At 67.4% G+C, this 57,464-nt stretch carries 50 protein-coding genes (2 of these 50 cut by a window edge); 23 read left to right on the forward strand and 27 right to left on the reverse strand.

What is annotated here, in order from left to right; translation table 11 throughout:
- From ACFTS5_RS18140 to ACFTS5_RS18160, 5 genes are all read right to left on the reverse strand, one after another.
- Positions 1–8, reverse strand: the 5' portion of a protein-coding gene (locus tag ACFTS5_RS18140; protein ID WP_378632170.1) for a hypothetical protein. 2,032 nt of this gene lie to the left of the window's left edge; the window shows 8 of its 2,040 coding nt (coding positions 1–8); its start codon is at positions 6–8; the stop codon falls past the left edge of the window.
- Positions 9–143: 135 nt separating this feature from the next.
- The gene (locus ACFTS5_RS18145) at positions 144–980 is read right to left on the reverse strand and encodes an SDR family oxidoreductase (RefSeq protein ID WP_378632172.1); all 837 of its coding nucleotides are present in this window, start codon (positions 978–980) and stop codon (positions 144–146) included.
- A gap of 192 nt (positions 981–1,172) precedes the next feature.
- Entirely contained in the window at positions 1,173–1,907 is a 735-nt protein-coding gene (locus ACFTS5_RS18150) for a CPBP family intramembrane glutamic endopeptidase (RefSeq protein ID WP_378632174.1), read from the reverse strand.
- 126 nt (positions 1,908–2,033) lie between these two features.
- Positions 2,034–2,975 carry an RluA family pseudouridine synthase gene (locus ACFTS5_RS18155; RefSeq protein ID WP_378632177.1) on the reverse strand — a complete coding sequence of 314 codons (942 nt, stop codon included), beginning with the start codon at positions 2,973–2,975 and terminating at the stop codon, positions 2,034–2,036.
- 70 nt (positions 2,976–3,045) lie between these two features.
- A complete protein-coding gene (locus ACFTS5_RS18160; RefSeq protein WP_378632179.1) occupies positions 3,046–3,621 on the reverse strand; it encodes a putative glycolipid-binding domain-containing protein in 576 nt (191 codons plus the stop codon).
- A gap of 407 nt (positions 3,622–4,028) precedes the next feature.
- Between ACFTS5_RS18160 and ACFTS5_RS18165 the strand changes: the two genes are divergently transcribed.
- Positions 4,029–5,861: an ABC transporter ATP-binding protein gene (locus tag ACFTS5_RS18165; RefSeq protein WP_378632182.1), complete on the forward strand. Its 1,833-nt coding sequence runs from the start codon at positions 4,029–4,031 to the stop codon at positions 5,859–5,861.
- Positions 5,858–7,594 (forward strand): ABC transporter ATP-binding protein, encoded by a 1,737-nt coding sequence (locus ACFTS5_RS18170; RefSeq protein WP_378632185.1) that lies wholly within the window; start codon positions 5,858–5,860, stop codon positions 7,592–7,594. The genes ACFTS5_RS18165 and ACFTS5_RS18170 overlap by 4 nt, the downstream gene beginning before the upstream one ends.
- A 43-nt stretch (positions 7,595–7,637) precedes the next feature.
- Here the strand turns inward: ACFTS5_RS18170 and ACFTS5_RS18175 are convergent, their stop codons facing one another.
- The 3 genes from ACFTS5_RS18175 to ACFTS5_RS18185 form a co-directional block, all read right to left on the reverse strand.
- Positions 7,638–8,849, reverse strand: coding sequence for a pyridoxal phosphate-dependent aminotransferase (locus ACFTS5_RS18175; RefSeq protein WP_378632188.1), 1,212 nt, complete (start codon positions 8,847–8,849; stop codon positions 7,638–7,640).
- A gap of 74 nt (positions 8,850–8,923) precedes the next feature.
- Complete coding sequence (locus ACFTS5_RS18180) at positions 8,924–9,343, reverse strand: TIGR03667 family PPOX class F420-dependent oxidoreductase (protein ID WP_378632190.1); 420 nt, start codon at positions 9,341–9,343, stop codon at positions 8,924–8,926.
- Positions 9,344–9,434: 91 nt separating this feature from the next.
- The gene (locus ACFTS5_RS18185) at positions 9,435–10,142 is read right to left on the reverse strand and encodes a siderophore-interacting protein (RefSeq protein ID WP_378632193.1); all 708 of its coding nucleotides are present in this window, start codon (positions 10,140–10,142) and stop codon (positions 9,435–9,437) included.
- Positions 10,143–10,247: 105 nt separating this feature from the next.
- Here ACFTS5_RS18185 and ACFTS5_RS18190 point away from each other — a divergent pair, with 105 nt between their 5' ends.
- Positions 10,248–11,519 (forward strand): SidA/IucD/PvdA family monooxygenase, encoded by a 1,272-nt coding sequence (locus tag ACFTS5_RS18190; RefSeq protein WP_378632462.1) that lies wholly within the window; start codon positions 10,248–10,250, stop codon positions 11,517–11,519.
- Positions 11,520–11,591: 72 nt separating this feature from the next.
- Here the strand turns inward: ACFTS5_RS18190 and ACFTS5_RS18195 are convergent, their stop codons facing one another.
- Positions 11,592–12,254 carry a GNAT family N-acetyltransferase gene (locus ACFTS5_RS18195; protein WP_378632196.1) on the reverse strand — a complete coding sequence of 221 codons (663 nt, stop codon included), beginning with the start codon at positions 12,252–12,254 and terminating at the stop codon, positions 11,592–11,594.
- A 256-nt stretch (positions 12,255–12,510) separates the two neighbouring features.
- Here ACFTS5_RS18195 and ACFTS5_RS18200 point away from each other — a divergent pair, with 256 nt between their 5' ends.
- Genes ACFTS5_RS18200 through ACFTS5_RS18220 form a run of 5 tightly spaced genes read left to right on the forward strand, consistent with a single transcriptional unit; the run spans position 12,511 to position 27,518 of the window.
- On the forward strand, positions 12,511–13,263 hold the full coding sequence (locus tag ACFTS5_RS18200) for a thioesterase II family protein (protein ID WP_378632199.1): 753 nt from the start codon (positions 12,511–12,513) through the stop codon (positions 13,261–13,263).
- Positions 13,260–14,573 (forward strand): polyketide synthase, encoded by a 1,314-nt coding sequence (locus tag ACFTS5_RS18205; RefSeq protein WP_378632201.1) that lies wholly within the window; start codon positions 13,260–13,262, stop codon positions 14,571–14,573. Before ACFTS5_RS18200 ends, ACFTS5_RS18205 begins: the two co-directional genes overlap by 4 nt.
- Complete coding sequence (gene nbtC, locus ACFTS5_RS18210) at positions 14,566–17,700, forward strand: nocobactin polyketide synthase NbtC (protein ID WP_378632204.1); 3,135 nt, start codon at positions 14,566–14,568, stop codon at positions 17,698–17,700. Before ACFTS5_RS18205 ends, nbtC begins: the two co-directional genes overlap by 8 nt.
- A 13-nt stretch (positions 17,701–17,713) precedes the next feature.
- Positions 17,714–22,858, forward strand: coding sequence for an amino acid adenylation domain-containing protein (locus ACFTS5_RS18215; protein ID WP_378632206.1), 5,145 nt, complete (start codon positions 17,714–17,716; stop codon positions 22,856–22,858).
- A gap of 43 nt (positions 22,859–22,901) precedes the next feature.
- Positions 22,902–27,518, forward strand: a complete 4,617-nt coding sequence (locus tag ACFTS5_RS18220) for an amino acid adenylation domain-containing protein (protein WP_378632209.1) — start codon at positions 22,902–22,904, stop codon at positions 27,516–27,518.
- A 94-nt stretch (positions 27,519–27,612) separates the two neighbouring features.
- On the opposite strand, the gene ACFTS5_RS18225 is transcribed toward ACFTS5_RS18220, so the two are convergent.
- Positions 27,613–28,491: an NAD(P)-dependent oxidoreductase gene (locus tag ACFTS5_RS18225; RefSeq protein ID WP_378632211.1), complete on the reverse strand. Its 879-nt coding sequence runs from the start codon at positions 28,489–28,491 to the stop codon at positions 27,613–27,615.
- Positions 28,492–28,540: 49 nt separating this feature from the next.
- Between ACFTS5_RS18225 and ACFTS5_RS18230 the strand changes: the two genes are divergently transcribed.
- Positions 28,541–28,942: a MerR family transcriptional regulator gene (locus tag ACFTS5_RS18230; RefSeq protein ID WP_378632214.1), complete on the forward strand. Its 402-nt coding sequence runs from the start codon at positions 28,541–28,543 to the stop codon at positions 28,940–28,942.
- A gap of 49 nt (positions 28,943–28,991) precedes the next feature.
- Here ACFTS5_RS18230 and ACFTS5_RS18235 read toward each other — a convergent pair whose 3' ends face one another.
- From ACFTS5_RS18235 to ACFTS5_RS18290, 12 genes are all read right to left on the reverse strand, one after another.
- Positions 28,992–29,372, reverse strand: a complete 381-nt coding sequence (locus tag ACFTS5_RS18235; protein WP_378632215.1) for a VOC family protein — start codon at positions 29,370–29,372, stop codon at positions 28,992–28,994.
- A 30-nt stretch (positions 29,373–29,402) separates the two neighbouring features.
- Positions 29,403–29,636, reverse strand: a complete 234-nt coding sequence (locus ACFTS5_RS18240; RefSeq protein ID WP_378632218.1) for a hypothetical protein — start codon at positions 29,634–29,636, stop codon at positions 29,403–29,405.
- Positions 29,637–29,704: 68 nt separating this feature from the next.
- Positions 29,705–29,980 carry a hypothetical protein gene (locus ACFTS5_RS18245; protein WP_378632220.1) on the reverse strand — a complete coding sequence of 92 codons (276 nt, stop codon included), beginning with the start codon at positions 29,978–29,980 and terminating at the stop codon, positions 29,705–29,707.
- On the reverse strand, positions 29,977–30,720 hold the full coding sequence (locus ACFTS5_RS18250; protein ID WP_378632222.1) for a TNT domain-containing protein: 744 nt from the start codon (positions 30,718–30,720) through the stop codon (positions 29,977–29,979). Before ACFTS5_RS18250 ends, ACFTS5_RS18245 begins: the two co-directional genes overlap by 4 nt.
- Before the next feature lie 18 nt (positions 30,721–30,738).
- Positions 30,739–31,062: a hypothetical protein gene (locus ACFTS5_RS18255; RefSeq protein ID WP_378632225.1), complete on the reverse strand. Its 324-nt coding sequence runs from the start codon at positions 31,060–31,062 to the stop codon at positions 30,739–30,741.
- A 69-nt stretch (positions 31,063–31,131) separates the two neighbouring features.
- Positions 31,132–37,017 carry a glycohydrolase toxin TNT-related protein gene (locus ACFTS5_RS18260; protein ID WP_378632227.1) on the reverse strand — a complete coding sequence of 1,962 codons (5,886 nt, stop codon included), beginning with the start codon at positions 37,015–37,017 and terminating at the stop codon, positions 31,132–31,134.
- Positions 37,017–37,337 carry a hypothetical protein gene (locus ACFTS5_RS18265; RefSeq protein WP_378632230.1) on the reverse strand — a complete coding sequence of 107 codons (321 nt, stop codon included), beginning with the start codon at positions 37,335–37,337 and terminating at the stop codon, positions 37,017–37,019. Before ACFTS5_RS18265 ends, ACFTS5_RS18260 begins: the two co-directional genes overlap by 1 nt.
- Positions 37,334–37,849, reverse strand: coding sequence for a YbaB/EbfC family DNA-binding protein (locus ACFTS5_RS18270; protein ID WP_378632231.1), 516 nt, complete (start codon positions 37,847–37,849; stop codon positions 37,334–37,336). The genes ACFTS5_RS18265 and ACFTS5_RS18270 overlap by 4 nt, the downstream gene beginning before the upstream one ends.
- An 88-nt stretch (positions 37,850–37,937) precedes the next feature.
- Positions 37,938–39,287 carry a SagB family peptide dehydrogenase gene (locus tag ACFTS5_RS18275; RefSeq protein WP_378632234.1) on the reverse strand — a complete coding sequence of 450 codons (1,350 nt, stop codon included), beginning with the start codon at positions 39,285–39,287 and terminating at the stop codon, positions 37,938–37,940.
- Between the two features lie 39 nt (positions 39,288–39,326).
- Positions 39,327–40,304, reverse strand: coding sequence for an ABC transporter substrate-binding protein (locus ACFTS5_RS18280; RefSeq protein ID WP_378632236.1), 978 nt, complete (start codon positions 40,302–40,304; stop codon positions 39,327–39,329).
- An 81-nt stretch (positions 40,305–40,385) separates the two neighbouring features.
- The gene (locus ACFTS5_RS18285) at positions 40,386–42,422 is read right to left on the reverse strand and encodes a M13 family metallopeptidase (protein ID WP_378632239.1); all 2,037 of its coding nucleotides are present in this window, start codon (positions 42,420–42,422) and stop codon (positions 40,386–40,388) included.
- Between the two features lie 98 nt (positions 42,423–42,520).
- Positions 42,521–42,964: a hypothetical protein gene (locus ACFTS5_RS18290; RefSeq protein WP_378632241.1), complete on the reverse strand. Its 444-nt coding sequence runs from the start codon at positions 42,962–42,964 to the stop codon at positions 42,521–42,523.
- Between the two features lie 267 nt (positions 42,965–43,231).
- Between ACFTS5_RS18290 and rplN the strand changes: the two genes are divergently transcribed.
- The 4 genes from rplN to ACFTS5_RS18310 are packed head-to-tail and all read left to right on the forward strand — an operon-like array spanning position 43,232 to position 44,675.
- Positions 43,232–43,600, forward strand: a complete 369-nt coding sequence (gene rplN, locus ACFTS5_RS18295) for a 50S ribosomal protein L14 (protein WP_056818394.1) — start codon at positions 43,232–43,234, stop codon at positions 43,598–43,600.
- A gap of 2 nt (positions 43,601–43,602) precedes the next feature.
- Positions 43,603–43,920: a 50S ribosomal protein L24 gene (rplX, locus tag ACFTS5_RS18300; RefSeq protein WP_056818391.1), complete on the forward strand. Its 318-nt coding sequence runs from the start codon at positions 43,603–43,605 to the stop codon at positions 43,918–43,920.
- Between the two features lies 1 nt (position 43,921).
- Positions 43,922–44,485: a 50S ribosomal protein L5 gene (gene rplE / locus ACFTS5_RS18305; protein WP_056818389.1), complete on the forward strand. Its 564-nt coding sequence runs from the start codon at positions 43,922–43,924 to the stop codon at positions 44,483–44,485.
- A 4-nt stretch (positions 44,486–44,489) separates the two neighbouring features.
- Entirely contained in the window at positions 44,490–44,675 is a 186-nt protein-coding gene (locus tag ACFTS5_RS18310; RefSeq protein ID WP_056818387.1) for a type Z 30S ribosomal protein S14, read from the forward strand.
- Between the two features lie 30 nt (positions 44,676–44,705).
- Here the strand turns inward: ACFTS5_RS18310 and ACFTS5_RS18315 are convergent, their stop codons facing one another.
- The 4 genes from ACFTS5_RS18315 to ACFTS5_RS18330 form a co-directional block, all read right to left on the reverse strand.
- On the reverse strand, positions 44,706–44,921 hold the full coding sequence (locus tag ACFTS5_RS18315) for a hypothetical protein (protein ID WP_378632244.1): 216 nt from the start codon (positions 44,919–44,921) through the stop codon (positions 44,706–44,708).
- A 13-nt stretch (positions 44,922–44,934) separates the two neighbouring features.
- Positions 44,935–45,594: a Uma2 family endonuclease gene (locus ACFTS5_RS18320; RefSeq protein WP_378632246.1), complete on the reverse strand. Its 660-nt coding sequence runs from the start codon at positions 45,592–45,594 to the stop codon at positions 44,935–44,937.
- A 79-nt stretch (positions 45,595–45,673) separates the two neighbouring features.
- Positions 45,674–47,239 (reverse strand): protein kinase, encoded by a 1,566-nt coding sequence (locus ACFTS5_RS18325; protein WP_378632249.1) that lies wholly within the window; start codon positions 47,237–47,239, stop codon positions 45,674–45,676.
- Positions 47,236–49,065: a sensor histidine kinase gene (locus ACFTS5_RS18330; RefSeq protein WP_378632251.1), complete on the reverse strand. Its 1,830-nt coding sequence runs from the start codon at positions 49,063–49,065 to the stop codon at positions 47,236–47,238. Before ACFTS5_RS18330 ends, ACFTS5_RS18325 begins: the two co-directional genes overlap by 4 nt.
- Positions 49,066–49,328: 263 nt before the next feature.
- Between ACFTS5_RS18330 and ACFTS5_RS18335 the strand changes: the two genes are divergently transcribed.
- Together ACFTS5_RS18335 and ACFTS5_RS18340 are read left to right on the forward strand one after the other, a co-directional pair.
- Entirely contained in the window at positions 49,329–50,057 is a 729-nt protein-coding gene (locus tag ACFTS5_RS18335) for a pentapeptide repeat-containing protein (RefSeq protein WP_378632254.1), read from the forward strand.
- Between the two features lie 179 nt (positions 50,058–50,236).
- Entirely contained in the window at positions 50,237–50,449 is a 213-nt protein-coding gene (locus ACFTS5_RS18340; protein ID WP_378632256.1) for a hypothetical protein, read from the forward strand.
- Here ACFTS5_RS18340 and ACFTS5_RS18345 read toward each other — a convergent pair.
- Positions 50,442–52,001, reverse strand: a complete 1,560-nt coding sequence (locus ACFTS5_RS18345) for an alpha/beta hydrolase (protein WP_378632258.1) — start codon at positions 51,999–52,001, stop codon at positions 50,442–50,444. The genes ACFTS5_RS18340 and ACFTS5_RS18345 overlap by 8 nt on opposite strands.
- Positions 52,002–52,465: 464 nt before the next feature.
- Between ACFTS5_RS18345 and ACFTS5_RS18350 the strand changes: the two genes are divergently transcribed.
- From ACFTS5_RS18350 to secY, 8 genes are all read left to right on the forward strand, one after another.
- A complete protein-coding gene (locus tag ACFTS5_RS18350) occupies positions 52,466–53,116 on the forward strand; it encodes a YoaK family protein (RefSeq protein ID WP_378632465.1) in 651 nt (216 codons plus the stop codon).
- A gap of 267 nt (positions 53,117–53,383) precedes the next feature.
- Entirely contained in the window at positions 53,384–53,782 is a 399-nt protein-coding gene (gene rpsH, locus ACFTS5_RS18355; protein WP_056818383.1) for a 30S ribosomal protein S8, read from the forward strand.
- Between the two features lie 15 nt (positions 53,783–53,797).
- A complete protein-coding gene (rplF, locus tag ACFTS5_RS18360; protein ID WP_378632260.1) occupies positions 53,798–54,337 on the forward strand; it encodes a 50S ribosomal protein L6 in 540 nt (179 codons plus the stop codon).
- Positions 54,338–54,339: 2 nt separating this feature from the next.
- On the forward strand, positions 54,340–54,747 hold the full coding sequence (gene rplR, locus ACFTS5_RS18365) for a 50S ribosomal protein L18 (protein ID WP_266296784.1): 408 nt from the start codon (positions 54,340–54,342) through the stop codon (positions 54,745–54,747).
- Between the two features lie 31 nt (positions 54,748–54,778).
- Positions 54,779–55,438, forward strand: a complete 660-nt coding sequence (gene rpsE, locus ACFTS5_RS18370; RefSeq protein ID WP_378632262.1) for a 30S ribosomal protein S5 — start codon at positions 54,779–54,781, stop codon at positions 55,436–55,438.
- A 1-nt stretch (position 55,439) separates the two neighbouring features.
- Positions 55,440–55,619 (forward strand): 50S ribosomal protein L30, encoded by a 180-nt coding sequence (rpmD, locus tag ACFTS5_RS18375; RefSeq protein WP_056819257.1) that lies wholly within the window; start codon positions 55,440–55,442, stop codon positions 55,617–55,619.
- A 2-nt stretch (positions 55,620–55,621) separates the two neighbouring features.
- The gene (rplO, locus tag ACFTS5_RS18380; RefSeq protein ID WP_101464424.1) at positions 55,622–56,065 is read left to right on the forward strand and encodes a 50S ribosomal protein L15; all 444 of its coding nucleotides are present in this window, start codon (positions 55,622–55,624) and stop codon (positions 56,063–56,065) included.
- Positions 56,066–56,229: 164 nt separating this feature from the next.
- A protein-coding gene (secY, locus tag ACFTS5_RS18385; RefSeq protein WP_378632265.1) for a preprotein translocase subunit SecY crosses the window boundary here: on the forward strand, positions 56,230–57,464 show its 5' portion. It continues 88 nt past the right edge of the window; 1,235 of the gene's 1,323 nt are visible here — the first part of the coding sequence; the start codon lies at positions 56,230–56,232; its stop codon lies off the right edge, out of view.

The following is a 57,464-nucleotide window of genomic DNA, read 5'->3' on the forward strand; positions in this document are numbered from 1 at the left end:
TCGGACATGTCGCGCCTTCCGCCACTCGAACATATGGACTATCGAACATATGTGTGATTGCCAGAGAGCGTAAACGCCGACCGTGCCCCGGTCAACGACAACGAGTCGATTCCGCCGAATCCCCGGCGGCGACACGCCGCATTTCAGGAATCGGATTTGCCGTGGAGCAGCCGTTTCTCATACGACGCGCGGCGCGACGATCCGGCCACCGCCGCAACCTGATTCGGTACCGTTCGCCGCAAGACGAAGTCGCGCAACCACTGTGGCAGCGCACCGGACAGACCGAGTAGCGGCCCGAGATGCGCGGGCAATGTCACCTCGAATCGCGGCCGTGCGACAACGTCGAGCACTGCCGTGGCGACATCGCTGGGCTGGAGCAATTGTGCCGCGCCCGTATCGGTTCCGGCCGCCAATTCCGTATCGACCACCCCGGGCATGACCGCGGTCAACCGCACGCCGGTCCCGCGCAATTCCTCCCGAACCGCGCTGAGATAGCCGAGCACTCCGTGTTTGGTCGCGGCATATGTCGCTTCACCGGCGGGGGAGACCTTGGACGCGATCGACGCGATGGTGACGATATGCCCGCGCCCGCGTGTCCGCATCGCCGGCGCCGCCAGCCGCACCCCACGGATCACTCCGTGCAGATTCACCGCGAGCATGCGCGCGGTCGCGCTGTCGGGCTCGGCGTCGAACGACCCGACCCACATCACCCCGGCATTGTTGACGAGCACGTCGACCGGGCCGAGGATCGCCTCGGTGACGGCGAGGAAGTCATGAAACGACCGCTCATCGGTCACATCGAGTTCGCACCCGTGCACGGTTCCCGGTAGCCCGGCCGCGGCTTCGCGCGCCGCGCTGCCCGACAGATCACCGAGACACACCCGAGCCCCCGCGACCGCGAACTGCCGCGCGATCTCCAGCCCGATCCCAGCGGCACCGCCGGTCACCGCGACGACCCTGCCGGTGTGCGTACGTTTCATGGCGGACATGCCCTCTCGGTGGATACCGCTACATCTGGCATGTCCTCATGCCAGAAATTGTCGCCAGTATTCCACGCCATCACAACGCGGCGATAGCCTCGGCGGCGACTTCTGGACACTCGATCATCAGGCGCCGGCGGCGTTCGACTTGTGCACAACCCCCGGAGTTCGACCGCCCGGCTCGGGTCGGCTTCAGCGCAGGGCGGTGTGCCAGACGACGGCGGCGGCGAGTGCGCCCGCGCCGTTGAGCGACCAGTGCAGGGCGATGGGTGCGAGGAGGCTACCGCTGCGGCGACGCAGCCAGGTGAACACCACGCCCGCGGCGGCGGTGGCCGCGACGGCGAGTGCTATCCCGGCCATTTGGCCGAGCACGCCGCCGCCGACGATGCTGGACAGTCCCTTGTTGCCCGAGGTGAGGCCGAACGAGGACGCGATGTGCCAGAGGCCGAACATCAGCGATCCGGCGGCGAAGAGCCCGCGGACACCGAGGACCCGGTCGAGGGTGCCGTGCAGTACCCCGCGGAAGGCGAGTTCTTCGGGGATCACAGTCTGCAACGGGATCACGATCATCGACGCGATCAGTGCGCCGGAGATCGTGGCATAGCGATCGGCGAGGAAGAACGGCCTGGTGAGCGGCAAGAGAGCACCGATCGCGACCGCGGTGAGCACGATCCCGACGGCACCGAGCGCGTACACCGTCCCGCGCTTCCAGTGCCTGGGTGACAGCCCGAGTTCCGCCCAGCCCAGCCCCCGCTTGCGCATCAGCGCCAAGAGCGCGAACGCCGCGACGGGAACGGTGACGATATTGGCCCACGCGGTCGTGAAGTGAGCGATCAGATTGGTGCCCGCCAGCACGACGACGACCACCGCGATATCGATGTAGGCATGGAGCTTCGGCCGGGAATCGGCGACGGCGGGTACGGGCACCCGACCGAGTGTACGGAAATATCACGAAACGAAAACGGTCCGGTGAATGCGCGAAAACCCGCTCCCCCCGCGTTGAGCGGCCCGGAACGAGCCCACCAAGATCGACAGCGGGCGCGGTGCTGTGAGCTACTCGACAGCTGACCCGGACCATCCGGCCAAATCGGCCCAGGCCTGCAACTCGCGCCGCGTCTCGAACCGTCGCGGGACCCCGCTGATCGGATCCGTGAATTCGAGCGAGGCCGCCAGCAATTGCAACGGCCGCGTGTAATCGTCGACCGATTTATCGGTGATCACGGGGTAGAAATCGTCGCCGAGAATCGGCACGCCGAGCCCGTTCATATGCAGGCGCAGCTGATGGGTTCGCCCGGTGTGCGGGCGAAGGCGGTAGCGCCCGAGCCCGTCGCGATGTTCGACCAGTTCGACCTCGGTCTCGGCGTTGGGCTCGCCGTCCACCTCGAAAGCGGCGAGCACCTGCTTCTCCTTGATGATCCGGCTGCGCACGGTCCGCGGCAGCTCGAGCGCGGGATCGTAGGGCGCGATGGCCTCGTATTCCTTGCGCACGGTCTTGCGGTGGAACATCGTCTGATAGGCGCCGCGCCGGGCCGGATTCACCACGAACAGCAGCAGGCCGGCGGTGACCCGGTCCAGTCGGTGCGCCGGGATCAGGTCGGGCAGTTCGAGCTCGTTGCGCAACCGCACCAGCGCCGTTTGGAGAATGTGCTGACCGCGCGGGATCGTCGCCAGGAAGTGTGGCTTGTCGATCACGAGGATGTCGTCGTCGCGATGCACGATCCCGATCTCGAACGGCACCTCGGTCTCGACGGGCAGATCGCGGTGGAACCACACGGCGCCGCCCGGCACGAACGGCGCGTCCGGTGTCAGCGGACCTTCCAGATCCACGATCTCGCCCGCCACCAGCATCGCGTCGATCCTGGCCGGATCCACCCGCGGCAACCGCTCGACGAGGTGATCGCGCACGGTCGTCCACTGCCCGTCCTCCGGGAGCCGGAGTCGGGCGGGATCGAGGCCGTGCCGTTTCGGCAGCGGCGGCTGCTGCCTACGTCGCATAGGAAGAAGTGTTGTCGAGCCGGTGGCGCCGGGTGCTGTCGGCCCCTCGGAACCTGCTCGACGTCGTGGATCACGCGGTGCGTGTGGCCAGCCCTGGGTAGTCGATGATCAGACCCGACTCGTCGTAATCCAGGGTGGCGTGGAAGTCGAATTCGGGCGCGCGGTAGTCGTAGCGCTGACCTACCCCGTCGGCGATCCGGCGATAGTGCTGCGGTAATCGGGCCGCGGTGAGGTCGGCGGCGCGCACATAGGCGGCGGGCGCGTCGGCACTGTCGCCGACCGCGAGCCCGAGGCGATGCACCGGCAAGGCGTTGGTGAACGCCGACGCCTCGAGATCGATATCGAGACACCCGTCGAGCTCGGGCGCGACCGTGCCGTCGACCTGCCAGCGCCCCAGCCCATCGGACTGCACGGTCACCGACCGCCTGCCCTCGGGATATCGCCCGACGATCTGCGCCGACCGGGTGTGCCAGCTCCCGTCGAGCCGCAGCCGATAGTCGATCACCCAGGTGATCCCGTCCTCGACCGCCGTCGCGCACCCTTCGACGAGAACTCCGCGCGCATCATCACGGAAATACGTGACCTCGAATCCGGTACGCGCCTCCCGGTGTAACCAGGCGGCAGAGGAGGGCAGCGGAGTGAACATGGGAAACGCATTCCCGCAATTCCGTCGCTCAATCGCTAACCCGCCCGCTGATCGAGCACCATCAGTTTCGCTTCGACAAGGACTTGACGCGCGCGCCGTCGCACCCGGCACAGGTCGACGCTGCATTCGAGATGTATCTGCATCGCCCGATGCGCCTGTTCGGGCGACAGCTTTCCGGGGTCGGAATGGCAATCGGCGATTGCTGAAATGATTGACGTGACAAACATTTTCGTTCTCCCACCGCTACACGAGATCAAGAGGTAGAGAGGAAATTACGCCCGAAAGAGTGAATTGCCGACGGGTTGACGGGCAGTTCACACAACCTTCCCCGATCGTCCACAAGCACTCAACTTAGGCTAACCTACCTTGGCGGAGTTGCCGCGGACAGGTCGAGAGGCGAGAACGATATGACGGTGCAGGTAGCGCCGCCGCCGGGGGCGGAGTCGGGGAACCGGCTGCCCAAGGCGGCAGCGAAAGCGCAGAAGCAGCGGGAAGCGCTGGCGCGCAAGGAGATTCTGGCACCGGTATCGGGGATGCTCACGGTGGCGAGCCTGATCGTCGCGCTCGCCTCGGTGTGCTCGGTGGTCCCGTTCCTGCTGATCGTGGCGGCCTGCCGCGAACTGCTGAACTCCCCGGTCGACACCGACCGGGTGTGGTGGCTGTTCGGCGCGGCCGTGATAGTGCTCGTCGTACGGGCGTTGCTCCAGGTCGTGGCGCTCAGCTGGTCGCACGCGGTCGACGCCGGCTACCAGCTCACGCTGCGCAGGCTGCTCGCGGCCAAACTCACCCGGGTGCCGCTGGGCTGGTTCGGCGAGCGCAGCTCCGGTGAGGTCAAAGGCTATCTGCGCGACGATGTCGACGCCCTGCACTTCCTGGTCGCGCACGCCCGCCTCGATTTCATCGGCGCGCTGGTGGTCCCGCTGGTCACCCTCGGCTACCTGTTCACCGTCGACTGGCGACTCACGCTGGTACTGATGATTCCACTGATCGCCTACATGATCCTGTTCAGCAAGATCATGGACCGCGACGGCCGCGATCGCCTCGCGGTGTACACCCGGTGGGAGCGTCGTCTGTCCGCCGCCACGGTCGAGTTCGTCGACGGTATCCAGGTGGTGCGGGCATTCGGTCAGGCGGGCAAGGCGCACAGGGAGTTCCAGGACGCCGTCGAAGGTCAGGTCCAGGCGGCGCATCGGATGAAGACGCCGATCATTCGCGTGCAGGCGGCCTCCGACATCGTGGTGATGCCCGTGTTCGTCATGCTCGTCGTGGTCCTCGGTGGCCTCGCCGGCGTGGGCCTCGGCTGGGTGGACCCGCTCGATCTGCTGCCGTTCCTGCTGGTCGGGCTGGGTATCGGCAGTTCGCTGCTCGGCCTCGGCTACGGTTCGCAGGCCCTGCGCGCCGGTGGCGCCGCGGCCCTGCGACTGCACGAACTCCTGCAGACCCCGGAACTGGAGATCGCCGAAACGCCCGCGGGCGCGCAGACCGGCATCGTGCGTTTCGACGGTGTCGAGTTCGCCTACCGCACCGGCCATGACGTGCTGCGCGGCATCGACCTCGAACTGACCCCCGGCACCATCACCGCCCTGGTCGGTCCGAGCGGTTCCGGCAAGTCGACCCTGGCGAAGCTGCTGCCGCGTTTCTACGACGTGGGTGCGGGGCGAATCACCATCGACGGCCGCGACATTCGCGAATTCACCAGCGAAGAGCTCTATCGCACGGTCGGATTCGTGTTCCAGGACGTGCGCCTGATCCGCGGCACGATTCGCGAGAACCTCCTGCTGGCCCGCCCCGACGCGGACACCGAGGCCATCGAACGCGCCACCAGGGCCGCTCAGATCCACGACCGGATCCTGGCGCTGCCCCGTGGCTACGACTCCGAGATCGGCGTCGACGCCACGCTGTCGGGCGGCGAGGCGCAGCGGCTGTCGATCGCGCGCGCACTGCTGGCCGACACCCCGGTCCTCGTCCTCGACGAGGCGACCGCCTTCGCCGATCCCGAATCCGAGGCCGCCGTCCAGGACGCACTGGCGGCCCTGGTCGCCGGGCGCACGGTGCTGGTCATCGCGCACCGCCTGCACACCATCACCGGAGTCGATCGAATCCTGGTGCTGGACAACGGAACTCTGGTCGAACAGGGCACGCATGCCGAACTGCGAGCTGCCGGTGGCCTGTACCAGCGGCTGTGGGAGATCAACGAAGCTGCCCTCGGCGCGCTCGCCCTGGTGGAGGAAACACGATGATTCGCAAGGTTTTCCGGCTCGTCCCCGACGAGTTCGCCCCCCTGATCTCGCGGCTGCTCGGCGTGATCGTGGTGCAGGCGCTGTGCCAGGCCATCGCGTATCTGCTGCTGGTTCCCGTGCTGGAAGCGCTGTTCGGTGACGATCTGAACGGTGCGTGGCTGTGGGCGCTCGGCATGGCCGTCGCCGTGGCCGGTGTGGTCGTCTTCGGTTACCTGCAGGCCGTGATCGGTCTGCGGATCGGTCTGGGCATGCAGCGCGGTCTGCAGACCCGGCTCGGCGATCAGCTCAACGCGTTGCCGCTGGGCTGGTTCGAAGATCGGGACGCGGGCCCGCTCTCGCGGGTGATGGTCGAGCAGGTGCGCGAGATGCAGGGCCTGATCGCCTATCTGCTCGCCAAGGTGCTCACCGGCATCATCGTGCCGCTGGTCGTCGCGATCGGGATGCTGTTCATCGACTGGCGCGTCGGCGTGGCGATGTTGCTCGCCGCACCGGTGCTCTACCTGGTGAACAATCTCGCCAATCGCGCCTACACCGGCGCCGACGCCCGGCTGCACGCCGCCGCGGCCGAGGCCGATTCGCGGGTGGTGGAGTTCGCGCAGGCCCAGCCGGTGCTACGTGCGTTCGGTGCGGTCGGCGCGGGGAACAAGAAGCTGGATTCGGCGCTGGTGCGGCAACGTTCGGCCGTGCTGAAGATGATGGTCGCGACCGTGCCGGGGCTGACCGTGTTCGCGCTGTTCGTGCAGGCGGTGTTCCTGGTGCTCGCGTACATCGCGGTCGTCCAGGTGACCGATGGCGCGATCTCGGCCGCCGCGGCGATCGCGCTGATCGCGGTGAGCGCGCGTTTCATCGAACCGGTGAACCAGGCCGCCCAGCTGGGTACGGCCCTGCGCTCGGCCGCCGCGGCCGCCGACCGCATCACCGACCTGCTCGCCGAATCGCCCCTGCCCGCCGCGACCGAACCGGTCACCCCCGGTGCGCCCGCAGTGGTCTTCGACGAGGTGAGCTTCGGCTACCGCCCCGGTGAACCGGTCCTGTCGGACCTGACCTTCACCGTCCCCGCGGGCACCACCACCGCCATCGTCGGACCCAGTGGTTCGGGCAAGACCACGCTGCTGCGCTTGGCCGCCCGCTTTTACGATGCCGACTCCGGCGTGGTCTCGGTGGGCGAACACGATGTGCGCAGGCAGCCCTCGGACACCCTGCTCGACCAGCTCTCGCTGGTCTTCCAGAACGTCTACCTGTTCAACCGCTCGGTCGCCGACAACATCCGCATCGGCAAGCCCGACGCCACCGACGACGAGCTGCACCGCGCGGCGGTGGCGGCCAGGGTCGACGAGATCATCGATCGCCTCCCGGACGGATTCGACACCACCGTCGGCGAAGGCGGCACCTCGCTGTCGGGCGGTGAGCGTCAACGCGTTTCGATCGCTCGGGCCCTGCTCAAGGACGCCCCGATCGTCCTGCTCGACGAGGCGACGAGTGCGCTGGACCCGCACAGCGAGGCCGTGGTGGTCCGTGGCATCCACGAACTCACCAGGGACAAAACGGTTCTCGTCGTGGCGCACCGTCTCTCGACGATCGCCCATGCCGACCAGATCCTCTTCCTGGACAAGGGCCGGATCGCCGAACGCGGTACGCACGCGGAACTGCTCGCGCTGAACGGTCGCTACGCCGCGTTCTGGAACGAGCGCGAGCGGGCAACTGGCTGGCGCCTGGAGCCGGTCTCCGCGTAGACGCCAGGGCCTCGGCGGTGTCGCGACACCGCCGAGGTCGAGTTCACTGGTGGTAGGTGGAGAGGAATTCGCCGATCCGGCCGATGATCTGGTCGAGCTCATCGGCCTGCGGCAGGGTGACGATGCGGAAATGGTCGGGGGAGGGCCAGTTGAAGCCGGTGCCCTGCACGACGTGAATCTTGGTGGCCAGCAACAGGTCGAGCACGAACTTCTCGTCGTTGTCGATCCGGTAGGTCGCGCGGTCGAGCTTGGGAAAGGCGTACAGCGCGCCCTTCGGCTTCACACAGGACACGCCCGGAATCGCGTTGAGGGCGGTCCACGCGCGATCACGCTGTTCGAGTAGTCGACCACCGGGCAGAGTGAGTTCGTGGATGCTCTGGTGCCCGCCCAGCGCCGCCTGCACAGCCTGCTGCGCGGGAACATTCGCGCACAGGCGCAATCCCGACAGCATCGTCAGGCCCTCGAGGTAGCTCTCGGCATGGCGGGTCGGTCCGGAGACGGTGAGCCAGCCGGAGCGGAAACCGGCGAGCCGGTAGGCCTTGGACAAGCCGTTGAACGTCAGGCACAGCAGGTCGGGTGCGAGCGAGGCGGTGACGGTGTGGGCGACGTCGTCGTAGAGGATCTTGTCGTAGATCTCGTCGGAGCAGACGATCAGATTGTGCTGGCGGGCGAGTTCGAGCATCTGCTCGAGCACCTCGGTCGGATACACCGCGCCCGTCGGATTGTTCGGGTTGATGATCACGATGGCACGCGTGCGGTCGGTGATCTTGGCGGCGATGTCGGCGATGTCGGGATACCAGTCGGCGCTCTCGTCGCACAGGTAGTGCACCGCCTTGCCGCCGTTGAGGTGCACGGCGGCGGTCCACAGCGGGAAATCCGGTGCGGGGACGAGGACTTCGTCGCCGTTCTCGATGAGCGCGGTCATCGCCATCATGATGAGCTCGGACGCGCCGTTGCCGAGGAAGACGTTCTCGATATCGAGGTCGTCGACGCCGCGGCCCTCGTAGTACTGCACCACCGCGCGCCGGGCGGGCAGCAACCCCTTGGAGGTCGCGTAGCCCGCCGACGACGGCAGGTTGGCGATGATGTCGCGCAGCAGCTCCGATGGTGCGTCGAAGCCGAACTGCATCGGGTTACCGGTATTGAGCTTGATCACCCGGTGTCCCTCGACCTCGAGCCGAGCGGCGTGCTCGGCTATCGGGCCGCGGATCTCATAGGAAACATTCGCGAGCTTGCTCGACTGTTTGAACTGCATGTCGGCTCCCCACCGTGATACGGACGGAGCTCGCCACAGTACTCGCCGGGTTCACGCGCACGCACCGCGGCAGTTCAGAAGCCGCGCAGGCGGTCCGGGGCGACGCGGATCGGCACCGAGTAGGCCGCGAAGAATTCCGATTCGGTCATCTTGATGTCGACGAAGCCCCTGGTGTATTTCCTTGCGTAGTGGGCGATCTCGTCCTCGGTGGGCGCCTCGTTCACGCGTGCCGTGCCGGTGAAGACGGCGACCTCGCCACCGTTGTCGGTGGCGTTGAAGTTGAGCGCGACCCGCGGATTGCGCGCGAGGTGCCGCAGCTTCTTGGCCTCGGGCATGGTGAAGATGAGGAACTCGTCGTTCTCCCAGTGGAACCACACCGGGTTCGGCTGCGGGGTGGTGTCCGCGCCGATGGTGGTCAACCAGATCACGTGTTCCTTGGCCAGCCGCTTGCCGACCTCTTCGCCGAAGGGGGTAGCGGCATCGAGAATGGACACGGTGCTCTCCTCGCAGGCAGGGGACAACTTCCATCCCTTACCCTCGCGGAAATCCGGTCGGCCCGCCACCCGCCTCGCGGAACCGGTCCGACTACTTCCAGTAGGCCTGCGACTTGATCGAGGTCTTGGGCAGGGAGTGCTGGGTCTTGAGGGTCTTCACGATCGAGCGGGTGGTGTGACCGTCGCAGGTGACCCAGCCGTAAGTGCCGGGGACGCAGGTGATTTCCTGGGCGGCCTCGCGCAGCAGGCGGCCGTCGTCGACGCGCTGGAGCCAGGTGAGGGTGTGGTGGGGCTTGTTGTTCACCGGGATGGTCTTGTCGGATTCGTACTGCCATTCCAGCCAGACTCGCGCGGGGGTGTCGCCGATGGCGTCGAGCAGCGAGTTGATGGCGGGCAGGGAGGCGGTGTCGCCGAAGATGACGTACTCGCTCGGGGTCTGCTCCGGGAGCTGGAAGTCCGAGCCGAGCACGGTGGCGTCGAGCAGGTCGCCCGGCTTCGCGCGGCGGGCCCAGTCGGCCGCCGGACCGTTGTGCAGAGCGAAGTCGATGCTCATGGTGTCTTCGTCGGGGTTCTGGTCGACCAGGGTGTAGCCGCGGTGGTGCAGCTTGTCGCTGGTCGCGTCGGGGATCCACAGGCGGATCCACTGGGTGGGGTGCACCGGGTGGTCGGCGAGCAGGCCGCCGGCGGTGAAGCCGATGCGGATGAACTTGTCGGTGATCTCCTCGTTGGAGGTCACTGTCAGCCGGTAGTCGGCGCCGCCCCAGGCCTTGGTTATCAGACCGTTCAATCCCTTACCCATGGTCGTTAGGTTAGCCTAACGACACTTGTTTGTCTGCTTCGGTGGTTAAATAAGGTAAGCCTATGCAAATATGGGCTGGTGCGTGAGAGAGTGGAGAACGAACCGGTGGAAACCCTCCTGGTAGTCGGCGCTGGGCCGAAAGCCCTTGCGGTGGCGACTAAATCGCACGTTCTGCGCTCGCTCGGAATGCCCGCTCCGCGCGTGGTCGTGGTCGAGGCGCATGCCGTCGGCGGCAACTGGCTGCCCACCGGCGGCTGGACCGACGGACAGCACCGCCTGGGCACCAGCCCCGAGAAGGACATCGGCTTCCCGTACCACTCCACGTGGGCGCGCGGGCGCAACCGCGATATCGATCACGCGATGGCCGCCTTCAGCTGGACCACATTCCTGATCGAACACGGCACCTACGCCGAGTGGATCGACCGCGGCAGGCCGAGTCCGCAACACCACGTGTGGGCCAAGTACCTGCAGTGGGTCGCGAAGTCCATCGACCTCGAGCTGGTGCTCGGTCGTGTGGAGAGGATCGGTCACGGCGATGGTGAGCAGTGGCAGGTCGACGTGGTCGATGCCGACGGCGCGCAGAGCCGCCTCACCGCCGACGGCCTGATGATCACCGGCCCCGGCCGCAGCAGCCGCGCCCTCCTCGACCATCCCCGTGTGCTCAGCATCGCCGAATTCTGGGACCGGGCAGGCAAACGCACGCTGCCCGCCGCCTCGCGCGCCGCGGTGATCGGTGGCGGCGAGACCGGCGGCTCGGCGCTGGACGAGCTGGTGCGGCACGAGATGCTCACCATCTCGGTGATCTCCCCGCTGGCCACCCTCTACACCCGTGGCGAGAGCTTCTTCGAGAACTCGCTGTTCAGCGATCCCGTGAAGTGGGCGGCGCTGAGCATCCAGGAACGTCGCGACGTGATCCGGCGCACCGACCGCGGGGTGTTCTCGGTGCGTGTGCAGGAAAGCCTGTTGGGCGACAACCGCGTTCATCACCTGCAGGGGCGGGTCACCAAGATCGCGCCGCAGGGCGAATCGCTGGCCTTGACGCTGAGCAACGAGTTGCGCGCCGACCAGGTCCACAACTTCGACCTGGTGGTGGACGCCACCGGTGGTCAGCCGCTGTGGTTCCTCGAGATGTTCGATCAGCGGACCGCGGATCTGCTCGAGCTCGCCGTCGGCGGTGCCTTGACGCAGTCGCGGATCGAGTCGTCGATCGGCTACGACCTGGCGGTCACCGGGCTCGGCGGCAAGCTCTACCTCCCCAATATGGCCGCGATGGCGCAGGGGCCGGGGTTCCCGAACCTCAGTTGCCTCGGCGAACTTTCGGACCGGGTGCTGCAAACGGTGCCTGCTCGGGCGCGCGCCACCGCTGGCGCTCGCTGAGTGCGCACGAAAGAGCCCCTCCCCGAGAACTCGACGAGAGGGGCTCTTTCTTTGTGCTCAGCGTTCTTGCGCTCAGCGTGGTGCGACTACGTCTTCCGGCGTGCGCGGCACGTACTGCAACGCGATCCGCCGGTCGGGTCGGACGTCGATCTCGCCGATCGACTGGAACCCGGCCTTGGCCAGGCTGCGAGCGATCGCCACGTTGCGGTGGTCGGGATCGCCCAGGACGCGGCGGCACGCGGGATCGGCCGCGAAAACGGCGGTGGTCATGGTGGAGATCCAGGCCGACATGATGCCCTTGCCGATCACCGCGGTGTCGGCGGTGGCGATGTGGAAGCCGACGTCATGGGGATCGCTGTCGTAGAAGCGGCCGATCTCGTCCTTGGCGGCGCGGTAGAACTCCAGGTAGGCGATATCGCGCACCCCGAGTTCGGGCTCACCCAGGACGGCGAAGTCCAGGCTGAGAATGCACGGGCGGGAATAGGTTCCGGCCAGCTGGGCGCGGAAGTTCTCGCGGCGGCGATCGGCGTCCCAGTCCTGTTCCCACGATTCGAGCAGGTGCGGGCGGGCCATCCATTCGGCCAGCAGCTCGGGGTCGGTGCCGTCGGGATCGGCCAGGCGCAGGCTGAACGGCGCCGCGAAGACGGGCAGCACCGGCGCGGGCGCGGCGGCCACCTCGGCGGGCAGATCGGTCTGCTCGCGGGGCAGCGGGGTGGGGGTCCCGACGGGGTTCATCTACTCGGTGCTCCGTTCAATCGTAACCTTGGTCACCTCGATTGGTAAGGCTAGCCTATACTAATGGCTGGGTGTTACTGTTGCCCGACCGATCGCCCGGTGATAGCCGGGCCGTTCCCGATTCGGGTCGGATTCGGATGCAACAGGATTCGCCCCGATCCCGGACGACAGCGCCGGGCGGGCCCGTGCGTGAGCGCGGCGTTTGGATAGTGCGAAACGGCCGCGCGGCTTTGCGCGGCCGGTGAGGGAGAGCGACATGGCAAGAGAACTCGGCTGGATCAGGCAATTTCAGGCCCCCAGGACCGATTCCCTACCGCCGCTGATCGTCTTCCCGCACGCGGGCGCGGGCGCCTCGGCTTATCGGGTGTTCGCCAAGCGTATGGCCGCCGACTTCGACACCGCGATCGTCCAGTACCCCGGCCGTCAGGACCGCGCGCGGGAAGCCGCCGCGCAGACCCTGCCCGAGCTGGCCGCCGGCGCCTTCGAGGCGTTCCGCGACTCCGCCCACAACACCGGCGCACCGCTCACCGTCTTCGGCCACAGCATGGGCTCCATCGTCGCGTTCGAATTCGTCCGGCTGGCCGAGTCCGCGGGGTTGTCCGTGCGTTTGCTGGTGGTCTCCGCGGCCGCCGCACCGCACCGAATCGCCGAGCTCCCCGCGCATCCCACCGAGGACGACGAATTGCTCGACCACATGGCCACGCTCAACGGCACCGGCGCCGACGTGATGGCCAGCCGTGAGGTGATGCGGATGGCGCTGCCGGTCCTGAAGGCCGATTATCGCGCCTTCGACGCCTACTCCTGTGGTCCCGACGTGGCTGTCGCGACGCCCGTGCTGGTGCTCGGTGGCGATGACGATCCGTTCGTCGGGCCGCGCGACCTCTACGGCTGGGACCAGAGCACCACCGCCGAGATCGAGGTCAACCTGTTCGAGGGCGGCCACTTCTACCTCGACGAGAACATCGACGGCATCGCCGAGGCGCTCGTCGGCAAGGCGCTCGCGCGATGAACTCCGATCCCATCGTGATCGTCGGGATGGGTGTCGAGGCCCCCGGCGGCGTCGAGACCCTGCCCGACTTCTGGTCCGCCCTCGCTTCCGGGCGTGAGCTGATCGGCCCGTTCCCGCGCGATCGTGACTGGCCGCTCGACGAGCTGTTCGCCCTCGGCAGGCTCGACGGCTGGGCGCCGGTTCGTGACGCGGGCGGGTTCCTCGACGGCGCGACCGACTTCGACGCACAGTTCTTCGGCATCACCCCGCGCGAAGCGGTGGCGATGGATCCGCAGCAGCGAGTGGCCATGCGGGTCGCGTGGCGTGCGCTCGAACACGCGGGCATCAATCCCGGTGCGCTGGACGGTGATTCGGCCGGTGTGTGGATGGGCGTCTCGACCGTCGAATACGGGCCACGGGTGGGCTCGGTGAACGAGTACAGCGGCTATCGCGCGACAGGGACCGCGCTCGGCGCGGTGGCCGGGCGCATCTCCCACGGACTCGGCCTGATCGGTCCCTCGATCAGCGTGGATACCGCGTGCGCGTCGTCGCTGACCGCCGTGCACCAGGCGGCCTCGGCGATCCGCGCGGGCGAGTGCGAGTGGGCGCTGGCCGGCGGAGTGTGCGTGATGGGTTCGCCCGGCGCGTTCTACGAGTTCTCCAAGAACAACGCCCTCGCCACCGACGGCCACTGCCGTTCCTACGCCGCCGACCCCACCGGCACCCTCTGGGCAGAGGGTGCGGGAGTCATCGTGCTGGAACGGGAATCGCGGGCGAAGGCGCTGGGTCACCGGATCTACGGGCAGCTGCTCGGCTCGCGGGTCAACCACAACGGTTCCGGCGCCCCGATCGCGGTGCCGAGCGCGGGCGCTCAGCAGCGGCTGATCGAGGACACGGTCGCCGCGGCCGGGATCAGCGCCGACGACATCGGCCTGATCGAAGGGCACGGCACCGGCACCGCCGTCGGCGACCCGCTCGAATTGACCGCGCTGGCAGCGACTTACGGCAACCCGGACCGCACCGACGGACCCCTGCTCGGCTCGGTGAAGTCCAACACCGGCCACGCCCAGGCGGCCTCGGGGATGCTCGGGCTGATCAAGGTGCTGCTGTGCGGTGCGCACGGCGCCATCGCGCCGAGCCTGTGGGCAGACGCGCCGACCACCGAGATCGACTGGGACGCGACCAGTTTGCGTCTGGCCGCCGAACTCACCGACTGGGCGCCGCGCGCGGACGGCCTGCGCTATGCCGCGGTGTCCTCGTTCGGTGTCGCGGGAACCAACGCGCACGCCATCGTCGGCCTGCCGGTGCTGGAGGAGACCAACCATGGCTGAGTACCGCTTGCCGGACGGCAGCGTTCCCGTCCTGCTGTCCTCCGACAGTGCCGACGGACTGCGCGCCGAGGCGGCCGCCCTGCGTGAATATGTTGCCGCGCACCCCGAGGCGAGCGCGCAACGATTGTCGGACATGCTGTTCCGCACCCGCGTGCCCCGTCGTCGCCGGGCGCTGATCCTGGCGTCGCCGACGGGGCCGACCGACGAGCTGGTGTCCGCACTCGACGCGATCGCGACCGGCTCCGAGCACGCACTCGTCGTGCACGGCGACGTGCCGGCGAGCGCGCGCCGGATCGGGTTCGTCTTCCCCGGCCAGGGCAGTCAGCGGCCCGGCATGGGCGCCACGTTCTACGAGCTGTCGGCCGACTACCGCGCGGTGGTCGACGAATGCGCCGCCATCCACGCCGAACGCTTCGGGCATTCCCAGCCGCTGCACTATCTGCTCGGCGACGAGGGGCAGTACGAGGACACGGTGTGGGAAGTGCAGCCCGCGTTGATGTTCCACATGACGGGCCTGGCCGCGGTGTGGCGGGCGGCGGGGGTGGATCCGCACGCGACCATCGGCCACAGCCAGGGCGAGCTCGCCGCGGGCGCGGTCTCCGGCGTGATGACGCTGCGTGACTCGGTGCTCGCGGTGACCCATCGCGCCCTGCTCGCGGACCGGCTGTCCCCGCGCGGCTATTCGATGGCGGTCTTCGGGATGGACCGCGAGAGCGTGGAAGCGCTGATGGCGCGGCACTCGGGGTGGGCCGAGCTCGCGGTCGTCAACTCGCCGCACATCATCGCCATCTCCGGTGAACGCGGCGCCGTCGTCGATCTGGTGGCCGCCGCTACCGCGCGTGGCCAGTTCGCGAGGGAGATCCGGGTCGCCTTCCCGGCACACACCTCCATCGTCGCCGAAGTGCGGGCTGATTTCGAAGGCTTCCTCGGTGACGAGATGAGCACGCCGAACTTCACCGCGTCCGAGATCGCCTGCTACGGCGCGACTCTCGGCGAGCCGATCACTCCTGACCTCAAGCAGGAGGAGTACTGGTTCTGGAATCTGCGCAATCGTGTTCGGTTCGACCGGGCGGTGGTCAGCGCGGGTAGTGATGGCGTCGACCTGATGATCGAGGTCGCCGAGCACCCCGTGCTGCAGCTGGCCATCCAGGAAAACCTCAGCCTGGTCCCGAACCGTCCCGGTGTGCCCGCCCGTGATTTCCGTGTCCTCGGCACGTCGCTGCGGACCGCGGAGGGGCTCTCGGAGTTCACCCGCAATCTCGCCCAGGTCGCCGTCCTCGACATCGACTACCGCTGGGACGCACTGCGAGTCGACGACACCGTCACCCTCCCGCTGCGCGACTTCCCGCACACCGTGACCAACGCCAAGCGACTGTGGGCTCCCCTCGGCGCCCATGAGACCCCCGCCGAACTCGTGGTCGCCACCCCGAAACCGCAACGGCTGGTGGAACAGTGGATTCCGGTACAGCGTCGCGCGCTGACCGCGCCGCGCAGCCTCCTCGTCGTCGACCACACGGGTGAATGCGCCGAGCTGGCCGCCGCCCTGGTCGCCGCCGCGGACCGCCACGGCGCCGACGCGCGCGTCATCGGAGCCGGCACGCCTTCGGGCCAGGACAACCGGGACCGGGCTGTGGGGACCGCTGACTCCGTGGTCGTGTTGCTGCCCGCTTCCGGCGACGACGACAGCGCCGGTGCGATCGACGCGCTGGCGCGGTTCTACGCCGAACGCGCCTGGGCCCCGGCGTTGTCCGCGCTGCGTCCCGGTGGCGAGTGCTGGCTGCTGACCGTCGGCGGCGAGACCGTCCACGACGGTGATCCGATTCCCGGGCTGTTCCAGTCGGGCGTGAGCGCCGGATTCCGCAGTGTGGGTATCGAGAACCCGGGAATCCTCTTCCGGCACCTCGATCTGGCCGCGAACGAATCCGCTCCCGCCCAGGCCGCCAAGATCGTCGGTGCGGTGCACTCCAGCGGGGAAGCCGAGCTGGCGCTGCGTGCCGGCAAGCTGTTCGTCAAGCGCCTGGTCGTCGATACCACCGATGAAACCGGTTCGCTCGGAACAGATCTCGATCACGTGGTGATCGTCGGTGGTACCGGTCAGCTGGGTCTGCGGTTCGCCGATCAGCTGGCGCGTACCGGAGCGGGCCGTGTCACGCTGCTGAGCCGCAGCGGCGAAACCGAGGCGCTGGCACCGGAACTGGCTCGGCTGCGTGGTATCGGCGCGACCGAGATCGTGGTGCGGTCGTGCGATGTCAGCGAGGTCGACGCCGCGAAGGCGTTCGGTGCCGAGATCGCCGATCGCCCGGTCGACCTGGTGATTCACGCCGCGGTCAACTATGTGGACGCCGAACTCGACCAGATCACCGACGACGCCGTGCGCACCGCCGCCGCCGCGAAGCTGCGCGGCCTGGACAACCTGATCGACGCGGTCGCGCTGACCGTGGACTGCCGGGTCCTGCTGTGCTCGTCGATGGCGGCGACGCTGGGCGGACGCGGACAGGTCCTGTACGCGGTGACCAACCGCATGCTCGACGTGGCGGCCCGCAGGCTGCGCGCCCGTGGCATCGCCGCCGCGAGCCTGCAGTGGGGGCTGTGGAGCGTGGCCGGCCCGCTCGACGATGCCGGGTTCGCCCGGGTCGAGGAGGCCGGCGTGTTCCCGATGGTGCCCGCGGATGCGATCGAGGCCGGGCTCGCCGCGCCGGTGCGCGACGGCATGATCATCGCCGCCGACTGGGATTTCCTGCGCGAGGTGCTCGGCGCGTTCGGCCAGGCCAGCGTGCTCACCGGGCTCGAATCCGCCACGCCCGCACCGCAGGTGGCGCTGGCGCCCGCCGAGACGGTGAGTGCGGTTCCAACGGCCGCCGCGGCGCCCGCCGCACCCATCGACAGTTTCCCGCTCGACCTGCGCATGCGCACCGAACTGCTCAAGGTGATCGGCGGTGACAGCGCCGAATCCATCGACGCCACCATGCCCTTGGTCGCACTCGGCCTCGATTCCCTGCAGGCCTTGGACTTCCGCAAGCGCGTGAAAGCGGAACTGGATCGCGATCTGCCGGTCGCGGCGATTCTCGGCGGCGCATCGCTCGACGATGTCGTGCTGCTCATGGCACAGAACACCAACCAGGGCTGAGGGGCCGAAGAACATGTCTGACACCGAAGCCACCCTGTCCGTCGCCGAGCGCCGCAAACTGCTGCTCCAGCAGAAGCTGCGCGAACGCGGCATGGCCGTGGTGAACGCCGAACCCGTCGCCGTAGCGCGTATTCCGGTGGGGGAGCGGCGCGCGCTCACCCCCGGCCAGCGCCGCATGTGGTTCCTGCAGACCCGCGACGCCGACGACACCGCCCTCAACATCTGCGTCGCCTACCGCCTCACCGGCCCGCTCGACGCTCACCGTCTGCACGCGGCGTTCGACCAGGTGGTGGCTCGCCACGACATCCTGCGCACCACCTACGGCGCGGACGTCGACGGCACGCCGTACCAGGTGTTCGCCGCCGACGTACAGGCCGAATGGTCGACCCACGACCTCACCGAGCTCGCGGAGTCGGGTCGTGACCTGCGGGTGGAGGTGCTGGCCCAGCGTGAGTTCGGTCGGCCGTTCGCGCTCGGCACCGAACTCCCGCTGCGCGCCACGCTGATCCGCACCGGGACCGACGAGCACGTCGTGCTCCTCACCATCCACCACATCGCCTGGGACGACGATTCCTGGGCGGTGTTCTTCGCCGAACTGAACGCCGCGTACCGGGCCGGGCAGCCCAGCGCCTCGCCCGACGAAGCGAACGCGGCCGACGGTGGCGCCGCCGGCCGTGACACGGTGCAGTTCGCCGCGATCGCGTCGACCGAGGAACCCGCCGAGGCCGACGTGGCGTTCTGGCGCGAGGCCCTGCGCCCGCTGCCCGAACCCCTCGAACTGCCGGGCTCCGCCTCGGCCACCTCCGGCCGCAACGCCCAGCGCCGCACCCACCGTCTGCCGGCCGAGCTCGTCACCCGCACCGAACAGTTCGCCCGCGAACAGGCCGCGACCCCGTTCATGGTGCTGCTCGCCGGTTTCGACGCGCTGATCCACCGCTACACCGCCGCCGACGACTTCCTCGTCTCCATCCCGGTGACCGATCGCCCCGCGGGCACCGAACAGCTCATCGGCTACTTCGGCAATACTCTGCTGCTGCGCGCCACCATGGGCGCCCATGCCGACTTCGCCCAGCTCGTCGCCGCGGTCCGCGACACCTGCACCGGCGCCTTCGCGCACCGTGGCGTCGGCATCGATCGTGTCGTCCGCGAGGCGAACCCGGATCGGGTGGCCGGCCGCGACGGCTTGGATCAGCTGGTCCGCCTCGGTTTCTCGGTGCGCAAGAGCGCCGACGGTTTCGCCCTCGACGGCGTGAGCTCCACCCAGCTCGAACTCGGCGCGGCGAGCGCGCAGGTGCCGTTGGCGCTGGCCATCGTGCTCGAGGCCGACGGCACCGCGGTGGTGGAGGCCGAGTACCAGACCGATGTGCTCGCCGAGGGCCTCGTCGACCAGTTGCTCGCGCACTTCGGTCAGCTCCTCGACAGTGCGTTGCGCGAGCCGCGACGCAGGCTCGCCAACCTCGACATGCTCGGTGCCACCGACCGCGCGGCCCTGCTGGATCGCTCGCACGGCGCCCTCGTCGACGAACCGGCGACCACCTTGGTCGCGCTGCTGGAATCGGCTGCGGCCGCCGCACCCGCCGCGCTCGCACTGCTCTCCGACGACACCGAGCTCACCTACGCCGCGCTGCACGCGCGCGCGAATCGCCTGGCCCACTGGCTGATCGGGCAGGGCATCGGTACCGAGGACCTCGTCGGCCTTCGCTTCGGCACCTCGGTGGAGTTCATCGTCGCCGTGCTCGCCGTCCTGAAGGCCGGTGGCGCCTATCTCCCGATCGATCCGGCCTACCCGCAGGATCGCATCGAGTACCTGGTCGAGGACGCGAACCCCCGATTATTGCTCGGCGCAGTCGAATTGGCCGCTGCCGAAGAGATGGCGGCGGGGCTCCCCGCGACCGCGCCCACCGATGCCGAGCGCCTGCGTCCGCTGCTCCCCGCGAACCTGGCCTATGTGATCTACACCTCCGGCTCCACCGGCAAGCCCAAGGGTGTTCCGGTGCCGCACAACGCGATCGCCGAACACATCGTCTGCTTCACCGCCGACTGGAACATGACCGCCGCCGACCGCCTGATGCAGTCGTCGTCGGTGAGTTTCGACGCCTCGCTGGTCGACATCGCGATCACCCTCACGGTCGGTGCGCAGCTGATCGTGCCCAAGCCCAACGCTTTCCGCGATATCCGCTACGTCGCCGATCTCATCACCCGCCGCCAGGTGACGGTGCTGCACATGGTGCCGTCGATGCTGAGCACGTTCCTGCTGCTGCCCGAGATCAGCGAATGGCAGTCGCTGCGCCAGATCCCCGTCGGCGGCGAGGCGCTGCCCGGCGAGGTCGCGGACCGGTTCTTCAACACGCTGGAGGCCGAACTCCGCAATCACTACGGACCGACCGAGGCCGTCGTCTGCTCGACCCATATGCCGGTCGCGGGACCGCAGGGCACCGGCGTGGTGCCGATCGGCATCCCCAACCGCAACGTCTACACCTACGTCCTCGACGAGGCATTGCAGCTGGTGCCCGACGGCGTCGTCGGTGAGCTCTACCTCGGTGGCGACCAGCTCGCCCGCGGCTACCTGGACCGTCCCGCGCTGAGCGCGCAGCGTTTCGTCGCCGACCCGTTCGCCGCGGCCGAGGGCGGCCCCGCGATGGGTGCCCGCATGTACCGCTCCGGTGACCTGGTGCGCCGCAACACCTTCGGCGAGCTCGAGTTCGTCGGCCGCGCCGACGAACAGGTGAAGGTGCGTGGTTTCCGCATCGAGCTCGGCGAGGTCGAGGCCGCGATCGCCGCGCATCCCGCCGTTGCCCACTGCGTGGTCGTGGTGACCGAGGACCCCGCCATCGGCGCGATGCTTGCCGCCTATGTGGTGCCCGCCGAGGGCACCGTCGACCTCGAACAGGTCCACGCGTTCGCGGCAGGCGGACTGCCGGAATACATGGTGCCCAGCGCGTTCGCGGTGATCCCCGAGATCCCGCTCACCGTCAACGGCAAGCTCGACAAGCGCGCTCTGCCCGCGGCGACCCCCGCCGTGGTGCGCACCCACCGCGCCCCGGCCACGGCCACCGAACGCAAGGTGTGCGCCCTGTTCGGCGCACTGTTCAACCTCGACGAGGTCAGTGCGGAGGACTCCTTCTTCGAACTCGGCGGGCACTCCCTGCTCGCGGCCCGCCTGGTGGCCCAGGTCCGCGCGGAGTTCGGCATCGAACTCGACGTGCGCGTCGTGTTCGACAGCCCGACCCCCGCCGCCCTGGCCGCAAACCTGGTCGCTCGCTTCCTGGCGGAGTTCGATATCGACCTCGACGCCGTCGACAACGATGTCGAGGACGCCCCCGCCGAGAGCGCGCCCGCGGAAACCGCGACGGCGGATACCGCGACCGCCGGACCGGTGCGGTCCACTCGCCCCGCGATCGGTGGGCGCCCGCGCGGCGAGCGCGTTCCGCTGTCGTACTCGCAGCTGGCTATGTGGTTCCAGTACCGGATGGAGGGTGCGGGCTCGGTCGGCAACCTGCCGCTGGCCCTGCGCTTCGACGGCGCACTCGACATCGCGGCCCTGCGTGCCGCGCTCGATGACGTGGTCGCCCGGCACGAGTCGCTGCGCACCACCTTCCCCGAACACGACGGCGTGCCCTACCAGGTGGTGCACCCCGCCGCTCCGGTCCCGCTGCCGGTGCGCGAGATCGCCGCCGACCAGCTCACCGAGGCACTCGCCGAGATCGCCGACTACCACTTCACCCTCGACGGTGAGCCGCTGATCCGCGCCGAACTGCTCGTGCTCGACGCTGGCGCCCACGTGCTCTCGCTGCTGGTGCACCACATCGTCGCCGACCACGCCTCCTTCGGCGTGCTGCTCGACGACCTCACCGCCGCCTACCGGGCTCGCAGCGAACAGGGCGGCGCCCCGGACTGGGCGCCGCTGCCGGTCCAGTTCGCCGACTACGCGCTGTGGCAGCGTGAACTGTTCGACCAGGCCGCGCCGAGCGCGTTCGCCACCGACCAGATCGAGTACTGGCGGGCCACGCTCGCGAACGTTCCCGAGGAGATCGCGGTCGCCCACGATCGGCAGCGTCCGCCGGTGCTCGGCAAGCGCGGCGAGGTGGTGACCTTCTCGCTGCCCGCCGCCGTGCGCTCCGGGCTCGAATCGCTCGCGGTCCGCAGCGGCGCCACCGAGTTCATGGTGTGCCAGGCCGCGGTCGCCACCCTGCTGCACACCCTCGGTGGTGGCACCGACATCACCCTCGGCACTCCCGTCGCGGCGCGCACCGATCCGGCGACGACGGCGCTGATCGGGTTGTTCGCCAACATGGTCGTGCTGCGCAACGACCTGTCGAACGCGCCGACGTTGCGCGACACCGTGGTTCGGGCCCGCAATGTGGTGCTCGACGCCAACGCCCACCAGGAGCTGCCGATCGAGCGCCTGGTCGAAGCGCTCAACCCGCGTCGGTCGCGCTCGCGGAACCCGTTGTTCCAGAGCATGATCCACTTCCGCGGCGCCGACTGGGCACCCACCACGCTCCCGTTCGCTACCTCGGGGGAGAGCACCGTCACCGTGCTGCCCGCCGACTTCGACGTCTCGTTCCTGGATCTGAACCTGAGCCTGAACGTGACCGCCGACGGCGGCATGGACGTCCGCGTCGTCGTCAACGCCGATCTGTACGACCCGGCCACGGCCGCGCTGATCGCCGACGCGCTCGCCGCCACGCTGCGCGCCTTCGCCGAAACGCCGGACCTGCCGGTCGCCGACCTGCGTGTGCTGCCCGCCGCGGATCTCGAGCGTCTGCTGGCCACCCCCGCCCCGGTGGCCGCGAGCGCCGTCGCCACCGGTGCGGCGACCGACTCCGACACCGAGCGCACCCTGATCGCGCTGATCGAGGAACTGCTCGAGATCGACGACGTCGTCGGCGAGGACAACTTCTTCGCCCTCGGCGGCGACAGCGTCATCTCCATCCAGTGGTCGGCCCGCGCCGATGCCCTCGGCCTGCCGCTGTCACCGCAGATGGTGTTCGAATGCGCCACGATCACCGAACTGGCCGCTGCCGTCGACGCCGCCGCCGGTGACGCGACGCAAGCCGATGAGCCCGAACAGGTTTCGCACGCGCCGATGAGCGCGTCGGGCCTGGAATCCGACGCCCTGTCCGCGCTGACGGCCGCCTGGTCCGCGCAGGGATGAGCACGAACGTCGGGATGAACGAGCAGTTAGGAAGGGACGCAGCATGAGTGCGCCGCAGATCGAAGACGTACTCGCGCTGAGTCCGCTGCAGGAGGGGCTGTTCTCGCTCTCCCGGCTCACGGGCACCGAGATCGACCTGTACACGATGCAGTTCGTGGTCGATATCGACGGCCCGCTCGACACCGGCCTGCTGCGTCGCAGCGCACAGGCCATGCTGGACCGTCATCCGAACCTGCGTGCCGCGTTCTGGGACACCGACGTGCCCAAGCCGGTGCAGATCATCCCCTCGCGCGCGGAGTTGCCGTGGGCCGAACGAGACGCGCTCACCACGGAATTCGAGGCCATCGCCGAATCCGAGCGACGCGTCCCGTTCGCGCTCAGCCGTGGTCCCGCCCTGCGGGTGCTGCTGCTCGACGTCACCGACGCGCCCGAGCCGCGCAAGCGGATGATCCTCACCGCGCACCACATCCTGATGGACGGCTGGGCGGTGGCGGTGTTCTTCACCGAACTGCTCGCCGTCTACCGGGCGGGCGGCACCCTCGACGGTCTGCCCGCGCCCCGTCCCTACCGTGACTACATCGGTTGGCTCGGTGCGCAGGACCACGACGCCGCGGCCCGCCGCTGGGCCGAGTACTTGCAGCAGGTCAGCGCACCGCTGGTATTGGCCGACGGCACCGGCGATCGCGGCTCCGCGGTTCCGCAGACCACGCGACTCCGGCTGTCCGCCACCGAAACCGACCGGCTGCAACAGTGGGCGCGCACCAACGGGATGACGCTGAACACCGCCGTCCAGTTCGCCTGGACGCTGCTGCTCGGCCGCATCACCGACCGTCGAGACGTGGTCTACGGCACCACCATCTCCGGCCGCCCCGAGAAGCTCGCGGGCGTCGAGGGCATGGTCGGGCTGTTCATCAACACCGTCCCGGTCGTGCACCGCCTCGACTCCGCCGAGCCGGTCGTCGCGCAATGCGCACGCCTGCAACGCGATTCGGCAACCATGCGCGACATCGGGTATCTCAGCCTGTCGACCCTGCAACGCGCGGCCGGTCACGGCGCCCTGTTCGACACCCTGTTCGTGTTCGAGAACGCCCCCATCGACGACGCCATCCAGACGGTCACCGCCCCCGACGGCGCCCGGTTCCGGCCGATCGAGATGGAAAGCCTCGCGCACTACCCGCTCACGGTCGTCTCCCACCTGAGCGACGGCGAACTGCTCGTCCTCGTCGAAGCGATTCCCGCGCTCCTCGGACACCTCGACCCCGCCGACCTCGGGGCCCGGATGCTGACCGTCCTGCGCACCCTGCCGACCCTCGACGCCTCCGCGACCACCGATGCGATCGACCTGCTCACCGAGGCCGAGCACGCCGAACTTCGCAGCGCCGCAACGGATACCACTGCGCCGCCGACCGCCACCCCGTGGGAACTGTTCGAGCGGCAGACCACCGCCACCCCGGACGCGATCGCCCTCACCACCACCTCGGGCGAGGTGTTCACCTACCGTGCGCTGCACGAGGAAGCCTGCCGGTTGGCCGGGGAGTTCGCCGCGCACGGTGTCGGCCCGGAAACCGTTGTCGCCCTGATGCTCCCGCGCAGCCCGCGCTCGATCATCACCATCCTGGCGACGTTCGCCGCGGGCGCGGCGTACGTCCCGGTCGACATCACGCTCCCGGCTGCCCGGATCGCCTCGATTCTGCGCCAGTCGAACCCGGTCCTCGCCGTCGTCCTCGACCGAGATCGGACGCTGCTCGACGGCGTCACCGAGCCGGCGGCCGACACCACGGCCGACCGATCGGTGCCGGTATTGGCGCTCGACGAGCCTGCCGTCATCGCGCGGGTCGCGGCCCGGCCCGCACAGGCCCCAGCGGTGAATCGCGAACTCGACCACAGCGCCTACATCATCTTCACCTCCGGCTCCACCGGCGAACCCAAGGGCGTCGTCGGCACGAACGCCGCCCTGGCGGGCTACTTCGCCGACCACCTCGAGCGCTTCTACCGCCCGGCGATGACCAAGCTCGGCCGCCCCCTGCGGATCGCGCACGCCTGGTCGCTCGGCTTCGATGCCTCCTGGCAGCCGATGGTCGGGTTCTTCGCCGGGCAGGCGCTGCACCTGTTCGACGCCGAAGAGATGCGCGACGCGCACCGAATCGTTTCCGGCATGGCCGAATTCGACATCGACATGATCGACACGACCCCGTCGATGCTCGCCCAGCTGGCGGCGGCGGGCCTGCTCGATCGTGAACTGCCGGTGCTGGCTCTCGGCGGCGAGGCGATCGACACCGCCCTGTGGGCGCGGTTGCGCGCGCTCCCCGCAACGGCTGTGTACAACTGCTACGGACCCACCGAGACGACGGTCGAAGCGGTGGTCGCGCCCGTCGCCACCTCGGAAATCCCCACGATCGGCACCGCCAACGGTGGCATGGTCGGCTACGTGCTCGACTCCCGGCTGCGCCCGGTCCCGCAGGGCATCGTCGGCGAGCTCTACCTGTCGGGCGTGCAGCTGGCCCGCGGCTACCTCGGCAAGCCCGCCATCACCGCGGACCGTTTCGTCGCCGACCCGACGCGCCCCGGTGCGCGCATGTACCGCACCGGCGACCTCGTGCGCCGGCTCCCGGGTGGCCGCTTCGGTTACCTCGGCCGCGCCGACGCCCAGGTGAAGGTGCGCGGCTATCGGATCGAGGTCGGTGAGATCGAGACCGCGCTGCGGCGTTCGGCCGATATCGACACCGCCGCGGTGACCGTGGTGCGCCGTGCCGGTGGCGCCTCGCTGGTCGGCTTCGTCGTCGGCAAGGCCGGTCGCGCCGTGATCGTCAGCCGGGTGCGTGCCGATCTCGCGCAACGCCTGCCCGCGTACATGATTCCCGCGCGGATCGTCGTGATGGACCAGCTGCCGGTGAACGTCAACGGCAAGCTCGACAGTCCCGCGCTGAACGAGCTCGCCGAGCAGTCGCTGTCGGTCGCCGACAGCAACGCGGCCGCCGAGACGCCCACCGAGATCGCGCTCAGCGAGCTGTTCGCCGAACTCTTCGACGGCCGTGCGCCCGGCATCGACGCCGACTTCTACGAACTCGGCGTCGACAGCATCGTCGCGATCTCGCTGGTCAACAAGGCCCGCCGCCGCGGCCTCGCCCTCAATCCGCGCATGGTGCTGGCCTGCCCGACCATCCGCGAACTCGCCGCCGCCGTCGATGACGCACCGGCCGCCGCAGCGCAGTCCGGCGCCGACGCCTACGGTGTGGTCGCGCCGCTGCCGGTGGTCTCCTGGATGTACGAATACGGCAACTACCGCCGCTTCACCCAGGCCGCGCTCCTGCGTCTGCCTGCCGGAATCGACCGTGCGGCACTGGAATCCACCCTCCAGGCCCTGCTCGACGCGCACGACACCCTGCGCGCGGTGCTCACCGATACACCGGACGGCCCGCGCATGGTCACGCGCGCGCCCGGCGTGGTGAACGCCGGCGACCTCGTCATCGAAGCACCGCGAGGGCTCAGCGGCACCGAACTCGACACGGCCATCACGAAATACGCGCGGATCGCCAACGACGCGATCGACCCACGGGCCGGGGAAATGGTTCGGGCAGTGTGGTTCGCGGGTGATGCTGCCGAAGTCGCAGGCGCGGCTGATCCGGCCGGCGTGCCGGGCTCCGGCGCCGATGACGACATCCTGCTGCTCGCGGTGCACCACCTCGCGGTCGATGTCGTGTCCTGGCACATCATGCTCGATGCCCTCGCCGCCGCCTGGCAGCAGATCCAAGCGGGCGTGACGCCGAAGATGCTGCCCGAGTTCACCTCCTACCGGCAGTGGTCCGAGGCCATGTGGCAGCGCGCTTCCGCACCGGAAGTCCTTGCCCAGCGCGACTACTGGGCCACGCAGGTCAGAGAGCCCGACTCTGCCCTCGGCTCCCGGCATCCCGCACCGGCCACCGACACCTGGTCCAGCCTGCGCGTCAGCACCGTCGCGACGCCGGTGGCGGTCACCGACCGTCTCCTCGACCGCGTCGGCAAGGACGAGGGTGTCCGCGAGTTCCTGCTCACCGCCCTCACCATGACCATGGCCTCGCTGCACGCCGACAACGGAAACGACCCGGCCGCAGGCGCCTTGATCGCCATGGAGGGTCACGGCCGCGCCGACACCACCCTCGGCACCGACACGGCCAACACCCTCGGCTGGTTCACCAGCGTCTTCCCCGTCCGCCTCGGCGTCGGTGACAACGCGGTGGATATCGCACGTGCGCAAGCGGACCCGGCTGCCGCCCGTGCTCTGCTCGACTCCGTCTCGACGCACCTGCGCGAAATCCCCAACCAGGGATTGGATTACGGTCTGCTGCGCTACGTCAACCGCGCGGCGGAACTCCGGTCCGCCGCCGAACCCCAGGTCGAATTCAACTACCTCGGCCGAATCGACCTCAGCGGCAACGAATCCGACCCCTGGTCGCTGCTCGTCGGCGAACACGACACAGCACTTCCGCTGGACCCGGAACCAGACCTACCCCTGCGCTACGCGGTCGACGTCATCGCGGGCATCGGCACCACCCCCGAGGGTCCGGCCCTGACAACCAACTTCCGCTGGAGCGCGTCCCTGTTCACCGAAGACCAGGCCGCGCGCTTCGCTGAACTCTGGGAGCAGGCCATCATCACGCTCGCCGACGTGGTGAACGGGTAGGACGCCGAGGCTGGGCGATGCCGGTGCTGCGTGGCCGCATCGTCGCTTCTGCACGCGGAGTCAGCCGGGCTGGCTCTCGCTCACACGGTGCGCGTCAGTCGGTGTGCGGCTTGGCGAACTCTTCGATCAGCACGGGATACTGTTCACCGCCGTGACCTGCGGCGATAGAGCGGTCTGCCATGGCCTTGAACAGCTTCGGGAGCTCGGCGTTGACGCCGAGCGCCTCGCACTCCTCGATGAGGTGCGCCATCGTTCGCGCGTCGGTCTCCAGGGCCGCCACCGTGGCGGGATAGGAACCGCTGTCGATCTGCTCGGCGTAGCCGGGCAGCCAGGTGGCCACCCCGGCCGCCATCATCTGCGCGAACGGGGCGAACGTCGCGGCGTCGACACCGGCGGTTCGGAGCATGGCGGTGCCCTGGAGCCAGGCGTTGAGGACGCTCCACATCATGGTCAGACCCGCCACGTCGTACAGGGCGGCTAGGCCGTGGTCGGCGCCGAGATAGGTGACGGTGCCGAGTGCCTCGAGGGTTTTCCGGTGTGCGTCGAAGTCGGCCTGTGGACCGCTGTGCAGAACTACCGCGTCGGGAGTTCCGATCGCCTGCGGGATGGCCATGATCGCGCCGTCGAGGTATCGGGCGCCGCGCTGTTCGAACCAGCGGGCCGTTTCGCGAGCCTGGGCGGAGTCGCCCGAGGTGAGGTTGAGCAGGGTCGTGCCGTCGACATCGCTCGCGGCGAACAGATCGCGCACGGCCGGGTAGTCGGTGACGCAGACGATCGTGATCGCGCTCGCCCGCAGGGCGGCACCGATGGTCGGCGCGAGTCGCGCACCCTCGGCCACCAGCCGGTCGGCCTTGGCGGGCGTCCGATTCCAGACGGTGGTGGGATGTCCGGCCGCGAGGAACGCGCCGGCGAGCGATCGACCCATGAGGCCGAGCCCGATGACAGTCACAGGTGTTTCGGTTGCGTTGTGCATGGCAGCATCATCAACGTTGATACCGGTATGAAGGTCAAGTGAGGTTGCGATGCGAATCGGCGAACTGAGTACCCGCACGGGCGTCAACGCCCACCAACTGCGCTACTACGAAGCCCAGGGCCTGATGGTCGCCGAACGCAGCCCGAACGGCTACCGCGAATACGACGACACCGCCCCGTTACGCGTGAAACAGATCCGCCACCTGCTCGGCGCCGGCCTGTCCTCCGAAGACATCGCCTACCTCCTACCCTGCGCGGAAGGCGAAACCCCCACCCTCCCCGCCTGCCCAGACCTGCTGTCCGCCATGCGAACCCGCCTCCACCGCCTCGACGACCAAATCGACCGCCTCACACAATCCCGCGACGCCCTGGCCGTCTACATCGCCGCCGCCGAACGCACCACCAGCGACACCTACCCACCCTTCGACGGATCCGACCCGATCCCCGCCTGAGCGATGGCCGTCGGCCGGAGCCGGTCGGTAGACCCGAACGCCGGGTGGCTCAGGCTGTCCCCACACGCCGCCGCAACAGACAGAATTCGTTGCCCTCGGGGTCGGCCAGCACATGCCAGGTTTCGGCGCCGGTCTGTCCGATGTCGACCTTGCGGGCGCCCGCACCGAGCAGACGTTGAAGTTCTTCGTCCTGATCGCGGTCGGTCGCGTTCACATCGAGGTGCATCGGCAGTTTCCCCCGCCTGGGGTCGGTGCTCAGGCTGAACAACAGAGTGGGTTGCGGTCCGCCGAATTCGGTTCCCGGCGCGCCGATCTGGACGTCACCCTCGTCCCGGTCGAGCACGATATAGCCGAGCACTTCGCACCAGAAGCCCGCCAGCAGGTCCGGGTCGGCGCAATCGATGACGAGTTCGGTGATCTTGCAAGCCATGAACGCGACCCTACGCCCGCACCCGACCCCTCACGCCTGGTGAACACCAGCCTTGGGCCAGACCCCATCGGCCCGATGCCCCCGTATCGCCATCCCCGCCACCCGCACCGTCGTGTGGTCGTTCCGCCCGTCCTCCACCCTGACCGAATAGTCCACAGCACTGACCCTCAGCACCCGATCGAACCGGTGATCCGCCCCACCGAACTCATAGGTCACCCCCATCGAGTCTTCCGAAGACTTCCGAAAAACCACGTAGATCGCCACAGACTCCTCCTTCCGGCAGCCGAATGTCGTTGGTCAGCAGCGCATTCGAGTGCTGACACAGTGGTGGCTTATGAGGTGGCTCGATTGAGGATGTCGGTGTAGAGCAGGCGCCCGCCGAGTAGCCGGAGGGCAGCGAGACGGGATTTGGCACGGCCGAGTTTTGTGGTTCGGGCGCCGCGTTCGTAGTAGAAGACGTCCCACCACCCGTCATCTCCCTCGATCAGACACCAAGCTTGTTCGCGCAGTTCACCTTCCGAGACAAGGGACGCGGGCGCATCGACATGGGAGAACCGAGCGAGTTGGCTGATCGGATTCGGGGAGAACACATCGTCGTTCGGAGTCATACCGCAATCTCCTCGATGAATCCCGAGCCGACCAGATCCACGACCGGCATCACGGTGAAATACTGGTTGCCGCCACCTGGCCTGGCAAACCATGGAGCGACGGGGCCGGACCACACTGGCGTCGGTGTCAGGACTTTCCACCGTCGGTATCCGGATTCGGCGTAGTCGATCGGAAGCGAACGCGCGGCGAAGGGGGTTCCGATGTCGTAGAGCAGTCGAGTGAAGGTGGTGCCGAACGAGTCCATGATCCGACCCGGGGCGAGCCGAGTTGGTGTCCGGTCGGTGGGGGTCGCGAACCCATCTGGATGGAGTATCGGATCGGGCCAGCGCAGTAGCCGTCGGCCCGCCGAGGCTCCGACGTCATCAGGAGCCACGAACTCCCGCGCCCATTGCGCTTCACGCATACCGCCGAACAGATCACCGTCATCGAGAATCGACTGAACAGCAGGACTGCTGATCGGCGCGCCGCCGGCAGCTCCGGCAGTACCGCGACCCGGTGCCAGTGGCTGTGCCCCGTCGAGCGCTCCGCCGATCAACCCGAGGAAGCCGTAACACGCAGCGGCTTCGGTGTCGTATATGCACAGGTCATGTGGGCCGCCACGTTCGTACCAAAAGGCTTCGAACGAGCCGTCTCGGCCTGGTACCAAGCAATAACGGTCGTCGCGAAGTCTCCCGACCGAGGCAACCGAGTCGGGCACACCAAGTCCCCGCAAGATCATGGTGAGTTCGTCGATGTTCACGATGAAACCTCTTCTAGCTCAGTCGGAGAACGCGGCTTCGAGCTCGCTGTCGATACGTTCCTGCTCGGTATCGTCGAGCAGAACCGGCTCAAAATTGCGCGATCGGGCATGGTCGATGAACTCGGTGGGAACCGCGATTCCGTACTCCCGCACGAAGTATCCCCAGTATGTGGACCAGACCCACGTGCCGTCGCTCGACATCCCGGTCGGTACACCGTGGTCACGTGTCGGGTCGAGCGGGTCGGCCATCGACTGGGTCGTGACCAACGATTGACACTCCAGCAGGTAATGCGAAAGCGGTTCGCGGAGTTCGTTGTTCAGGCGTCCGACGAGGTCGGCCAAGCCGATTTCCGGCCACCCGTCGATGCCTTCGCGAGGGTCCTCCGAAAAATTGGGCAGTAGTTTCAACACTCAGCCTTCCCACTCGGAACGGTCCAATTCCTCGACTCTGCCGTCAGGGTGGAATCGATGGCATGTGTCAGGCAATCGTGGTACTTGCCAGGGGCTGATACTCCGCAGCCTGGCATCAACGCCGAGTCTGCCTCGGGACGTATAGAGGTATCCATCCGGCGCTACCACCGGCGTGCCGAGCGCTTGGGCAAGACTTCGTGCGAAATTGCCGTCGAGCCGTCCGGTATTGCAGGACAACAACCGTATGGGAGTGCCGGGTACATAGTCCGATCGATGGCGGATCAAATTGGCTAGCTCTCGCGCAGACATTGTTCCTCCTCCGGTCGAGTCCATGTTCACGCTGTCCGGCCGCCCATGCGCAACAACATCGTAGTGCCCCGCAAGTGGCGGAACACTCTGTACGTCCTGGTAGAAGCGATCGGTCGCGGACATAATCGAGAACCCTGGGCGGTCGTCCGCGAACGGATGAGTAGTGGGAGACGCCGCGGGGTTGCCACGTTCTTCCAAGCCTTCGGCAATCGGGACATCGACGTCAGAACCGGAAGTAGGTGCATGAGGAAGGGGATCGACCTCTCTCAGATATCCGGCATCGATAAGTGCCTGCACGCTGACCGGAAGATGGTGCTGCGATCCCAGCCCAGGTTCTCCCATCTGGGGAGCAATGCCGCCCTGCCACACAGGCAATGGCCGTAGGACCTCGTATTGGTGGTACGACTCACCGTCGAGGTTGGTCGGCGGCAGCGCTCGTTGCGGGTACGGAACACCCGCAGGTGATGTGAACCTGCCAGAAGGCCCACCGAATCGGTCGATGACCTCGCCCGGTTGGAGCACGGCCGGGTGACGGTCGGTCGGGCTGGAGAAGCCCTGTGGATATAGATTGCCGTCCGCCCAAGCGGGATCGCCGTTCGGGCCAGCGATCGACCGCAGCCAGGCGTCGCGGCCAACTCCGTGAAATGGGTCCCAGCCGTCGGGCAGCAGCGCGTCCACAGCGGGATTGCCGCGGCCGACGCCGGGCGGTGGATCGGGAAAGGCTCCCGTCCTGTTGCGGTGATCCCTCGCGATGGCCGACAGTTGGCTGTCGAGGGCTCGTAGTTGTTGAAGTTCGGCCTCGTCCATATCTGGATGGACGAGCTCGTCGGTAGTTACCGGTAGCCCGTTGGGTTGGAAGTAGTCGGCGACGGGCAGCGACTGGTCGCTGCTGTCGTAGCCTGCTACCGACGCGTTATCCGAGTCCGGACTCGAGGTCGTTTGGTAGTCGGTCGCCTGTGCGTCGATGTCGGTGGTGGGTTCAGCCGCGTGTGCGAGCCAGGGCGGGAGAGAAGGGGGGACGAGCGTGGCACGGTCGATCTCGTTGCTGAGTTGTTGAAGATCGCTCGGCGAGAGGGTGCCGGTGGAACTCGGAGCCAACCCGAGCTGATCGCGCAGCTGTGACGTCAGAGCTGTGACGTCTGCGTTCGGGTGAGTGGTGCCGGGTCGCCCCGTGTCGTCCACCCGTACCAGCATCTCGGCATCGGCCGGGTTACCCACGGGAACGAGGTCGACCATGAACCATTCCCCGTTGGGGAACTGGCTGCCCTGGTTGAACGTGGAGTCGGTTGCTTGTTGTAGCTGTTCGCTGAGGTCCGCCAACGACTGGGATCCGACACCTGGCCCAGATGCGACGTTGACGTTGATGCGCACAACTGTGACCGGCTGGCCGAGCGCATCGGGGTAGCGGTCGACTTGATACCTGCGGCTCCCGCTGGGTGCTCTGACTGTGACGGACCGTCCGATCTCGGGAGTCTCCGTGCGCAATAGTTCGCGGGCGCGGCGGGCCTGATCAGCCGGACCGTTCGTCGTGCTCGGACCGCCGTTGGACGGCGCAGTCGAACCGGACAGCGCAGGGGTGACCCCGGTGTCCTTCGCTACCGTTGCGTCGATTCCTGCATCGGCCGGGCGGCTCGCGTCCGACGTATCGACTACACCTCGAACGTCTCCGTTGTCGGCCACGTGCCGTTGCGCTGCCGACTCCACGCCGCCCTCGCGGCCACCATCGGGGCCAACGGTGTGTACGGACTGGCGTCCAGGGTCACCTTGTCGATGGTCAGATTGAGGTCTTCTCTGGTCGGCGGGGTTGTCGCCAGCGATTCGACCGTCACCAGGTACTCGATCGTCTCCGGGTCTTGCCGGATCTGTTGGAGCGTGAGTCGATTCAGTGGGGGATAGATCTGTTCGGCTTGGATCGGAGTCCCGGTCTCGATCGCCGCGTCGTACATCTCGCCGATCGTCGTCAGTGCCAGGCTCGACTGCGTCGTGACCACTCCGGTCTCCTTGTCCACCGCGTAGCTCGCCAGGCCTAGACCCGTCCCCTCCGCGATCTCCGCCGGGGTCAGAATCTCGCGGCAGATCCAGGCGTGTCGGCTCTGAAGGAGACTGAACTCCCGCGCCGGGAATATCTGAGCCAGGTAGTCCCGCACTTGTTCCGCTGTTCGGAGTTGTGGCGGCTCCATTCGCTGCTCCCTGCTGGTCAACCGTCATGAATCTGAACGAAGAGGATTGAGACGTCAGGCTCGCCGGTGGAGAATCCGAGAACGTCCGCTGTTGTGGGTCCCACCAGACTGGACCGCTCGCACCGATCGGGTAGACGATAGCGGTTGCGTGCCCGCCGCCGCCCTGCCAGTCGTTGAGGACCAGTGCCGACGAACCGGGTCCCATCTGGCTGATCCAGTCGTGAAGGGCCTGAAACCGGGCCGGGACGGACTGGTTTGGGTTCGCGAAGGTCTGCCATTGGCCACCGAGCCATGCTGCGGCGCGATCTGGGCCGTTCCGTTCTCCTTGCCGGCTGACAGTTCCGTCGGGAAGCAAATCCACCGTGCGAGGTGCGGAGACTTCTGGTCGGCCGTTGAACGACGCCAGCGCGGCAAGCGAGGCGTCGAGGCAGTTGATATTTCGCCCGGTGACGTGTGGTCCGCCGTCGTTGATCAACCGCCCGTAGGGATTTGTTCTCGGATCGGCACCGACCATGAACCGGTTGCCGTCGCGTAGGGCGTCTTCGACCGCGTGCTGGTGCTGGGGGATTTCGACGCCGCGCAGGTAGCCGGGCGCGAACACTCGCGTCCCGGGCATGTCGGCCAGGGGCGACGGCGTGTTGGCTCGGGCGATGTCGTTGCTGATCGCGCGAAGGTCGTCGGGGCTCAGCGGTGTGTCCGGTGTGCTCCGCGGCAAGCCCATGTGCTCGCGGAGGTCGTTGGACAGGTCGAACGGGTGTTGCTGCAAATTGAGCCGCAGGTCGGCGGCAGCCGGGTCGGTCGTCAGCTCGAGGTCGACGAGGAACTGGTCGCCGCTGTGGAGGTCCTGTGCATGATTGAAGGCCGCATCGACTGCGCGCTGGGCGAATTCGATCTCCTGGCTCAGTTCGGCTGGAGACATCAGGTGCGTGTTGGGGATGTGGGCGCGGATCGTGGCCACCGAGACCCATCGGTTGCCGACCTGGAAGCGGCGAATCCGGTAGGAGGGGCGCGGTTGGGTCGGATTCTGGTTCGCGCCGACGGTGGTTGTTCGGCCGTCGTGCGGCGGTTGATGGCGTAGTGCGTCGCGCAAGTGGCGGGCATCGGGACTGTAACCCGGGTCGGGTGATCCGTTTGTCGGAGCAGGCGTCGGAGTCGAAGTTGTTGCGGGCGTGGTGTTTTGCGGTGTCTTCTGGGCAGCGTTGGTGGGGGTGGTGGTACTCGGCCGGCTGTCGGGACTCGTCGCCGGGCGCGTTTCGGGGGCTGTCGGCGGGGTCGGTGGGGCCGTGGGTTGTGCTGTTCCGGTGGTTGCCGGGGGCGTCGTTATCGATCTGGGCGACGACGGTGCTGATGGCGGGATCTGGCTGATCGGGGGCGTCGACGTGGGTGTCGGTGTGGCAGTGGGCGGCGGGGTCGACGTGGTGGGTGTTGCTGTGGAGTTCGTGGTTTGGGGCGCTGTCGCGGTGGTGGCGGTCGCTGTCGATGTGTCCGTTGAGGACGGCCGAGTGGTGTCGGCCGGGGTGTGGGTGGGGTTGTTCGAAGGGGTTGCCGGTTGGGAGGTTGTGGACAGCGGCGAACCGGTGGTTGCGGCGGGAGTCGAGGTCGGTGATTGCTGTGGGGCCGACTCCTGCGTGGGTGTCGATGTGGTCGGTTGTTGGGTGGTCGAATCCGGCGTGTTGGTGGGGGCTGGTGTCGTGGGTTGGGGATTCGCCGGTGATGTGGGGGTGGTGTCGGCTCGCGCGTTGTCGCTCGGGGGCGGGTTCTGTTGTCCGGTAGCGGTATTCGGGGCCGTATCGGTGGGGACGTTCGGCTGGGTCGAGGAATCCTGGTTCGGGAGGTCCAGCGAGGAGCCGGTGGGGTTGGGCGCTGGGGTGTCGCCCGTGGGCGATGCGTTCGTGGGGTTGTTCGAGGGCGAGGTGTCGCCGGTAGACGGTGTTTCGGTGGGGGCGTTGCTGTTCGGGGTCGATGGCGACTCGCCGGTCTGGGGTGTCGCGGTGGGGGTGTCGCTGCTCGGGTTCGATGGTGTGGTGTCCCCGGTCGGTGGGGTCGGGTTGGACCCGTTGCCGTTCGGGCTGGACGGTGTCGTGTCGCCGGGGGCGGGGGATCCGTTGGACGAGGGTGCGGTTTGCCCGGCGTCGGTGGATCCGTTGTTGTTCGGGCTCGACGGTGTGGAGTCGCCAGTAGGCGAAGTCTCGTTCGCGCCATTGCCGTTGGGGCTCGAAGGCGTGGATTCTCCCGAGGCGTTGGGCGAACCGTTTTGTGGGGTTGCGCCGTCCCCGGTGGGAGCGGTGGATGCTGGGTTCGTCGACCCGCCGGTGTCGCCGTTGTTCGGAGTCGCCGGCGCGTTCGGGCCGGTGTTGTCGGATGCGTTCGGGCTCTGATCACCGGACGGGGTATCGGTCCCTGCGGGTGTGGTGGAGCCGGGAACGTCGGTGCCCAGATCGGGAACGGTGGGGGCCGTGCTGTTTCCGCCGTGGCTGCTGGATTCCAGCGCGCTCTGGACGCCACCCGCTCCAGCGCTGGTGAAGGTGTCGACGCCGACATCCAGCTTGAATTCCTGGCCGAGGAAGGCCGCACCGACTCCTGCGGTGGCGACCTGGGCGGAGAGGTCGGCGCCGAGTTCGGTGACGGTGCCGCCGACTACCTTGCCCGCGAGTTTGCCCGTGGTAGAGGACGCGACATCGCCGAGCGCGCCGGTGCCGCCGCCGAGCAGGCCGCCTGCCGCGCCGCCGACCGCGCCGCCGAAAGTGGCCAGGCCCAGATCGGTCCAGCCGAATTTGTCGGTGGAGCGGTCGCCCTTGGCTACCTGGATCAGCCGCGCGCCGAGATCGGTGCCGCCTTCCTCGAGTGCTTCGAACGCGGCGCCGCGCAGGGCTAACCGGGCGGCTGCCTTGGCGGCGCCGCGGGTGAGCATGCGGGCGATGAGCTGCTTGATCGCCACCCGCACCGCGACTTGAGCGGCCACCCGGGCGGCCACACCGGCGACGGCGCCGACACCTGTCCACGAGGTCGCGATCGCCGCACCGATCTCCACCGCGGCGATGACCATCGTCGCGATGATCACCAGTTTGGTGTGCTCGATATCGTTGGCGCCGTCTTCGAGTAGTTCGGCCTGTTTCGCACACCACTTGCGAACAGCGGTGAAGGTCGCTTCGTCGCCCGACAGCAGCTTGTCGCGGTAAGCGGTGATGGCGGTGTGGGTTTCGCCTTCGGATAGCGCCGTCAGGGCGGCGTTCAGCGCGAGGGCGGCGCTGTCGTCGACCGTGTCGAGGGTGTTGGCCATGGCGGTCCACCCGTCGGCGACCCGGCGCATCGCCGTTTCGTCACCTTCGGGCCAATCACCCGCGCCGAGAATGTATTTGGCTACCCAGGCGAGCTCGTCGGGGATCTCGATGCCCACTACAGCGACCCTGTGGCCTTGTCGATCTCACCGGCGCGCGTCGTGTCCTGTGTCTGTAGCGCTTCGGCGACCTTGACCATGTTCTCGCCGAGTTGGGTCATCACCGTCGCCAGGCCGGTCACCGCCTTCTGGCCGGGCTCGACGCCGGGGGTGTAGTTCTTGGCGAACGACTGGCCGATCTCGTCGCTGCCCCAGCACTCACCCTCCGCCGCGATCACCGCCGCCAGCTTCTGGGCGCCGCTGGTGATCGTGTCGGCGACCGAGGTGAACGACGGCTGAGTGCCGCGCAGCGCTTGCGGGTCGGCTTTCAGCGAGCTCATCGGAGGTATCCGCGGTTGCGGAAGTATTCGCCTTCTTCGTCGTCGGTGTCATCGACGAGGCTGTGGGGTGAGTCGGTGACCGGTTCGGGGGCCGGTGGCGGGGGCGGGGTCAGCTGGGCGATGAGGTCTTTCATGCTGGGGGCGCCCGGGATCAGGTCGGGGAGGTCCGGCATATTCGCGCTCAGGTCCGACAAGGGCGCGAGGGCTTGCTGCTGGGTCTGAGCCGCTTGGGCGGCCACCTCGGCGATCGCCTCGGTGACCGATCGCCCGAGGGACGCCGGGGTCGACCGTTTGAAGGCGTCCGGCTCGAGGTGGACCTCCGAGATCCCCGCGATGGTCCCCGAGGCGCGGACCAGCCCGTCCGCTGACCAGGCGGTCACGAGCTGGGTGGCCTGGGACCGGGCGTCGAGCAGAGCCGACTTCTCAGCAGTGAAGGTATCCAGCATCGAATCGATCTGCGCACGCAAAGCGTTGTTCGACGCCTGTGTCGGCGCCGACCAGTCCTCGTTCATGAGACCCTCGATCTGTCGGAATGCACGTCATATGGTTGGACGCGCGAGACCCGTCGAGGGTTGCATGGTGTGACGCAGATCTCTACCGCTAGTGGGCCGGTGAGCCCACGATGATGCTGCCCACGTTGCACTCTTCGAGCTCGTCGAGGCCGGTGGCCGCGGCGAAAGCGGAGGTGTCGCTGAAGCCCTGGGCGACGACGCCGAGGTGCATGGCGGTGGCGGCCAGGTAGACGGTCTGCATGAGGACGCCGACGTGTTTGAGGATGTTGGCGTAGGCGACCTGTTCGTAGCTCCACATGACGCGGCCCGCACGGGCCGAAACCAGCAGCAGGACTTGCGGTTGCGCGCCGCCCGCCAGGGTCGCCGAGGTGGATTTGAGAAGCTTCTGGACGGCGGGGGCGTCGGCGGGCGCGACCGGGCGCAGGGCGTGGTCGGCCGAATCGTAGTGGTACATGCCGTTTTCCAGGCCCGCGACATTGCGCACCACGGGGTAGATCTCGAGTTCGTAGGCGCCGCCGCCGGAGGGGTAGGGGCGGGAGCCGTCCTCGCGGGTGCGGGCGGTGCGGAACAGCAATTCGCCCAGCTGCACCGAGGTGATGGGGGCGGCGTCGTCGAAGGCGCGGGTGGAGACCCGGTCTTCGATGGTGGCGGCCAGACTCGGATCGGACACGCGCAGCGACACCAGATCCGGCGCCGCCAAGGCGACCGGCTCGCCGTCGAACGACGCGCGGCGCAGGGGCAATTCGGGGAACTGGCCGTCGGCCCAGCGGGTGGGGCCGAAATCGTCCCAGGTCACCGTCCGGGCGCCGAGGGTGCTGCGGCGGTGGAACCACAGGTCGGGGGTGTTCCAGGAGCGAGTGGTGAACTCGCGCTCTTCCTCGTCGCCGTCGACCAGGAAGCCGCACCACTGCAGATCGGCCATGAACTGGGTCTTCACGGTGGCGGGCACCGGTGAATCGGCGGCGAGGGGGCCGTCGAGCAGGGCGAGCAGGCGCGGGTCGTGGATGCGCAGGTCGCACCACGCCTGCGGGTGTTCGAGGACGAAGCCCTGGTTGTCGCGGTGCAGGACAGCGAATTTCGACAGAGTCGCCGACCAGGTGGGCAGGGCCACCGTGGGGCGCGGCGCGGGGTCGGCGAAGGGGCGGATGCTGTAGAGGTCGCGGCCGCCGTCGCGGACCGTCACCGAGAGCCAGCCGCCGTCGGTGAGCTTGCGCATCAGGGCGGTGATGTCGTCGCCGGCTGCCGCGGTCGCCATTTCCGCCGCGGTCGCCGGGCCCTGGTTCAGGGTTTTCAGCGCTTGCAGCGCCCCCGCGCCCAGACCGGTCAGCTTCTCGTTGCGCGGCGGGTTGAGCAGCACCGCGCCGACGGGAGTCGTCAGGCAGGTGACGCCCGCGCGCAGGGCGAATCGGGTCTGGGCGGGGTAAGCGGAGGCGAGCACGGTGAAATCCTCGGGGGTAGAACCGGTCTGGGGCAGAGCCTATTTCGCGGCGGCGGCGAACGCGGGCTCGAGCTTGTCCAGCATGTACGGCACCGACAGTGCGCTGGGCTGGTTGATCGCGCTGATCTCCTGCGTGGTCAGGAAAACGACCGAACCCTTGCGCACCGACGGCAGATCGGCGTAACCCGGCAGCTGCCGGTACTTCTCGTCGAGGCCGGGGGAGTAGCCGGCCAGCAGAAGGTCGGCGGTGAGCTCGTCGACCTTCTCCGGCGACAGCGCCAGGCGGCCCTGATTGGCGGGCAGCGCGGTGAGGTTGGCCGGGATGCCCATGCCGAGTGCGGTGAACACCTTGGCCGAGCCGTCGTTGGGGTCGGTGAGCACCATCAGCTGAGCGGGGCTCGCGAGCCAGGTGCTGGCGAAAGTCTTGCCCTTCAGGCCGGGGTTGGCGGTGGCGATGGCGGCGACCTTGTCGTCGACCTTCTTGATCACCGCGCTCGCGTCGGACTCCTTGTGCAGCACCTTGCCAAGCGCGGTGACCTGGTCCTGCCACGGGGTGACAGCGTCCTTGGTCAGCGCGGGCAGGGTGGGGGCGACCTTGGACAGGTCGTCGTAGGTCTTCTGATCGGCGATGAACGGGTCGGCCAGGATCAGGTCCGGCTCGAGCGCCGCGACCTGCTCGGCGATATTGCCGGTGGTATTGAGGGCGGTGGCCGTCTTCAGGGACTCCGGCGTCCACGGCGGGGTGCTCTTGGACACCGCGGAGACGTTGTCGATGTAACCGACGGGGACCACGCCGAGGGCGAGGGAGCTGTCGAGCCACTGGTTGCCGAGGGCGACGATCTTCTTCGGGGTACCGGGGACGGTGGTCTCGCCGCGGGCGTGGGTGATGGTCACCGCTTCGCCCGAGGCGGCCTCGTCCTCGCTGGAACCGCAGGCCACGACACCGAAGGCGAGGGCACCGGCGAGCGCGGCCACCGCCGCGCGCCGCCAGCCGCGCGAAGTCCGAACAGTCGTCATGGGTACACCCTCCGTCGAGCAAGTTCCAGCGTAAGTCAGCCTAGGCTAACCTACGTCGCTTTTCGGCGGGAAGCTGTGCCCTTACAGCGTGACGCGCTGGTCCTGTGGCATGAACAGCTTGTCGCCCTCCTTCACCTCGAAGGTGGTGTAGAACTCGCCGATATTGCGAACCACCTGGTTGCAGCGGAACTCGTTGGGAGAGTGGGTATCCTGCAACCCCTGCAGCGTCGCTTCCTCGGTCTGCTTGTCGCGCCACTGCCGCGCCCACGACAGGAACATCGTGCGGAAATCGGGCTGCTCGCCGGAGCGCTGGGCCACCTTCTGGTAGGCGGCCAGCGCGATCTGCAGGCCGCGCAGGTCGGCCAGGTTCTCGCCGACGGTCAGCGCGCCGTTCACATGCTGACCCTCGGGCGCGCCCTCGGGAACGAGCACGTCGTACTGGGCGATGATCTGCTGGGTCTTGGCGTCGAACGCCGCGAGATCCTCGGGCGTCCACCAGTCGCGACGGTTGCCGTCGCCGTCGTACTTGGAGCCCTGGTCGTCGAAGCCGTGCCCGATCTCGTGGCCGATCGTGGAACCCACCGCGCCGTAGTTGACCGCGGCCTGGGCGTCCTTGTCGAAGAACGGGGGCTGCAGGTAGGCGGCCGGGAAGACGATCTGGTTGGTGGTCGGGCTGTAGTAGGCATTCACCGTCTGCGGCGACATGCTCCACTCCATCTTGTCCACCTCGGTGCCGAGGCGGGCGAACGCGCGCTGGGACTCGAACGTGTTGATGGCCAACAGGGATTCGATCAGCTTGCCACGGGTGACCTGCACCGACGAGTAGTCGACCCACTTGTCGGGGTAGCCGATCTGGGCGACGATCTTGTCCAGCTTGGCGATCGAGGCGTCGCGGGTCGGCTGGGTCATCCAGCTCGAATTGGTGAAGTTGTCGCGGTAGGCGGCGGTGAGGTCGGCGACCATCTCCAACGCGCGTTCCTTGGCCGCGGGCGGGAAGTGCTTGTCCACGTACAGCTTTCCCAGCGGTTCGCCGAGATTGTCGTCGACCACACCCACCGCGGAGCGCCACATCTCCGGCTTCTCCTCGATACCGCTCAGCACCCGGCCGACGAACTCGAAGCGCGCGTCGGCGATGGCCTTGGGCAGGAAGCGCGCGTAGTTGTTGGCGACATGCAGCTTGAGGTAGTCGCGCCACTGGGCGATATCGACCTCGCCCCACAGCTGCGCGGCCGCGGTGACGAAGGACGGCTGGCCGACCACCATCTTGTCGAACAGCGACTTGGGCCGGTCGGTCATGCCCGCCAGCCACGGATCCCAATCGAACTGCGGGCCGAGCGCGGTCAGTTCCTGCCAGCTCATCAGGTTGTAGGTGGCATCGGTGTTGCGCAGGCGAACGCTGTCCCAGTGCCCGGCGGCGATGCGCTTCTCCAGATCGACCGTCCGCTGCGCCACCCCGGCCGGGTCGGGCAGGCCGAGGCCCGCGGCCAGTTGTTCGAGGTAGATCTGATAGCCCGCGAGCTGGGCGGCGAACTCGGGCTTGCGGTAGTACTGCTCGCCCAGGGTGAGCCCGGACTGGCCGACGCTGGGGATATAGGCCTTGGAGTTCTTGCGGTCGATCCCGATGCCCATCCCGATCAGCCCGGCGATGGGCGCCTCGGCCATCACCTTCGCCAGCTCCGGCTTGCCTGCGGCCTTGTCGATCGCGGCGAACAGGCTGTTGAGCGGCGTGATGCCGAGTCGCTCGATCTCGTCGAGGTCCAGGCGCGCGTCGTAGAGATCCTTGATCTGCTGCGCCTCCGAGCCGTGCTTCGGATCCTTGATGCCCTCGATGATCGCGCGCAGCTGATCCAGGGTCCGGTCGTTGGCGTCGGTGATCGCGCCGACCGAGGCCTTGTCGGGCGGGAGCTGGTAATCGCGCAGCCAGGCGCCGTTGACGTGGCGGTACAGATCGTCCTGCGGGCGGATGGTGGGGTCGCCGCCGCCCAGGTCGACGCCCGTGAGCTGGACTTCGGTGGGTTCGGGCGAGCACGACGCCAGCGCGGCGGCCACGGGCACCAGGCCCATGGCGATCAGGAATGCGCGGCGGTCGACCACCGACGGACGACCGGACGATGTCACAGGACTTCCTTCCCCGATGCGGCAGCCGCACCCTGCTTGTTGCGATCCAGCTAGCTCGCACAGGCTACCGGCGCGACGCCGTCTCGGTGGGGTGGTGGCTAGGAAGACAGGCTCGAGCTGCCTGTCGCCAGGTCGCAGGCGAGTCCGCTGCCCGCGTTCAGGATTCGCATGACCGTCGGCACGCGCTTGGTCACCAGCGGTGTGCCGGTGGCGTGCAGCAGCAGTGACAGCTGCACCTCGACCTCGGTTTCGACGTGGTAGAACGCCGTGGCCTTGGCGACGGTGACGCCCGCGACGTTCACCTCGAGGTCGACGGTGTCGCTGGCGAAGAACTTGCCGTTGGCGAGGAAGTCGACCTGTGCGCCGACATAGTTGTCGAGGCCGACGACATCGATCTTGGAGGTGCAGCCGACGGTGAGCGTGTCGGTGAGCATGTCGATGACGGGGCCCGCGCTCGCGTGCGGTGCCACCATGGTGACGACGGCGGCGAACGCGGCGGCCGTGGTCGCGAGCCGGCGCTTCATCGGCAGGGTGATGTTCATGGCGGGACGTTAGCAACGGGTCGTGCGCGACGAAGGTGGTTTGAAACATATCCACTTCAGACTGCCCGGCGCACCCCGATTCGGTTCGTCCTGGAGGTTCACCTACACTAGAACGGTTGCCTGCGGGAGCTATGCCCCCGCAATCCGGCAGTGAACCCCCAGTGGAAGGTATTTCCGCTGGCAGGCGCGCGTCCGGAGGGTGACTGACCATGTGCGTCGGGTCGGCAATCCGGCGTACGTATACATCCAGGTCCAGGAGGTGCTGAAGTGATTCAGCAGGAGTCGCGACTGCGCGTCGCCGACAACACCGGAGCGAAGGAAATCCTTTGCATCCGCGTGCTCGGTGGCTCGTCGCGTCGCTATGCCGGTATCGGTGACATCATCGTCGCCACCGTGAAGGACGCCATCCCCGGCGCCAACGTGAAGAAGGGCGACGTCGTCAAGGCTGTCGTCGTTCGCACGACCAAGGAGCGTCGTCGTCCGGACGGTTCCTACATCAAGTTCGACGAGAACGCTGCCGTGCTGATCAAGCCGGACAACGACCCTCGTGGCACCCGCATCTTCGGCCCGGTCGGCCGCGAGCTGCGTGACAAGCGCTTCATGAAGATCGTTTCGCTGGCCCCGGAGGTGCTCTGACTATGAAGGTGCACAAGGGTGACACCGTGCTCGTCATTTCGGGCAAGGACAAGGGCGCCAAGGGCAAGGTCATTCAGGCCTTCCCGGCGACCGGCAAGGTTCTCGTCGAAGGCGTGAACCGCATCAAGAAGCACGTCGCGGATTCCGCGAACCAGCGTGGCGCGTCCTCGGGTGGCATCGTCACCCAGGAAGCCCCCATCCAGGTTTCCAACGTGATGGTCGTCGACTCCGACGGTAACCCGACTCGCGTCGGCTACCGCACCGACGAAGAGTCCGGCAAGCGCGTCCGGATCTCCCGTAAAAACGGGAAGGACATCTGACATGACCACCTCTGAGCAGACTCAGCCCCGGCTGAAGGCGCGCTACCGCGCCGAGATCAAGGACGCGCTGAACGGCGAGTTCGAATACGCCAACGTGATGCAGATCCCCGGCGTCGTCAAGGTCGTCGTGAACATGGGTGTCGGCGACGCCGCCCGTGACGCGAAGCTGATCAACGGTGCCGTCAAGGACCTCGAGCTGATCACCGGCCAGAAGCCCGAAATCCGTAAGGCCACCAAGTCGATCGCGCAGTTCAAGCTGCGTGAGGGCATGCCGATCGGCGCGAAGGTCACCCTTCGTGGCGACCGTATGTGGGAGTTCCTGGACCGTCTCGTGTCCATCGCGCTGCCCCGTATCCGCGACTTCCGCGGCCTGTCGCCGAAGCAGTTCGACGGCAACGGCAACTACACGTTCGGCCTCAGCGAGCAGTCGATGTTCCACGAGATCGACGTGGATTCCATCGACCGCCCGCGCGGTATGGACATCACCGTGGTCACCACCGCGACCAACAACGAAGAAGGCCGCGCGCTGCTGAAGCACCTCGGCTTCCCGTTCAAGGAGAACTGAGCACATGGCTAAGAAAGCACTGCGCATCAAGGCGGAGGCCAAGCCTAAGTTCGCCGTCCGCGCGTACACCCGCTGCCAGCGTTGCGGTCGCCCGCACGCGGTCTACCGCAAGTTCGGCCTGTGCCGCATCTGCGTCCGCGAAATGGCGCACCGCGGTGAGCTCCCGGGCGTGCACAAGAGCTCCTGGTGAGCTTGCGCTCCTCGTGAGCGCACCCGCCGCCTAGGCGAATACGAAGCAAGGCACGGACTCTCGACGGAGTCCGTGCCTTGCTGCGTTTGTGGGCATCTCAGTCGATGCGTTGAAGGGTTGCCCGGTGAGGTCGATCTCCCCACCGGCGACCAGGGCCCGCATGCGGGCGATCGCCTCGACGCGGCGGCGGCGATCGATGATCTCGCGCAATGCGGCGTTGACGGTGTCTTTTTTCGGGCTACGCATTCTGCGCTCCGGTCTATGTCAGAAATTCAAGGTCTGCCCAGGAGAGATCAATGACGAACGGGTGGTCGAAGTGGATCCCGTCGGAATCCTTGGGGGTCCATTCGCCGACCAGTAGGTAGTTGGCCGGATGTAGTGGCCGGACGCCTGCCGGGAGGGCTCCGTGGCTGGTCTCCAACGCGAATATCCGGACGCTCTCGATGGCGCTGTGCTCGCCGCGCAGCTTGACCTCCCAGTACCAGGGGATCTTCGCCCCCGCGTAACGAGCCTTCTTCGCCTCGATGTCGCGATCGGTGTTCGAAGGGGACAGCACCTCGCCGACCATCACGGCATCATCGCCGCGCACATAGGAATAGGCCTTCCCGAGGCAGCGGTGAATCATGAAATCCGGCGTGACGAAGTCGGAGCGGCCGTGGTCGCCGAAGAAGACGTTGGTCTCGGTGCGTACGCTCCAGCACTGCCTCGGGTCGATGCCCATGGCGGACTTGGCTGATTGTCGAAGACCGTTCCAGAGCAAGTTGCTGAATTCCTGATGCTCGCCCGGACCACGGCGAAGCCAGACCACGCGACCGGCCCACAGTTCGATCTGTCCGGCAACTTCCTCGGGGAGCTCCTCGAGCTGCTCCCATGTCATGAATTCAGGCAGGTCGGGGCGCTGGTGATGCGCGTTCGTCATGGCTCGATGATAGTCCGACGCCACTGTGTCCATGCTTCGTCGAGTAGCCGCGCGACGGCGTCGTAGTGCCTTCGTGCGTTCAGGTGCAGACCCGTAAGTGGGTGAGTACCGCTAGGACGCGGCGGTGGTCGTCGGGTTCCGGCTGTAGGCCGAGTTTGACGAAGATGCTGCGGACGTGGGTTTCGATGGTGCGTTCGCCGAGGAACAGGGCGGCGCCGATCGCGCGGTTGGAGCGGCCTTCGGCCATGAGTCGCAGGACTTCTCGTTCGCGGGTGGAGAGCGCGTCGAGTGGGACGGCGCCGTGGTGCGGTCGCGAGACCAAGCGGCCGACCAGGTCGGGATCGATCGCCGAGCCGCCCTCGGCGACCCGGTGTAGGGCTGTCACGAACTCGTCGATGTCGGAAACCCGGTCTTTGAGCAGATAGCCGAGGCTGCGCGCGCCGCCCGAGAGCAGGTCGAGAACGCTCTCGGTTTCGATGTACTGCGACAGCAGCAGCACCGCCGTCTCGGGAAAGTCGCGACGGATGACTACGGCGGCATCGATGCCCTCGGTGGTGCAGGTCGGTGGCATCCGGATGTCGACGACCGCGACATCGGGGCGGTGCGCGCGGACCAGGCTCAACAGTGCCGCGGCATCGCCCGCCTGTCCGGTTACTTCCATGCCCTCGTCCTCCAGCAATCGGGCGATTCCCTGCCGGAGCAGCGCCGAGTCGTCGGCGAGCACCACGCGCAGGCGAGGTGCGGTCGGCGCCTGGTGGTGGCGGACCGTCGCATGTTCGGCGGTGGCGTCGGCCGCCGCGGTGAGTACCGCCCGCGCGGCGGCCGCGAACGTGCCGCAGTCCGGATAGCGGTCGCCAGGGAGCTTGGCCATCGCCCGGGCGATGACCGCGTCGAATGCCCTCGGCAGGGTGTCCAGCAGCGCGCTCGGTCGTGGAATCGGGGCGTTGAGGTGGCCGTTCAGAATGGCCGCTCGACTCGGTCCTGGATAGGGCGGGCGGCCGGTGAGCAGATGAAACAGTGTGCAGCCCAGCGAGTATTCATCGGCCTGATGATCGATGGTTCGTCCTTCGATCTGTTCGGGGGCCGCGTAGCGGATGGTGGCGACCATCATCCCGGCGCTGGTGAGGTGCACGGTGTCGTCGAGCGCTTTGGCGATGCCGAAATCCGCCAGGAGCACCCGTTCGGGCTCGCCCGGCTGGTCGGGCGCGGCCAGCAGGATGTTCGACGGGTTGACATCGCGGTGGTATACACCTGTCCGATGCGCGTAGTCCAGGGCCGCCGCGACCGTTTCAGCAATGCGCACGGCCCGCTCCGGCGCTACCGGCCCGTCCCGCACCAGGCGCGCCGCATCGGTCCCCGGCACCAACTGCATCGCGATCCAGAGGCGATCGCCCTCGCGGCCACGGTCGTAGACCGCCACGATGGCGGGGTGCTCCAGCCGGGCGGCGTGGTCGGCTTCGAACTCGAATCGCGTACGGACGTAGTCGTCTGTGGTCAGCGAGGGATGCAGGATCTTGAGTGCGACAGTGCGTGGCAGTGTGGGGTGCCGCGCCGCGTAGACACAGCCCATGCCGCCTGCGCCCAGCACCTGCTCGATGGTGTAGCCCGCGAACACCGTGCCTGGTTCCAGGTCGCACCCTCTCATGCGTCACCCCCGCGAAGTGGAAGGGTGGCGGTGAGGACTGTGCCCGCGCCGGACGAGCTGTCCACCCGCAGGTGCCCACCGAGCGCCGCAGCTCGATCACCCAAGCCACTCAGGCCGCCGCCGGGTCCGACCTGGGCTCCGCCGCGACCGTCGTCGGTGATCACGAGCCGCACGGCCTCGTCGACGATGCCGACCTGGATATCGACGTGCGTGCCGTCGGAATGTTTCGCCGCGTTGGTGACGGCCTCGGCGGCGATGAAGTACGCGGCCAGCTCCACCCCGGCCGGTGGCCTCGGAACCAGTGTGCCGTGGATCCGTACGGCGATCGGGGCGCGTTCGGCGAGTGAGGTCAGCGCCGCCGTCAGACCGCGTTCGGCGAGGATCGGTGGGAACACGCCCCTCGCCAGCTCACGGAGCTCGGTGAGCGCGGTGTCCAGTTCGGCGGCGCCGAGCGTCACCAGATCACCCCGTGTTTCGGTGTCCGCTGTGCGCTGAGCCCGACGCAGCAGGAGGGCCGCGGCGACCAGACGTTGTTGCGCACCGTCGTGCAGATCGCGTTCGACTCGGCGTCGCTCGGCGTCGCCGGCTGCCACGATGCGCTCGCGCGAGCGACGTACCTCGGCGAGCTGGGCCTGCAGATCGTTGCGCAGCCGTTCGTGATCGAGGGCGAGTTCGGTCGCGCCGCGTACAGCGGCCAGCAGTTCGGGTTCGGTCTGTAAATGCTTGTCATAGACAAGGGCGGCAGTCGGGGCGCCGTCCCGCTCGAGGATCGTCGCCACCCGGTGACCTGTGCCGCGCGGCAGTACCCTGGCGATGCCCTGGTCGTCGACGTAGCCGCGTCGCTCGGCGTCGAAGTTCCACAGTGCCAGGGTGGGATCGTGCAGTGCGCGCCGCAGTGCCTCGACGAAACCCGAACTGATCGGGGTCGCGCCGATTTCGACCATGGCGTCACCGACCGCGGTCCTGGCCATGCGATACCGGACCTGCCCGAACGCGATGGCCATCGGTAGTAGCACCATCGGGATGTAGCGCAGATTCAGCGTCCAACCGTGCAGCGAACCGGGGAATCGGATCGCGGTCAACATGACCCACAGGACGCTCACTCCGGCGACCGTCGCGAGCACCATGATGGGGGCGAAGCCCGATCGATACGCCGCGGTGCCGGATCGCCACCGCTTGATCACGACGACGATGGCAGTGACGGCGATCAGAAAGGCGAATGCACCGACGATGAGCTGGATTCGATCGGCGAGAACCGGATCGTGGCGGATCAGCAATAGGTTGACCGAGGTCGATCGGTGCGGTGCGGGCACCTCCCGGGGATCGAAGAACATCCACTCGGCCGACACACCGAACACGGCCAGCGCCCAGCACAGCCGGACGTACCGGCGTTCCCACGATTGTCGCAGCCGACCCGACGGGAAGCCGAGCAGCACCGGAATCATCACCGGCAGATAGATATTCGTCAGGACTGCACCAGCGGTGAACAACACCGGGTCACTGGACCTGCGGACGCCACAGGCCAGCCACACCAAGCCCGCCACCACGAACAGCGGACCGGCCAGCTCGTGTGGCCGCTTGGTCCAGGTGAACAGTCCCGACGCCACGAATGATGCCCCGGTCAGCAGGAACAGCACGAGCTCGACCTGCCCGAACTTCGGCGAATGCTGAGCCGCCGAGAAGGCTTCGCGCGGGCCGAGCAACAGGATTCTGGCCGGGTCGTAGAGCGCTACCTCCGACCAGTCCACCGACAACACCACGGCGACGCTCAACGCGGCGGCACTGGCCGTCACACCACCGATGAGCGCGATCGAACGAGGTGTCATCGAACAGCCTCCAACTACCCGACCTCTTCAGGATCCTCTGCCGGAAACCCACACACAACCATCCACTCAATCCGTGCCGGGACTGGGCTGATCAGCGACCGGGTGTCCCTAGCTCAGCACAGCACAACCGTGCTCCCCCGTAGGGATCTCAGTACCTGCCCGGACGATAAAACTGCTGTACAGAACCTATTTTTGAAGTGTGTTACTGACTGGTGGCACGTCGACACCGCCACCATCGGGCGGCACATCTCGAGGAGAAGGTCATGACAAAGAACGTGGACAAGAAGGCAGCGCTGCGAGTTTCTGCCGCCCGTCGGCCCGCTGTGCTCGTGTTGAGTGTGGTGTTGGCCGCCATGGGGCTCGGGGCGACCGCCTCGATGGCGAGCGCCGCGCCGAAACACGGCACGTGCACAATCGTCGCCAACCCTGAGTTGGCGGGACGCAAGACGTCCTGCCACGGTGCGAACCTGTCCGGCGAGGATCTGCGCGGTCACAACCTTTCCTTCGCGGACCTGTCCGGGGCGAACTTGTCCGGCGCGGATCTGCGTGACGTGGACCTGTTCATGACGAACTTGACCAGTGCGAACCTGACCGGTGCGAAGCTGTCCGGGGCGAACCTGGGGCTCGCGAACCTGGTCACGGCGAACCTGGAAAATGCGAATCTGACTGGCGCCGACCTGCGATTCGCCGACGTGACCCGGGCCAACTTCACCAACGCGGTCGTGAACGAAGCCTCGGGGCTGGTACCAGGCCCCAAGGGGCCGCGCGGCCAGCAGGGGGAGCGGGGTCGTGTCGGACCGGCGGGACCGGCGGGACCGCAGGGCGCGCAGGGGGAGCGTGGCCCCAGAGGGCACCAAGGGGATCGGGGCGAGCCAGGGCCTCCGGGCCGCGACGGCTTCATGGGGTGCACGCTGCACAATCACGTCGACGCGTTCGGCAACTTCACGCACTCGGATTGCGCAGAGATCCATGTACCACCCGTGATCAATTAGGAGGGTCGAGCTGACGCCACTGTCCTCGGATCAGTCGGCGACAGTTCTTCTCGGCGGGCACGGACTACTTCAGTGAAGTCCGTGCCCTCGCGCATTTCCATGTTGTGAGCTGTCACCAGCGCTGGATGAAATATATGCATTTCACTCCAAGGGTGAGGGCTGATGTGTTCTCTTGGCGCATGAAGAAGTTCGCCACAGTCGCTGTTCTTTCCGTCGCGCTCCTCGGGGCGCCCGCTGTTGCATCCGCCGCCCCCAGCGCCGGTTCCGGGTCCGGGGGTGGGTCGGGGTCGTCGGAGACGGAGTTGATCTGTTCGCCGATCGCGCAGTTGTTGTTCGCCACGGGGAGTGTGGAGAAGCCGCCGCTCTACGACCTGCTCTGCCTGCTCAGCTGAACGGGGAGCGGTCGATTCCGCAGCTGACGCCGGCGGGCGGGAGCTGGGCGGTGAACAGGTAGTCGCGTTTGAGGTGTTCGGCGCAGGTGCTCTGGACGTACATGGAGCTGTGGCCCGCGCCTTCGATCACGACTACTTGGGCCCGGTTCAGTTGGGCCGCACCGGCTTTGGCCCCACGCAGTGGGGTGGCGGGATCGTATCGGCTGTTGAGGACGAGGATCGGGGCGGCGGTTTCGCGGTTCCACGGGCCGGTGTAGCGGTCCCGGTCCTCGGCCTGCCAGAAGGCGCAGGGGGTGGCGTTGAAGACGGCGATCCGGCCGAAGTAGCGGGACTGGAAGTCTTCGGCTGCGGCCACCCGGCTGTAGACAGCGGGGTCGGTGGGGACGGTGCTGTCGGAGCATTGGATGGTGTAGAAGGCCTCGACGCGATTAGCGGGGTGGTTCTCCGCGAAGAGGGCGTCGGGCACTCTGGCGGGCAGGACGGTTGCCGCGTCGAAGAGGTTCTGGAGCAGGATCGCCAGGTCGGGGTAGGTGTCGGGGCGGGAGAGGCTGCCCGCGGCACTCACTATCTGGGAAAAGGTCCACGGCGTGCCCGCGACCGTGATCGGCGCGAGGCGGGCCCGCTCGGCCAGCGTGATCCACTTGAGTTTCGGATCACCCGCGGCGAACGCGCAGCGTGGCCCCGCGGCGGAGCAGTCGCGCAGGAAGGTGTCGAAGGTTTCGGCGATTCCGGCGGCTACGCCCTGGCGGGTGTCGAGCGGCAGATTCACGCCGTCGGCGCCGTGGCCGTTCACATTGCCCTCGAAGTCGAGCGAACCGTCGAACGCCATCGCGCGGACCCGGCCGGGAAACATGTTGGCGTAGACCGCGCCGACCTGGGTGCCGTAGGAGATACCGTGGTAGGTCAGAGCCTCATCGCCGACCGCGCGGCGCAGCAGGTCCAGGTCGCGGGCGGTGTTGGCGGTGGAGGCGTGGCGCAGGATCGGCCCCGCGTGCTGGGCGCAGCGGGTCGCGATATCGGCCGAGGCGGCGAAGAACGCGGGCTCGTCGCCCGGATCGGTCGGTGTGCCGGGGAAGGAACCGAGGTACGCGGCCTGCTCTTCGGCGCTCGGGAAACACTGCGTGCCCGCGCTGCGCGAGACCGCGCGCGGATCCCAGGAGACCAGGTCGAAGCGGGCGCGCAGTTCGTCGGAGAACAGCCACGGCCAGCGGGCCCGTTCGCGTAAGCGGTCGACGCCGGAGGGTCCGGGCCCACCGAAGTTGACGAACAACGTGCCGATGCGGCGTGCGGGATCGGAGGCGGGCAACTTGATGACAGCCAGGTCGATCTGCGTGGCCTGCGGGCTGTTGTAGTCCATCGGTACCTGAGCCAGCGCGCATTCGAACCCGTCCGCGCAGGACTCCCATGCCAGTGCCGGGGTGGCGGCACCCTCGGCGAGCTGGTCGACATAGGGATCGGCCCCAGCGCGCGCGGGCGTGACGAGCGCGCCGATCCCGAGCAGTACGGCGAGCAGATAAGCCGAGCTCCGGCGGCGTGCACAGTGGGAAGACAACAGCCGAGCCTCCTGCGCGGATCCGACGAACCTCGCGAAGCTACCACATTCGTGAGCAGCGCTTACTAACGCAAAGTGGTTGGTATCGAACACAATTCGATCGGTGGCGCGGGCCGCACGGCATCGCGTGCCGGCATCGTCGCAGGTCGCCGCCTTCCTCGGGCGTCGGTCGACGCGGTCGTCCGCGGAATTGTCTTCGAATTTTCACGGTTACCGCGGCATTACCGGCTCCTCATATTCCTGTGTCTTTCCCGAGAATGTGATCTCCATGCTGGTCGATAATTTATTTCGTGGCTACTGTCGGGGTCGTTGCATGACAATGCGGCGTGCAGATGGGCGTCAGTGTCGATCCCTTGCCGAGTGAATGCAGAGGATGTGAGTTCGTGACCCTGACCACAGAAAACAAGCCACGTGACGTGGCCCACCGGGTGTCTCTGCGGGGAATTCCCGCCGGCGCGATGCCGATGGTCGCGTTTCTTTCTATTTTGGCCGGATTTATCGGAGCGGCGGCCTATACGCATTCCGCCGGATATTTCGTGACATTCATGACCGGTAATACCGAGCGCGCCGTTCTCGGCTGGTTCGACAATGATCAGCTGCTGGCCACCGGGGCGATCACGCTGCTTTTCTCGTTCGGCCTCGGTGTGTTCGTCGCCTCGCTGCTGCGACGGCGGCTGTGGCGGCGCGGTCACTACGGTGCGTCCGTGGTGACCACCGTGGCGCTCGCCGTGGCCGCGGTGGTCGACTTCGCCCTCGACCGCACCGGCGGCCAGGAGGTGGGGTTCATCCCGATCGCGTTCGTCGCGTTCGCGGTGGGCGCGCTCAACACCGCGTTCGTCAAGAACGGCGAGACCAGCGTTCCGCTCAGCTATGCCACCGGAACGGTCGTGAAACTGAGCCAGGGCATCGAAAGTCATGTCAGCGGGGGTAGTGCGCGCGACTGGCTCGGCTACGGCATGCAGTACGCGGCGTTCGCCGTCGGCGCCCTGCTCGGCGGCTTGATGAGCACGGTGGTGGGTGGTGAGATGATGCTGATCGTCGCCGCCGTTGTCTCGGCCGCGGCGATTCTGATCACCTACAAGACGGGTGGGAGGGCGGCCCACACCGCCGCGTGACGGAGATCGCCCCGGTCGGTCGGCCCCCGAGTTTGGTCCTGACCACGGCATTGCCTACACTAGAGCGGTTGCCTGGGCAGATCTGTGTCCGCTGCGCGCTTCGGCGCGGGTGGGACCGTGCCAGGCGCCGAGAGCTCGCAAGAGAACTCATCCGGTCGGTAAGTGCCGACCGGACCAGCCGAATTGTTGTAGGCCCACGGTCGACCGCGTGAGAGTGCGGGAGATGTTGCATGGGAACCGCAGCGAGAAAGGTGTCGAGGTCTAACCATGACCATGACTGATCCGATCGCAGACTTCTTGACGCGTCTGCGCAACGCCAACTCGGCGTACCACGATCAGGTGAAGGCGCCCCACTCGAAGATCAAGGTGAACATCGCCGAGATCCTCAAGCGTGAGGGCTACATCGCCGATTACCGCACCGAAGACGCGACCGTTGGCAAGGCCATCGTCGTCGATCTGAAGTACGGCCCCAGCCGTGAGCGCAGCCTGCAGGGCCTGCGTCGCGTCTCGAAGCCGGGTCTGCGTGTGTACGCGAAGTCCACCAACCTGCCCAAGGTCCTCGGCGGCCTCGGCGTGGCGATCATTTCCACGTCGACCGGTCTGCTCACCGACCGTCAGGCGGCCAAGCAGGGCGTCGGGGGCGAAGTCCTCGCCTACGTCTGGTAAGGGAGGTCAGGACTAATGTCGCGTATTGGTAAGAAGCCCATCGAGATTCCGGCCGGCGTCGACGTCAACATCGACGGCCAGGTTGTCACGGTCAAGGGGCCCAAGGGCACCCTCTCGCACACCGTGGCCGAGCCCATCATCGTCACCAAGGGTGAAGGTAATGAGCTCGAGGTTGCTCGTCCCAACGACGAGCGCGCGAACCGTTCGCTGCACGGCCTTTCCCGCACCCTGATCGCCAACATGATCGAGGGTGTCACCAAGGGCTACGAGAAGAAGATGGAAATCTTCGGCGTCGGTTACCGCGTTCAGGCCAAGGGTTCGAACCTCGAGTTCGCCCTCGGTTACAGCCACCCGGTGCCGATCGAGGCCCCGGCAGGCATCACCTTCGCGGTGGAATCGCCCACCAAGTTCTCGGTGTCCGGAATCGACAAGCAGAAGGTCGGTCAGATCTCCGCTGTCATCCACGGACTGCGTAAGCCCGACCCGTACAAGGGCAAGGGCATCCGCTACGCCGGCGAGGTCGTTCGCCGCAAGGTCGGAAAGACGGGTAAGTGATCATGGCGCAAACTGCTAACCAGAAGGCGAAGCGGATTCCGCTGGGCAAGGACGCTTCCACGAAGCGTCGCCTGTCGAAGACCCGCCGTCACTTCCGTCTTCGTAAGAAGGTCGAAGGCACCACCGAGCGTCCGCGCCTGGTGGTCAACCGCTCCGCGCGGCACCTGCACGCTCAGCTGATCGACGACTCGGTGGGCAAGACCATTGCCGCCGCTTCCTCGATCGAGGCCGACGTGCGTGCGCTCGAGGGCGACAAGTCCGCCAAGGGCGCGAAGGTCGGTCAGCTGATCGCCGAGCGTGCCAAGGCTGCCGGTATCGAGGCGGTCGTGTTCGACCGTGGTGGTCACGACTACCACGGCCGTATCGCGGCGCTGGCCGATGCCGCTCGTGAAGGTGGGCTGAAGTTCTGATGACTGTTATTTCGAACGGAAGGAACGTCTGATGCCGGGACGTCAGCGGCGTGACGGCGGCAACGGACCCGCCGGACCCAACAGCAACTCCAACAGCAACGCCGGAGGCCCCGAGGGCAACCGTCGTGGCGGTGGCGATCGTCGCGGTGGCGGCGACCGTCGTGACAACGCGGCCGAGAAGAACCAGCTCGAGCGCGTCGTCGCGATCAACCGTGTCTCCAAGGTCGTGAAGGGTGGTCGTCGCTTCAGCTTCACCGCCCTCGTGATCGTCGGTGACGGCAACGGTCTGGTCGGCGTCGGCTACGGCAAGGCCAAGGAAGTTCCCGCGGCCATCCAGAAGGGTGTCGAGGAGGCTCGTAAGAGCTTCTTCCGCGTCCCGATGATCGGCTCGACCATCACTCACCCCGTTCAGGGTGAGGCGGCGGCCGGTGTGGTCATGCTGCGTCCGGCTTCGCCCGGTACCGGTGTGATCGCGGGCGGCGCGGCTCGCGCCGTGCTCGAATGCGCAGGCATTCACGACATTCTGGCCAAGTCGCTCGGTAGCGACAATGCGATCAACGTCGTTCACGCGACGGTTGCCGCGCTCAAGATGCTCCAGCGTCCCGAAGAGGTTGCCGCTCGTCGCGGTCTGCCGATCGAGGATGTCGCTCCGGCGGGCATGCTGCGTGCGCGTGCAGGACAGGGAGCCTGACATGGCTGATCTCAAGGTGACTCAGATCAAGAGCACGATCGGTGCCAAGTCGAACCAGCGCGACAGCCTGCGGACGCTTGGTCTGCGGAAGATCCGCCAGTCGGTGGTTCGTGAGGACAACGCTCAGAACCGCGGTCTGATCAACGTCGTGCGCCACCTCGTAACAGTTGAGGAGGTCTAGACATGACCATCAAATTGCACCACCTGCGTCCCGCCCCTGGCTCCAAGACCGAGAAGACCCGTGTGGGTCGCGGTGAGGGTTCCAAGGGTAAGACCGCCGGTCGCGGTACCAAGGGCACCAAGGCACGCAAGAACGTCCCCGCGGCGTTCGAGGGTGGCCAGATGCCGCTGCACATGCGTCTGCCGAAGCTTCGCGGCTTCACCAACCGCTTCCGGGTCGAGTACCAGGTTGTCAACGTTGGCCGCATCGCCGAGCTGTTCCCTCAGGGCGGCGTCATCGGTAAGGCAGAACTCGTCGAGGCCGGCGCCGTTCGCAAGAACGAGCTCGTCAAGGTTCTCGGCGACGGCGAGATCGGTGTCGCCATCCAGGTGACCGCCGACAAGGTGACCGGCTCCGCCAAGGAGAAGATCACCGCCGCCGGTGGCACTGTCACCGAACTGGCCTGACGGTACTGTAGTCAGCAGCTGACACCGGACGAGTCGCGAGCTCGTCCGGTGTCACTGTTAGAGTTCCAAGTGTTGTCTGCCAAGCTCGTCATCGGCTGACGATTCCACATGCTGTCCAGTGGTTCAGTCGCATGGCATGACCATGTCGTTCGCCAGGAGGATTTGTGCTTTCCGCCTTCGTATCGGCCTTCCGGACTCCGGACTTACGGCGGAAGATTCTCTTCACGCTGGGGTTGATCGCGCTGTACCGGTTGGGTGCCGCGCTGCCGTCCCCCGGCGTCGACTACCGCGCGGTCCAGGACTGCGTGAAGCTGGTCTCCGGTGGTGAATCCGCCGGTATCTACCAGCTCATCAACCTTTTCTCCGGTGGCGCGCTGTTGCAGCTGTCGGTGTTCGCGATCGGCATCATGCCGTACATCACCGCGAGCATCATCATCCAGCTGCTGACGGTCGTCATCCCGCGGTTCGAGGAACTGCGCAAGGAAGGCCAATCCGGCCAGACCAAGATGACGCAGTACACCAGGTACCTGTCGGTCGCGTTGGCGATCCTGCAGGCCACCGGTCTCGTCGCGCTCGCCGCGCGAGGTCAGCTGCTGCAGGGCTGCCAGCAGGAAATCCTCGCTGACACCAGCATTTTCGGCATGATCATCATCGTCCTGGTGATGACCGCCGGTGCCTCGCTGGTCATGTGGTTCGGCGAGCAGATCACCGAGCGCGGTGTCGGTAACGGCATGTCGCTGCTCATCTTCGCCGGTATCGCGGCGCGTATCCCGCTCGACGGCAAGAGCATCCTGGATACCCGCGGTGGTCTGGTCTTCGGTCTGGTGTGTGCCGCCGTCCTGGCGATCATCGTGGCCGTGATCTTCGTCGAGCAGGGTCAGCGCCGGATTCCGGTGCAGTACGCCAAGCGCGTCGTCGGTCGCAAGATGTACGGCGGTTCATCGACGTACCTGCCGTTGAAGGTCAACCAGGCCGGTGTCATCCCGGTGATCTTCGCGTCCTCGCTGCTCTACCTACCCAACCTGGTCGCGCAGCTCACCAACTCGAATACGGCGACGGATCCGAGCTGGTGGCAGGAGATCATCCAGAAATACCTGGTGAATCCGTCCAACCCGGTCTACATCGCGATCTACTTCGCGCTGATCGTGTTCTTCACCTACTTCTACGTCGCGATCACCTTCAACCCGGAGGAACGCGCGGACGAGATGAAGAAGTTCGGTGGCTTCATCCCGGGCTACCGGCCCGGTAAGCCGACCGCCGACTACCTCAACTACGTCCTGAGCCGCATCACCCTGCCTGGCTCGATTTACCTCGGTCTGGTCGCCGTGCTCCCGAACCTGTTCCTCGACATGGGCAATTCGGGTGCGGTCGCGAACCTGCCGTTCGGCGGTACCGCGGT

The sequence above is a fragment of the Nocardia sp. NPDC056952 genome, from assembly GCF_042674185.1.
Taxonomy (GTDB): Bacteria; Actinomycetota; Actinomycetes; order Mycobacteriales; family Mycobacteriaceae; genus Nocardia.

Excerpts from the sequence above, each read along its gene's own strand:
- ACFTS5_RS18145 (WP_378632172.1), bottom strand. The coding sequence starts at position 980 with ATGAAACGTACGCACACCGGCAGGGTCGTCGCGGTGACCGGCGGTGCC.
- ACFTS5_RS18155 (WP_378632177.1), bottom strand. The coding sequence starts at position 2,975 with ATGCGACGTAGGCAGCAGCCGCCGCTGCCGAAACGGCACGGCCTCGAT.
- ACFTS5_RS18160 (WP_378632179.1), bottom strand. The coding sequence starts at position 3,621 with ATGTTCACTCCGCTGCCCTCCTCTGCCGCCTGGTTACACCGGGAGGCG.
- ACFTS5_RS18165 (WP_378632182.1), top strand. The coding sequence starts at position 4,029 with ATGACGGTGCAGGTAGCGCCGCCGCCGGGGGCGGAGTCGGGGAACCGG.
- ACFTS5_RS18170 (WP_378632185.1), top strand. The coding sequence starts at position 5,858 with ATGATTCGCAAGGTTTTCCGGCTCGTCCCCGACGAGTTCGCCCCCCTG.
- ACFTS5_RS18175 (WP_378632188.1), bottom strand. The coding sequence starts at position 8,849 with ATGCAGTTCAAACAGTCGAGCAAGCTCGCGAATGTTTCCTATGAGATC.
- ACFTS5_RS18185 (WP_378632193.1), bottom strand. The coding sequence starts at position 10,142 with ATGGGTAAGGGATTGAACGGTCTGATAACCAAGGCCTGGGGCGGCGCC.
- ACFTS5_RS18195 (WP_378632196.1), bottom strand. The coding sequence starts at position 12,254 with ATGAACCCCGTCGGGACCCCCACCCCGCTGCCCCGCGAGCAGACCGAT.
- ACFTS5_RS18200 (WP_378632199.1), top strand. The coding sequence starts at position 12,511 with ATGGCAAGAGAACTCGGCTGGATCAGGCAATTTCAGGCCCCCAGGACC.
- ACFTS5_RS18205 (WP_378632201.1), top strand. The coding sequence starts at position 13,260 with ATGAACTCCGATCCCATCGTGATCGTCGGGATGGGTGTCGAGGCCCCC.
- nbtC (WP_378632204.1), top strand. The coding sequence starts at position 14,566 with ATGGCTGAGTACCGCTTGCCGGACGGCAGCGTTCCCGTCCTGCTGTCC.
- ACFTS5_RS18215 (WP_378632206.1), top strand. The coding sequence starts at position 17,714 with ATGTCTGACACCGAAGCCACCCTGTCCGTCGCCGAGCGCCGCAAACTG.
- ACFTS5_RS18220 (WP_378632209.1), top strand. The coding sequence starts at position 22,902 with ATGAGTGCGCCGCAGATCGAAGACGTACTCGCGCTGAGTCCGCTGCAG.
- ACFTS5_RS18225 (WP_378632211.1), bottom strand. The coding sequence starts at position 28,491 with ATGCACAACGCAACCGAAACACCTGTGACTGTCATCGGGCTCGGCCTC.
- ACFTS5_RS18230 (WP_378632214.1), top strand. The coding sequence starts at position 28,541 with ATGCGAATCGGCGAACTGAGTACCCGCACGGGCGTCAACGCCCACCAA.
- ACFTS5_RS18235 (WP_378632215.1), bottom strand. The coding sequence starts at position 29,372 with ATGGCTTGCAAGATCACCGAACTCGTCATCGATTGCGCCGACCCGGAC.
- ACFTS5_RS18245 (WP_378632220.1), bottom strand. The coding sequence starts at position 29,980 with ATGACTCCGAACGACGATGTGTTCTCCCCGAATCCGATCAGCCAACTC.
- ACFTS5_RS18265 (WP_378632230.1), bottom strand. The coding sequence starts at position 37,337 with ATGAGCTCGCTGAAAGCCGACCCGCAAGCGCTGCGCGGCACTCAGCCG.
- ACFTS5_RS18270 (WP_378632231.1), bottom strand. The coding sequence starts at position 37,849 with ATGAACGAGGACTGGTCGGCGCCGACACAGGCGTCGAACAACGCTTTG.
- ACFTS5_RS18280 (WP_378632236.1), bottom strand. The coding sequence starts at position 40,304 with ATGACGACTGTTCGGACTTCGCGCGGCTGGCGGCGCGCGGCGGTGGCC.
- ACFTS5_RS18290 (WP_378632241.1), bottom strand. The coding sequence starts at position 42,964 with ATGAACATCACCCTGCCGATGAAGCGCCGGCTCGCGACCACGGCCGCC.
- rplX (WP_056818391.1), top strand. The coding sequence starts at position 43,603 with ATGAAGGTGCACAAGGGTGACACCGTGCTCGTCATTTCGGGCAAGGAC.
- rplE (WP_056818389.1), top strand. The coding sequence starts at position 43,922 with ATGACCACCTCTGAGCAGACTCAGCCCCGGCTGAAGGCGCGCTACCGC.
- ACFTS5_RS18310 (WP_056818387.1), top strand. The coding sequence starts at position 44,490 with ATGGCTAAGAAAGCACTGCGCATCAAGGCGGAGGCCAAGCCTAAGTTC.
- ACFTS5_RS18315 (WP_378632244.1), bottom strand. The coding sequence starts at position 44,921 with ATGCGTAGCCCGAAAAAAGACACCGTCAACGCCGCATTGCGCGAGATC.
- ACFTS5_RS18320 (WP_378632246.1), bottom strand. The coding sequence starts at position 45,594 with ATGACGAACGCGCATCACCAGCGCCCCGACCTGCCTGAATTCATGACA.
- ACFTS5_RS18325 (WP_378632249.1), bottom strand. The coding sequence starts at position 47,239 with ATGAGAGGGTGCGACCTGGAACCAGGCACGGTGTTCGCGGGCTACACC.
- ACFTS5_RS18330 (WP_378632251.1), bottom strand. The coding sequence starts at position 49,065 with ATGACACCTCGTTCGATCGCGCTCATCGGTGGTGTGACGGCCAGTGCC.
- ACFTS5_RS18335 (WP_378632254.1), top strand. The coding sequence starts at position 49,329 with ATGACAAAGAACGTGGACAAGAAGGCAGCGCTGCGAGTTTCTGCCGCC.
- ACFTS5_RS18340 (WP_378632256.1), top strand. The coding sequence starts at position 50,237 with ATGAAGAAGTTCGCCACAGTCGCTGTTCTTTCCGTCGCGCTCCTCGGG.
- ACFTS5_RS18350 (WP_378632465.1), top strand. The coding sequence starts at position 52,466 with ATGGTCGCGTTTCTTTCTATTTTGGCCGGATTTATCGGAGCGGCGGCC.
- rpsH (WP_056818383.1), top strand. The coding sequence starts at position 53,384 with ATGACCATGACTGATCCGATCGCAGACTTCTTGACGCGTCTGCGCAAC.
- rplF (WP_378632260.1), top strand. The coding sequence starts at position 53,798 with ATGTCGCGTATTGGTAAGAAGCCCATCGAGATTCCGGCCGGCGTCGAC.
- rplR (WP_266296784.1), top strand. The coding sequence starts at position 54,340 with ATGGCGCAAACTGCTAACCAGAAGGCGAAGCGGATTCCGCTGGGCAAG.
- rpsE (WP_378632262.1), top strand. The coding sequence starts at position 54,779 with ATGCCGGGACGTCAGCGGCGTGACGGCGGCAACGGACCCGCCGGACCC.
- rpmD (WP_056819257.1), top strand. The coding sequence starts at position 55,440 with ATGGCTGATCTCAAGGTGACTCAGATCAAGAGCACGATCGGTGCCAAG.
- rplO (WP_101464424.1), top strand. The coding sequence starts at position 55,622 with ATGACCATCAAATTGCACCACCTGCGTCCCGCCCCTGGCTCCAAGACC.